58 protein-coding genes and 3 pseudogenes (2 of these 61 running past the window's edge) are annotated in these 57,671 nt (G+C 36.9%); 34 read left to right on the top strand and 27 right to left on the bottom strand.

Annotated elements, in window-relative coordinates; translation table 11 throughout:
• Positions 1-6, bottom strand: partial view of a hypothetical protein gene (locus AA650_RS05330; protein WP_039204234.1) — the 5' end (the start) only. It extends 480 nt beyond the left edge of the window; only the first 6 of its 486 coding nucleotides appear in the window; it begins with the start codon at positions 4-6; its stop codon lies beyond the left edge, outside the window.
• A 402-nt stretch (positions 7-408) separates the two neighbouring features.
• On the opposite strand from AA650_RS05330, the gene AA650_RS05325 reads away from it, so the two are divergent.
• The 3 genes from AA650_RS05325 (at position 409) to AA650_RS05315 (ending at position 3,144) form a co-directional block, all read left to right on the top strand.
• Positions 409-714, top strand: coding sequence for a hypothetical protein (locus AA650_RS05325; RefSeq protein WP_053538260.1), 306 nt, complete (start codon positions 409-411; stop codon positions 712-714).
• 102 nt (positions 715-816) lie between these two features.
• Positions 817-1,824 (top strand): hypothetical protein, encoded by a 1,008-nt coding sequence (locus AA650_RS05320; RefSeq protein ID WP_053538259.1) that lies wholly within the window; start codon positions 817-819, stop codon positions 1,822-1,824.
• 18 nt (positions 1,825-1,842) lie between these two features.
• Positions 1,843-3,144, top strand: a complete 1,302-nt coding sequence (locus tag AA650_RS05315) for a hypothetical protein (protein WP_053538258.1) — start codon at positions 1,843-1,845, stop codon at positions 3,142-3,144.
• Positions 3,145-3,343: 199 nt separating this feature from the next.
• On the opposite strand, the gene AA650_RS05310 is transcribed toward AA650_RS05315, so the two are convergent.
• From AA650_RS05310 to AA650_RS05295, 5 genes and pseudogenes are all read right to left on the bottom strand, one after another.
• Positions 3,344-3,706: an aspartyl protease gene (locus AA650_RS05310; protein WP_053538257.1), complete on the bottom strand. Its 363-nt coding sequence runs from the start codon at positions 3,704-3,706 to the stop codon at positions 3,344-3,346.
• Positions 3,703-4,020 (bottom strand): hypothetical protein, encoded by a 318-nt coding sequence (locus AA650_RS05305; protein WP_039204224.1) that lies wholly within the window; start codon positions 4,018-4,020, stop codon positions 3,703-3,705. The genes AA650_RS05310 and AA650_RS05305 overlap by 4 nt, the downstream gene beginning before the upstream one ends.
• 43 nt (positions 4,021-4,063) lie before the next feature.
• Positions 4,064-4,216, bottom strand: a pseudogene (locus AA650_RS29420) (aspartyl protease); the annotation flags it as partial.
• A 117-nt stretch (positions 4,217-4,333) separates the two neighbouring features.
• A pseudogene (locus AA650_RS29415) lies at positions 4,334-4,477 on the bottom strand (aspartyl protease); the annotation flags it as partial.
• Positions 4,474-4,791 (bottom strand): hypothetical protein, encoded by a 318-nt coding sequence (locus AA650_RS05295; RefSeq protein WP_027401848.1) that lies wholly within the window; start codon positions 4,789-4,791, stop codon positions 4,474-4,476. The gene AA650_RS05295 and the pseudogene AA650_RS29415, both read right to left, overlap by 4 nt.
• An 82-nt stretch (positions 4,792-4,873) precedes the next feature.
• Here AA650_RS05295 and AA650_RS05290 point away from each other — a divergent pair, with 82 nt between their 5' ends.
• The gene (locus AA650_RS05290) at positions 4,874-5,458 is read left to right on the top strand and encodes an L-threonylcarbamoyladenylate synthase (RefSeq protein WP_053541195.1); all 585 of its coding nucleotides are present in this window, start codon (positions 4,874-4,876) and stop codon (positions 5,456-5,458) included.
• Complete coding sequence (locus AA650_RS05285; RefSeq protein ID WP_053538256.1) at positions 5,448-6,356, top strand: sensor histidine kinase; 909 nt, start codon at positions 5,448-5,450, stop codon at positions 6,354-6,356. Before AA650_RS05290 ends, AA650_RS05285 begins: the two co-directional genes overlap by 11 nt.
• Here AA650_RS05285 and AA650_RS05280 read toward each other — a convergent pair.
• The 5 genes from AA650_RS05280 to sufB form a co-directional block, all read right to left on the bottom strand.
• A complete protein-coding gene (locus AA650_RS05280) occupies positions 6,322-6,786 on the bottom strand; it encodes a GNAT family N-acetyltransferase (protein WP_053538255.1) in 465 nt (154 codons plus the stop codon). The genes AA650_RS05285 and AA650_RS05280 overlap by 35 nt on opposite strands.
• Before the next feature lie 357 nt (positions 6,787-7,143).
• Positions 7,144-8,409 (bottom strand): cysteine desulfurase, encoded by a 1,266-nt coding sequence (locus AA650_RS05275; protein ID WP_053538254.1) that lies wholly within the window; start codon positions 8,407-8,409, stop codon positions 7,144-7,146.
• Between the two features lie 185 nt (positions 8,410-8,594).
• Entirely contained in the window at positions 8,595-9,944 is a 1,350-nt protein-coding gene (sufD, locus tag AA650_RS05270) for a Fe-S cluster assembly protein SufD (RefSeq protein ID WP_053538253.1), read from the bottom strand.
• Positions 9,944-10,729 (bottom strand): Fe-S cluster assembly ATPase SufC, encoded by a 786-nt coding sequence (gene sufC / locus AA650_RS05265; RefSeq protein WP_053538252.1) that lies wholly within the window; start codon positions 10,727-10,729, stop codon positions 9,944-9,946. The genes sufD and sufC overlap by 1 nt, the downstream gene beginning before the upstream one ends.
• A 51-nt stretch (positions 10,730-10,780) precedes the next feature.
• Positions 10,781-12,220, bottom strand: coding sequence for a Fe-S cluster assembly protein SufB (gene sufB, locus AA650_RS05260; RefSeq protein WP_053538251.1), 1,440 nt, complete (start codon positions 12,218-12,220; stop codon positions 10,781-10,783).
• Positions 12,221-12,458: 238 nt separating this feature from the next.
• On the opposite strand from sufB, the gene sufR reads away from it, so the two are divergent.
• Both sufR and AA650_RS05250 read left to right on the top strand, forming a co-directional pair.
• A complete protein-coding gene (sufR, locus tag AA650_RS05255) occupies positions 12,459-13,130 on the top strand; it encodes an iron-sulfur cluster biosynthesis transcriptional regulator SufR (RefSeq protein ID WP_053538250.1) in 672 nt (223 codons plus the stop codon).
• 167 nt (positions 13,131-13,297) lie between these two features.
• Entirely contained in the window at positions 13,298-13,840 is a 543-nt protein-coding gene (locus AA650_RS05250; protein WP_199924387.1) for a hypothetical protein, read from the top strand.
• Positions 13,841-14,141: 301 nt separating this feature from the next.
• Here the strand turns inward: AA650_RS05250 and AA650_RS05245 are convergent.
• Positions 14,142-15,390, bottom strand: a pseudogene (locus AA650_RS05245) (ISNCY family transposase).
• 281 nt (positions 15,391-15,671) lie between these two features.
• Here AA650_RS05245 and AA650_RS05240 point away from each other — a divergent pair.
• From AA650_RS05240 to AA650_RS05185, 11 genes are all read left to right on the top strand, one after another.
• On the top strand, positions 15,672-15,878 hold the full coding sequence (locus AA650_RS05240) for a hypothetical protein (RefSeq protein ID WP_053538248.1): 207 nt from the start codon (positions 15,672-15,674) through the stop codon (positions 15,876-15,878).
• Between the two features lie 49 nt (positions 15,879-15,927).
• The gene (locus AA650_RS05235) at positions 15,928-16,395 is read left to right on the top strand and encodes a hypothetical protein (RefSeq protein WP_053538247.1); all 468 of its coding nucleotides are present in this window, start codon (positions 15,928-15,930) and stop codon (positions 16,393-16,395) included.
• A gap of 450 nt (positions 16,396-16,845) precedes the next feature.
• Positions 16,846-19,281 carry a hypothetical protein gene (locus AA650_RS05225; RefSeq protein WP_199924386.1) on the top strand — a complete coding sequence of 812 codons (2,436 nt, stop codon included), beginning with the start codon at positions 16,846-16,848 and terminating at the stop codon, positions 19,279-19,281.
• An 84-nt stretch (positions 19,282-19,365) separates the two neighbouring features.
• Complete coding sequence (locus AA650_RS05220) at positions 19,366-19,599, top strand: HigA family addiction module antitoxin (RefSeq protein WP_053538244.1); 234 nt, start codon at positions 19,366-19,368, stop codon at positions 19,597-19,599.
• 185 nt (positions 19,600-19,784) lie between these two features.
• Positions 19,785-20,066, top strand: a complete 282-nt coding sequence (locus AA650_RS05215) for a hypothetical protein (RefSeq protein WP_053538243.1) — start codon at positions 19,785-19,787, stop codon at positions 20,064-20,066.
• Positions 20,067-20,142: 76 nt separating this feature from the next.
• Complete coding sequence (locus AA650_RS05210) at positions 20,143-20,355, top strand: type II toxin-antitoxin system HicB family antitoxin (RefSeq protein WP_053541194.1); 213 nt, start codon at positions 20,143-20,145, stop codon at positions 20,353-20,355.
• Positions 20,352-20,579, top strand: coding sequence for a type II toxin-antitoxin system HicA family toxin (locus tag AA650_RS05205; protein WP_015080921.1), 228 nt, complete (start codon positions 20,352-20,354; stop codon positions 20,577-20,579). Before AA650_RS05210 ends, AA650_RS05205 begins: the two co-directional genes overlap by 4 nt.
• A gap of 71 nt (positions 20,580-20,650) precedes the next feature.
• On the top strand, positions 20,651-21,298 hold the full coding sequence (locus AA650_RS05200) for a Uma2 family endonuclease (protein WP_081424152.1): 648 nt from the start codon (positions 20,651-20,653) through the stop codon (positions 21,296-21,298).
• A 135-nt stretch (positions 21,299-21,433) separates the two neighbouring features.
• The gene (locus AA650_RS05195) at positions 21,434-21,694 is read left to right on the top strand and encodes a hypothetical protein (protein ID WP_053538242.1); all 261 of its coding nucleotides are present in this window, start codon (positions 21,434-21,436) and stop codon (positions 21,692-21,694) included.
• Between the two features lie 242 nt (positions 21,695-21,936).
• On the top strand, positions 21,937-23,625 hold the full coding sequence (locus AA650_RS05190) for a SulP family inorganic anion transporter (RefSeq protein ID WP_053538241.1): 1,689 nt from the start codon (positions 21,937-21,939) through the stop codon (positions 23,623-23,625).
• A 201-nt stretch (positions 23,626-23,826) separates the two neighbouring features.
• Entirely contained in the window at positions 23,827-24,375 is a 549-nt protein-coding gene (locus AA650_RS05185; RefSeq protein WP_053538240.1) for a carbonic anhydrase, read from the top strand.
• A 26-nt stretch (positions 24,376-24,401) separates the two neighbouring features.
• Here the strand turns inward: AA650_RS05185 and AA650_RS05180 are convergent, their stop codons facing one another.
• Positions 24,402-25,040 carry a hypothetical protein gene (locus tag AA650_RS05180; RefSeq protein WP_053538239.1) on the bottom strand — a complete coding sequence of 213 codons (639 nt, stop codon included), beginning with the start codon at positions 25,038-25,040 and terminating at the stop codon, positions 24,402-24,404.
• A gap of 331 nt (positions 25,041-25,371) precedes the next feature.
• Positions 25,372-25,698, bottom strand: coding sequence for a YbjQ family protein (locus AA650_RS05175; RefSeq protein ID WP_027402424.1), 327 nt, complete (start codon positions 25,696-25,698; stop codon positions 25,372-25,374).
• Between the two features lie 393 nt (positions 25,699-26,091).
• Here AA650_RS05175 and AA650_RS05170 point away from each other — a divergent pair, with 393 nt between their 5' ends.
• Positions 26,092-26,772, top strand: coding sequence for a tetratricopeptide repeat protein (locus AA650_RS05170; RefSeq protein WP_053538238.1), 681 nt, complete (start codon positions 26,092-26,094; stop codon positions 26,770-26,772).
• Between the two features lie 77 nt (positions 26,773-26,849).
• On the opposite strand, the gene AA650_RS05165 is transcribed toward AA650_RS05170, so the two are convergent.
• Complete coding sequence (locus AA650_RS05165) at positions 26,850-26,999, bottom strand: hypothetical protein (protein WP_027402426.1); 150 nt, start codon at positions 26,997-26,999, stop codon at positions 26,850-26,852.
• 285 nt (positions 27,000-27,284) lie between these two features.
• On the opposite strand from AA650_RS05165, the gene AA650_RS05160 reads away from it, so the two are divergent.
• Positions 27,285-28,118 (top strand): SWIM zinc finger family protein, encoded by an 834-nt coding sequence (locus tag AA650_RS05160; protein WP_053541192.1) that lies wholly within the window; start codon positions 27,285-27,287, stop codon positions 28,116-28,118.
• Between the two features lie 10 nt (positions 28,119-28,128).
• Here the strand turns inward: AA650_RS05160 and AA650_RS05155 are convergent, their stop codons facing one another.
• The 4 genes from AA650_RS05155 to psbD form a co-directional block, all read right to left on the bottom strand.
• Positions 28,129-28,752: a Uma2 family endonuclease gene (locus AA650_RS05155; protein WP_053538237.1), complete on the bottom strand. Its 624-nt coding sequence runs from the start codon at positions 28,750-28,752 to the stop codon at positions 28,129-28,131.
• A gap of 176 nt (positions 28,753-28,928) precedes the next feature.
• Positions 28,929-29,909 carry a hypothetical protein gene (locus AA650_RS05150; protein ID WP_053538236.1) on the bottom strand — a complete coding sequence of 327 codons (981 nt, stop codon included), beginning with the start codon at positions 29,907-29,909 and terminating at the stop codon, positions 28,929-28,931.
• Between the two features lie 213 nt (positions 29,910-30,122).
• On the bottom strand, positions 30,123-31,505 hold the full coding sequence (gene psbC / locus AA650_RS05145; protein WP_027402430.1) for a photosystem II reaction center protein CP43: 1,383 nt from the start codon (positions 31,503-31,505) through the stop codon (positions 30,123-30,125).
• Positions 31,489-32,544: a photosystem II D2 protein (photosystem q(a) protein) gene (gene psbD / locus AA650_RS05140; RefSeq protein WP_015080309.1), complete on the bottom strand. Its 1,056-nt coding sequence runs from the start codon at positions 32,542-32,544 to the stop codon at positions 31,489-31,491. Before psbD ends, psbC begins: the two co-directional genes overlap by 17 nt.
• 624 nt (positions 32,545-33,168) lie before the next feature.
• Here psbD and AA650_RS05130 point away from each other — a divergent pair.
• The 4 genes from AA650_RS05130 (at position 33,169) to AA650_RS05115 (ending at position 36,785) form a co-directional block, all read left to right on the top strand.
• Entirely contained in the window at positions 33,169-33,738 is a 570-nt protein-coding gene (locus AA650_RS05130) for a photosystem I assembly protein Ycf4 (protein ID WP_027402431.1), read from the top strand.
• Between the two features lie 158 nt (positions 33,739-33,896).
• Entirely contained in the window at positions 33,897-34,679 is a 783-nt protein-coding gene (locus tag AA650_RS05125) for a peptidylprolyl isomerase (protein WP_053538234.1), read from the top strand.
• A gap of 132 nt (positions 34,680-34,811) precedes the next feature.
• Entirely contained in the window at positions 34,812-35,948 is a 1,137-nt protein-coding gene (locus AA650_RS05120; protein WP_053538233.1) for a beta-ketoacyl-ACP synthase, read from the top strand.
• 9 nt (positions 35,949-35,957) lie between these two features.
• Positions 35,958-36,785 carry a class I SAM-dependent methyltransferase gene (locus tag AA650_RS05115; RefSeq protein WP_053538232.1) on the top strand — a complete coding sequence of 276 codons (828 nt, stop codon included), beginning with the start codon at positions 35,958-35,960 and terminating at the stop codon, positions 36,783-36,785.
• Positions 36,786-36,836: 51 nt separating this feature from the next.
• Here the strand turns inward: AA650_RS05115 and gcvH are convergent, their stop codons facing one another.
• Positions 36,837-37,229 carry a glycine cleavage system protein GcvH gene (gcvH, locus tag AA650_RS05110; protein WP_053538231.1) on the bottom strand — a complete coding sequence of 131 codons (393 nt, stop codon included), beginning with the start codon at positions 37,227-37,229 and terminating at the stop codon, positions 36,837-36,839.
• Positions 37,230-37,310: 81 nt separating this feature from the next.
• Positions 37,311-38,495: a glycine cleavage system aminomethyltransferase GcvT gene (gene gcvT / locus AA650_RS05105; protein ID WP_081424151.1), complete on the bottom strand. Its 1,185-nt coding sequence runs from the start codon at positions 38,493-38,495 to the stop codon at positions 37,311-37,313.
• Positions 38,496-38,649: 154 nt separating this feature from the next.
• Between gcvT and AA650_RS05100 the strand changes: the two genes are divergently transcribed.
• From AA650_RS05100 to phnE, 8 genes are all read left to right on the top strand, one after another.
• Entirely contained in the window at positions 38,650-39,147 is a 498-nt protein-coding gene (locus AA650_RS05100) for a pentapeptide repeat-containing protein (protein WP_053538230.1), read from the top strand.
• A 136-nt stretch (positions 39,148-39,283) separates the two neighbouring features.
• On the top strand, positions 39,284-39,415 hold the full coding sequence (locus AA650_RS29050) for a hypothetical protein (protein ID WP_257720893.1): 132 nt from the start codon (positions 39,284-39,286) through the stop codon (positions 39,413-39,415).
• Positions 39,416-39,661: 246 nt separating this feature from the next.
• Positions 39,662-41,533: a LamG-like jellyroll fold domain-containing protein gene (locus AA650_RS05095; protein ID WP_053538229.1), complete on the top strand. Its 1,872-nt coding sequence runs from the start codon at positions 39,662-39,664 to the stop codon at positions 41,531-41,533.
• Complete coding sequence (locus AA650_RS29260) at positions 41,484-42,035, top strand: hypothetical protein (RefSeq protein ID WP_335337446.1); 552 nt, start codon at positions 41,484-41,486, stop codon at positions 42,033-42,035. Before AA650_RS05095 ends, AA650_RS29260 begins: the two co-directional genes overlap by 50 nt.
• A 1,077-nt stretch (positions 42,036-43,112) precedes the next feature.
• Positions 43,113-44,084: a phosphate/phosphite/phosphonate ABC transporter substrate-binding protein gene (locus AA650_RS05085; RefSeq protein WP_053538227.1), complete on the top strand. Its 972-nt coding sequence runs from the start codon at positions 43,113-43,115 to the stop codon at positions 44,082-44,084.
• A 106-nt stretch (positions 44,085-44,190) separates the two neighbouring features.
• Positions 44,191-44,964, top strand: a complete 774-nt coding sequence (locus AA650_RS05080) for a phosphonate ABC transporter ATP-binding protein (protein WP_053538226.1) — start codon at positions 44,191-44,193, stop codon at positions 44,962-44,964.
• Between the two features lie 216 nt (positions 44,965-45,180).
• Positions 45,181-45,363 carry a hypothetical protein gene (locus tag AA650_RS27620; protein ID WP_199924385.1) on the top strand — a complete coding sequence of 61 codons (183 nt, stop codon included), beginning with the start codon at positions 45,181-45,183 and terminating at the stop codon, positions 45,361-45,363.
• A gap of 289 nt (positions 45,364-45,652) precedes the next feature.
• Entirely contained in the window at positions 45,653-46,447 is a 795-nt protein-coding gene (gene phnE / locus AA650_RS05070; RefSeq protein ID WP_053538224.1) for a phosphonate ABC transporter, permease protein PhnE, read from the top strand.
• A 103-nt stretch (positions 46,448-46,550) separates the two neighbouring features.
• Here phnE and AA650_RS05065 read toward each other — a convergent pair whose 3' ends face one another.
• The 6 genes from AA650_RS05065 to AA650_RS05040 form a co-directional block, all read right to left on the bottom strand.
• Positions 46,551-47,360, bottom strand: coding sequence for an alpha/beta fold hydrolase (locus AA650_RS05065; RefSeq protein ID WP_053538223.1), 810 nt, complete (start codon positions 47,358-47,360; stop codon positions 46,551-46,553).
• A gap of 98 nt (positions 47,361-47,458) precedes the next feature.
• Positions 47,459-47,953 (bottom strand): NUDIX hydrolase, encoded by a 495-nt coding sequence (locus tag AA650_RS05060; protein ID WP_053541190.1) that lies wholly within the window; start codon positions 47,951-47,953, stop codon positions 47,459-47,461.
• A gap of 304 nt (positions 47,954-48,257) precedes the next feature.
• The gene (locus tag AA650_RS05055; RefSeq protein WP_053538222.1) at positions 48,258-51,143 is read right to left on the bottom strand and encodes a hybrid sensor histidine kinase/response regulator; all 2,886 of its coding nucleotides are present in this window, start codon (positions 51,141-51,143) and stop codon (positions 48,258-48,260) included.
• A gap of 50 nt (positions 51,144-51,193) precedes the next feature.
• A complete protein-coding gene (locus tag AA650_RS05050) occupies positions 51,194-53,818 on the bottom strand; it encodes a methyl-accepting chemotaxis protein (protein WP_053538221.1) in 2,625 nt (874 codons plus the stop codon).
• A 59-nt stretch (positions 53,819-53,877) separates the two neighbouring features.
• The gene (locus AA650_RS05045; RefSeq protein ID WP_053538220.1) at positions 53,878-54,375 is read right to left on the bottom strand and encodes a chemotaxis protein CheW; all 498 of its coding nucleotides are present in this window, start codon (positions 54,373-54,375) and stop codon (positions 53,878-53,880) included.
• Positions 54,376-54,901: 526 nt separating this feature from the next.
• Positions 54,902-55,921: an ABC transporter ATP-binding protein gene (locus AA650_RS05040; protein WP_053538219.1), complete on the bottom strand. Its 1,020-nt coding sequence runs from the start codon at positions 55,919-55,921 to the stop codon at positions 54,902-54,904.
• Between the two features lie 420 nt (positions 55,922-56,341).
• On the opposite strand from AA650_RS05040, the gene AA650_RS05035 reads away from it, so the two are divergent.
• Entirely contained in the window at positions 56,342-56,686 is a 345-nt protein-coding gene (locus AA650_RS05035; protein ID WP_234413308.1) for a RusA family crossover junction endodeoxyribonuclease, read from the top strand.
• Positions 56,683-57,671: the 5' portion of a hypothetical protein gene (locus tag AA650_RS27615; protein WP_199924384.1), read on the top strand. It continues 262 nt past the right edge of the window; 989 of the gene's 1,251 nt are visible here — the first part of the coding sequence; it begins with the start codon at positions 56,683-56,685; its stop codon lies beyond the right edge, outside the window. The genes AA650_RS05035 and AA650_RS27615 overlap by 4 nt, the downstream gene beginning before the upstream one ends.

The following is a 57,671-nucleotide window of genomic DNA, read 5'->3' as shown; positions in this document are numbered from 1 at the left end:
CTTCATTTTGTTCCTATTATTTACAACTCTTTAATCTCCGTACAGACACAAAGGCAGATTTGAGCTTTTGTTTTTTCGTACCTAGAAAAGGATGGGTATAGTATTTGTATGTAATCATGAACTATTTTTGTCGGTCTTCCATCTTGCTGCTGATATAAGCGACTCTAATTTCTTACCTCTGAGGAAATATGCAATTAGAGACTTCTTACTCAAAAAATATCCCAATCCTGAGTATAAATGTAGGGGTTTAGCTCATGCTTTACCCTTACCTGTTCAGGGTATTTGCAGCATAAGTCATAAATATTGATATTTGTCTTATTTACATCAAAATAGTTAATATTATTTGAATTTTGTCCAAGTAACAAATAAAATACTTATAATATTTTTTAGTTAAGTAGGATACTGAATATGAACACCCAAGCCAAAAATTTACAGGTTTTGTACGCTAAAACTCGCTTGCTGCTTGCGTTGTGGGACTTAGGAGGAAGTCAGCAGAAAGTGGCTAGGGGTAAATTGAATGACAAAATGAAATTAAAGAACAAGAATATCCCAGGTTATCCAGAAATTTTACAAGAATTAGAACAAGAAGGAGCGATCGCACTCTCCAAAAAAGGATCTTCAACCAGTTATACTCTCACGTCACCAATAGGGTTAGATGTGTTAGGTGCGGGTTTGCGTAGTGAGGACAATTTGTATAAATTAGTCTCAATGTAATAAAACTTCCAAATTAAATAAACAAATTTAAGCAAATGTGCTTAATAAAATTAAAATTTGTTGTAATTAAGATTCAGTAGTACAACTTTAGGGGAAAAGACAATGAAAGAATTTGGTTTAACTCTGGAACAAACAAGAATCATGTTTAGCTATCAATACCATCTGGTATTAGCAGACGTTGAATATGAGAACAATTTTGAAACGAAAGCTCTGAAACGGCAATGGTTATCTCAGTGGAAAGAATCAACTGAACTTTTTTTACAAGGACAAATTAATCAAGAAAATCATAGTAATTCTTCCTCTAATTTGATCACAGATTTTGAATTACTCAAACAATTAGTTACAGCGATTAAGACAGATGCGGGAAATAAATTAACTCTACATATAATGTTCTTAGAGGTAGTTATTTTTAAGCCATATTATAACCTTGGTAACACAAATGATGACAAATATAAAAATATAAAAATATCTGACGAATACAAACTGATCAATAAATTACAAGTTTTTGCCAGAAGCCTAGATTTAGATTCAGATGTTGTTAGACGCTTTAAGTCGAACTATAACGAGGCAATTCAAGGAATTAAAGGTGGTTTAAATCCCTGGTTAGTAGGTGTCTTAGGTGCAGTTGCTTTAGCCATAACAGCAGCATTTTTCACACCAGTAATCGCAGGTTTATTAGCACCTATACTAGCACCTGGTTTATCTGGTGCAGCAGCAGTATCAGCTGTTTTAGCTGCTCTTGGAGGAGGTGCAATAGCAGCAGGTGGTTTGGGAATGGCGGGTGGTTTTGCAGTCATTGTTGGTGGTGGTGCTATTCTTGGCGCTGGTGCGGGTGTTGGTGTTGGTGCTTTGTTTGCTCAGTCTCCAGATGCTGCTTTAACGCAAGCAGCTAAGTTAGAAGTTGTAATGAAAGAAATTGTCCTCATTCAAAAAGATATTCGTTTGGCTCAAGAAATTATTAAGGAGCAAAGGCAAGCTATTCGCTCTCTTGAAGATGAAAGAGATGATTTAATTCTGAATAAGGAACAAAACAAGCAAAAAATAGAAAATTTGGAAAAAGCAATTGAGTATTTAAAAAACGCATTACATAGAAACCAAGACTTACTGTAAATAAATGGGAAATTTTGTATGTCTAGCATATTGAATTGGGATAATGAGTTTTTGGAAATGTCTCAAAGAATTAGAGATATTCATTCCTCTTTTGCCACAATTAATCAGACTCAGAAACAGGAAACAGAAAAATTGACACAATTACAAAATGATGTAATTAATCTAGCTAAAGATATTGGAGTTTCAGAAGATATTATCAGACATATCTTAGATACTAATTTACAACCATCTAAATCACAAAGGCAACTAATTTGGGAAGATGAAATTTTCTTAAATAACAACTTTCTGATTATTGATGATAGGGTCAAAGAAGAGGTTTTCAGAAACCCAGAATTTTTGCCTCCATTATCTAACTTAGATTATGCAATAGTTGGTATATCAGGTTTAGTTGCTAATATTCTTGATTTTTTAGTGGTCAAAATTCCCAAAGATATCAACTATCTAGGAAAATATAAACAAGAAGGAAGTAATTTTACAAAATGGTTAAAAACTTTAGGTATTGATGAAGAAGGAGAATTAAATCCATTTTTAAAGTGGTGTGAAGATACTTGTAAAGTTTCTTATGACCAAAGTATTAATCAGAATATTAAAGGATTTAATCCCAAAACTCATAGGTTATTAAGTCTTGGCCATGATCCGCTATTTGGTCTGATATTTGGAACGCTAGACATTATCAATGGCAATATGACTGCTTTTGACATCAATGGTAATCTTCATATTTTGAAAACATTTGATATGTCATTGGAAGATAAAGCTTTCGCTCCTTTGATTTGGTTGGGTCATATTATATCTGATATGTCTACTAAAATGGGAGTTCCTATTCCTGGATGGGCATTTCTCCAACTTATGCAATTTGGTTTTTATGGATCGGATACAAAAACCATAGCAGATATATCTAGATGGATGTATTTAAATGGTTATGATCTGAGACACTTTATCACAATGTCAGTTCCTGTAACTGTTATAGAAATAATTGTCAGAGGTTATCACTATCTTTCATGTTTGGATAGCGCAGAACAACTTCAATACTCTTTGCATACTTCTATTGCAAATAGAGAACTGTATCAAATTAAATCTAATCTAAAACTTCATAAAATGTTGTTTTTAGCTCATGCAATATCAGCTAGTGGCAATGCGCTAAAAATTTTTACATACGCTGGTAATCCTTTAGCTATTAATTTGCCTCAATGGTTATTTTTTGCTAAGGAAAGTCTGACTATTTTGCAAGCAGTTACAAGAGATACAACACCCGAAAAGATAGTTCGTAATCGTGATAAAATTAATGATGCTTGGGATGAAATTAAAAATATTAATATTTAAGAAATTTTGTTGTCATATCTGAGACTTAAATTTTCAACTTACAGGTTATTTAGGAAGAATTAAATCAAGTGATCGGAAAAACGATAAATTTTACTATTTGCGCGACTTACCAATAAATTAAAAACAACTCTTTTCTCTCTTCTTTTCTTTCTTCCCTTCGCGCTCTTCGTTGCTTCGTGGTTTATTTCCCCAAAATCATTCATCCCAAAGTCAAAATACCAGCTTGAAAATTCACCACCAAAGGCAAAAACTCCAACCACTCTGAACCCAATAAAATCTCCGTTAATTCATCTCCAGCATAAACAGGAATTTCATACTCTTGGTTATCCAATATCACCTTACCCAAATATCTTTCAAACGTGATTTCACCCTGAGCAGTTCGCAGAATTTCTTTATCTACATAATCCCAATTAAGTCCATCTAAATCTTGTGTATTAATAGCCATAAAGCCTGTGAAACCACTATCAAATAAAGCATCCACAGGCAAACTTAAACCATCATTAGCAACCAACTCAATTTCAAAAAATAGCTGCTTTTTTTCACCAAATTTACCCTCTATCATATTCTCCCAGTTGCTCCAGATTCATTCAAACAAAAAACGCAATGATCAGCATTTGGGTATTTATCACGGGCTTTTTGATGTGCAATTTCTTTATCTTGATCAATTAAATAATCACCACTATTTAACTCAATAGCAATATACCAACCATAATGTTCTTTGATCAACTCAGGACGTACACGCTCAAAAATTGTTCGATAACGTTGATACTCTGCCTCATTTTCAGCTTTACGTCTAGCCAATTCTTCCGGTGATAAAGTCAGTTCCGGGAAAATCCTTCCTCTTCTTGCTGGTTGTTTTGGTGTTAGTTGAGTCATGTTTTTAAACCCCATTTCTACTATGATAATAATATCAAAAAAATCATCCTAAAGTCAAAATATCAGCTTGAAAATTCACCACCAAAGGCAAAAACTCCAACCACGCTGAACCCAATAAAATTTCCGTTAATTCATCTCCAGCATAAACAGGAATTTCATCCTCTTGATTATCCAAAATCACTTTACCTGAATAGATAAGTAGGTTGGCGTTGAAAATTGTCGTTATGGCAAGGCAAAAGGCAAGAGGCAAGAGTGAAGAGGGTTTGGGCGATTTTACGTTTCTTTACACAGTTTGGTTTTATTGTGTTCACCTACTTAAATCTTGTTTATTAATAGCCATAAAGCCTGTGAATCCAGTATCAAATAAAGCATCTACAGGCAGATTTAAGCCTTCAGCAGTAATTAATTCAATTTCAAAGAAAAGCTGCCCCTCATCACCAAAATAACCCTGTATCATATTCTTCCTGTTACCCCTGTTTCATTGATGCGAAATAGAAAATGTATCACATTAGGATGTTTCTCCCGTGATTTTTTACTAGCGACTTCCATATCCTGATCAATGAAATAATCACCGCTATCTGGTTCTACAGCAATATACGAGTTATAATGTTCTTTCATCAATTCAGGCAGTAATCTTTGAAAAATTGCCCAACAACGTTGATAAAATTGTTCATCTTCTGCTTTACGTTTAGCCAATTCTTCCGGTGATAAAGTCAATTCAGGGAAAATTCTTCCTCTTCTTGCTGGTTGTTTTGGTGTTAGTTGAGTCATGTTTTTAAACCCCATTTCTACTATGATAATAATATCAAAAAAATTATCCTTAACTCAAAACACCAGCAGAAAAACCATCTTTATGAACCTTTCATTATCAGTCCTGATAGAAGCTGCAAAAGCGGGAAAACTCATCAGTTTCCCTACAGATACCGTCCCTGCATTAGCCACCATACCAGTACAAGCAGAATTAATTTATGCTGCGAAACAACGCAGTTTTGATAAACCTTTAATTTTAATGGCTGCCAAAGCTGAAGATTTATGGGATTATGTTCAAGGTAGCCAAAGAGAATATCAAATCTGGCAAAAAATTGTTAATCAATATTGGCCAGGTGCTTTAACTTTAGTTTTACCAGCTAGTGACAAAATTCCCACTGTCATGAATCCTCTTGAACCGACTACTATTGGGATTAGAGTTCCAAATCATCCAGTTGCTCAAATTATTTTGGCGCAAACTGGTCCAATGGCGACAACTAGCGCTAATTTATCAGGACAACCAGCTTTAGAAACCAAAGCAGCTATAGAAGCTCAATTTCCAGAGGTTTTAACATTAGAATCAACAGAATACCAAGGTTTGGGAATACCTTCCACCGTTGCTAAATGGACAGGGAACAATTGGCAGATTTTACGACAAGGTAGTATTAAATTGGATAATTATGAATTTTAGTAACTGGCTATATTTAGGCGCAGGAATAGGATTAGGAATAGGTTTTTGTAAATTATTCCTTCAGTCTAGCAAATCGGCATCTGTTACGGTGGAAAATGCTCCACAACAGCCAGAAAACCCACTTTTGGCAGAATTAGAGCAAACCCAATTAGCCTACTATCAGGCGCGGGAAATGAGCCAATTTCAAGGGGGGTTTTTAGCCAGGATTGGTCATGAATTGCGATCGCCTCTAGGGAGTATGATGGGTTTACATCAACTGATTTTGGCAGATTTGTGTGAAAATCCCCAAGAAGAGCGAGAATTTATCGGACAAGCTTACGAAAAATCTCTGAAATTATTAAAAATAATTGATGAAATTCTCAATGTTTCCAAAATTGAATCTGGTAGAAATAAATTAGATATTCAGGCTTTTCAATTAAGTGAATTTCTCCAGGAAGTTTATGAACTAACTTATTTATTAGCCGTTAACCGCAATTATCCTTTTATTTTATCACCCTCAGATCCAGAAATTCAGATTTTGACAGATTACCATTGGCTCAAACAAGTATTAATCAATTTGATAAATACAACAATTGCTAACATGGAAGAAGGGAATATATATCTTTCTGGCAATTTACAATCTCCAGGTAATTTTGCCAATATTTGGTTAGACGTACCCACTGATACCGTAATCACAAATGAATCTCTGCATTTGATGAAATCAGAACTTCAAACAACTCAAGAAAATATAGATTTGTCACCAGGAATGAAACTTTCACTCAATCAACGTTTGGTAGAATTGATGGGAGGAAAATTAGAAATTTTGCCTTTTCCCACCAACCAGGAAGAAACATCGCAGTTAACTAGACTGCAAATATCCATACCTACAGGGACTCTTGCAAACAAATCTCCTCACTGACAAAAGCATCAAAATTAGATTGATTATTTAAAACCATTGTCGTGGTATTATTGACTCGAAAACCAATCTTTTCATAAAATTCCCGTTGATGCGTTGTCATTAAGTATACACGCTCTACCTTCTGCATTCGGGGATGACTTAAAACCGTTTCCACCAACTTGCTACCCAAACCGTTACCTTGATAATCTGGATGAATGACAACATCCCAAATTGTAGCGCGATAGATGCCATCAGAGGTGGCTCTAGCAAAACCAATTAATAATTCCCTATCCCAGATAGAAATAACAGGTTCACTGTTAGCAAGAGCTATACCCCAATCCTTAATACTACGTCCTTTTGCCCAAAAAGCAGCCAGATTAAACAGTTCTTGGAGTTGGAAAAGATCAATATCCGCAAGGCTTTGGCTAAATTGAATCTGAGAATATTTCATCTATAGACACCTAATGATCGGAGTATCTTCGCTTCTGTTATGGCATATTTTCCTAGAAATTACTAACTTTGTATATGTATATGCAACATTTTAATTAAGGTCAGGATTCAATACAATACTGCTAAGATTCTACGGGTAGGGGTAAAGCAAAAGCTAATATGTGTCAAATTAAGCTCAAATCCCTACCACATCTCGTTCCCAGTCTCTGACTGGGAACGAGATGATGCAACTACCTTGTCCGCTGAGGGAAAGTTAACGCTTGGGGAGAGAACCACCTCTGGTTTAAATACCGCAAGGGGTTTAAGTTAAGTGGACTCGTTGAACTAAGAATCTCAGTGGCTAAAGACAGTGAGAGTGTCAATCGCCAAACACACCAGCAAAAAAGTCCAAAGTCTCCTTCAATGCTTTGATGAAAACATCAATTTCTTCACGAGTATTGTAAAAAGATAAACTTGCTCGTGCAGTTCCTGATAAACTCAAGTAACGGTGTAATGGTTGCGTGCAATGATGTCCAGAACGAATTGCTACACCTTCTTGATCTAACAATGTTGCTAAATCATTAGCGTGAACACCTTCTGCCGTAAAAGCTGCTAATGCGGCTCTCCCTTCCCCTTCAGCATTGGGTTTTGGTCCGTAGATTCTAATTTGGGGTATTTGTGCTAATTGCGCGAACAAATAAGCAGTTAATTCCGCTTCATAAGCATGGATTTTATCCATACCAATATTAGTAAGATAATCTATCGCTGCACCAAGGGCGATCGCTTCCCCAATAGCCGGAGTACCCGCTTCAAATTTATGGGGTAATTCTGCATAGGTGGAATGGTCTAAAAATACCTCTGCAATCATCTCACCACCACCGAAAAATGGCGGCATTGCTTCTAGTAATTCCAGCTTACCATATAAGAAACCAATGCCAGTGGGAGCGCACATTTTATGTCCAGAAGCCACCAACCAATCACAGTCAAGTGATTGAACATCAATGGGAGTATGGGGGACACTTTGACAAGCATCAAGTAAGAATTTCGCACCATATTTGTGAGCAATTTCGGCTATTTCTTTAACTGGATTTATGCAACCCAAAGTATTAGAAATATGCACGATAGACACTAGTTTTGTTTTGTCAGAAATCAAGTTTTTAAACTGTTCCAAATCAAAAGTTTCTGCCGGTGTTAATTCGACAAACTTCAAAACCGCGCCTGTTTTTTGAGCCACAAATTGCCAAGGAACAATATTACTATGGTGTTCCATAACCGAGAGAATTATTTCATCTCCTGGCTGTAAATTGTTCATTCCCCAACTGTAAGCGACTAGGTTAATGGCTTCAGTTGCATTGCGGGTGTACACAATTTCTTGGCGTGATTTGGCATTAATGAATTTAGCGATTTTATCACGCGCACCCTCATAAGCATCAGTAGCTTTTCCGCTGAGAAAATGTGCGCCACGATGAACATTAGAATTATATTGTTCATAATAATCACGCCAAGCATTTAACACGAACAAAGGCTTTTGAGAAGTAGCTGCATTATCGAGATAAACCAGGGGTTTACCGTGGACTTCCTGATGTAAAATGGGGAAGTCAGAACGAACTTTATCAGCCAGAGATTTGGTAGAAGTGATGGTCATGTTGAAGAAGAAGTTCAGGAGTTTAGATGTTCAGAATAATAACTAGAATTTAGGAGTATTGCAGAATTTAAGAAGAACGAACCACAGAGGCACAGAGGACACAGAGAAAGAAAGTTTTAGAGCTTTTTGTGTTAGTAGGTGCGGGGTTTACTCACCTTTTTTAGGGGTGAGTTCCCGAAGTTTTATCATTTATTGGTGAGACTTGTAACAGTTTTCAACAAACTCTCACGCAAAGAAGGAACAGGGATAAAGTTAATAATTTCCATTGCGAAACCATTAACTAATAATTTGCGAGCATTATTTTCATCAATGCCGCGACTTTGCAGGTAGAATATTTGATCATCTTCCAACTGACTGACAGTAGCACCATGAGCGCATTTAACATTATCAGCAGTGATTTCCAATTGAGGTTTGGTGTCAATTCTGGACTTAGATGATAATAGCAAATTGCGATTTAATTGAGATGCGTTAGTTAATTGCGCCAGTTTAGGAACAAATATTTTACCATTGAAGACACCATGAGCGCGATCGCCTATGATGCACTTATGTAACTGTTTGCTCACACCATGTGGATGATTTAAAGACAAAGCACTGTGAGTATCAGCCAATTGATTATCAGCAATCACAGTCAAACCATTCAGCGTCGTTTCCGTTTGTTCACCAGTTTGCAAAATCTCCAAATTGTGACGAGAGATTTTCCCCCCAACCGTCACCGCATTACAATTATAACGACTATATCGCGCCTGAGTAACAGCAGTTTTCCCAACATGAAAAGCCGCTGCACCTTCCCGCACAACCCTATTATGACTCACCTGAGCATTTTCATTTACCCAGATTTCCGTTACCCCATTAGTAAAATAGACTTCCTTCTCTGTGTTCTCCGTGTCTCTGTGGTTCGTATATTCCTCAATCAAACCCACCTGAGAATTACTTTCAGCTACCACTAAAACACGAGGTTGGGAAATAGTTGGAGACTCACCAGAAACAGAAACAAAAAGTAAATGAATAGGAGTTTCCACAACCACATTTTTAGCAACCCATACCACCGCGACATCATTTAGAGCCGCAGTATTTAAAGCCGTAAAAACTTCTTTAGCACCTTCAGCTTGCGCTAAATATTCCTGAACAACTTCACCAGGTAAAACATCCAAATTACCAACTTTCAAACCAGCAGGTAAATCTTCAGTATTAGATAAATCAGGTGCATAAACACCATTTACAAAAACTAACCGCTGAGAAACTTCAGGTAAAATCATGGATTGTAGAGACGTTCCATGGAACGTCTCTACATTATTATTGAATGTTACCTGTTTGAGAGGTGATAAATCAGTAAATCGCCATTCTTCCTCGCGGGTATTGGGGATAACAGAATGACGCACCCAATTAACAGCACCGTCGCGCAAATCCTGTAACCAACCATCTTGTTTTGTAGTAGTTACCCGACTTAATAAACCACTTAAAAAAGCATCTCTATCTAATAGATTTTGTTGTAGAGACGTTTCATGAAACGTCTCTACATTAATTGGAATAGACATTACACACCCACTCCCAAAGCTTCTTCTAGAACCCAATCATAACCGCGAGATTCCAACTCAAGAGCCAACTCCTTACCACCACTTCTAATAATTTGTCCCTGCGCCATAACGTGAACAAAATCAGGGACAATATAATCTAAAAGACGCTGATAGTGAGTAATCATAATCGTCGCATTTTCAGCATTAGTTAACTGATTAACACCATTAGCGACAATTTTCAGAGCATCAATATCCAAACCAGAATCAGTTTCATCCAAAATCGCTAACTTTGGTTCTAAAATTGCCATTTGCAGAATTTCATTCCGCTTCTTTTCCCCACCGGAGAAACCCTCATTCACACTGCGGTTCAGAAAAGAAGAATTCATCTTCACAACATCCAACTTTTCCTCAACCAAATCATCAAAATCGAAAGCGTCAACCTCTTCTAAACCTTGAGCCTTCCGACGAGAATTATAAGCCACCCGTAAAAAATCCAAATTACTCACACCAGGAATTTCCAGAGGATATTGAAAAGCTAAAAACACACCACTCCTAGCCCTGTCTGCGGCTTCCATATCCAAAAGATTTTGTCCCTGGAAAATCACCTCACCACCAGTAACAGTATAAGCTGGATGTCCCGCTAACACCTTAGAAAACGTACTCTTCCCAGAACCATTTGGACCCATAATCGCGTGAACTTCCCCAGCGCGAACCTCCAAATTCAACCCCTTCAAAATCTGAGTTCCATCAACATCAGCCGTCAAATCCTTAACCGACAAAATCAAATCACTATTCTCAACAATCATCTTCTCTTCCTCTCTTTCTCTGCGTACTCTGTGCCTCTGTGGTTCGTTTTCTTAACCCACACTACCCTCTAGTTTCAGACTCAACAACTTATCAGCCTCAACAGCAAACTCCATAGGAAGCTGATTAAAAACATCCTTACAGAAACCGCTAATCATCATCGAAATAGCATCTTCCGAAGAAATACCCCGTTGAGCAAAAAAGAATAATTGATCTTCACCAATTTTAGAAGTAGAAGCCTCATGTTCAACCTTACCCGTATTATTCTGAACTTGAATATAAGGAAAAGTATTAGCTTGAGCATTATCACCAATTAACATCGAATCACATTGAGAATAATTTCTCGCACCCTTAGCAGTGGGATTAATCTTCACCAAACCCCGGTAACTATTGCTAGATTTACCAGCAGAAATACCTTTAGAAATAATTGTACTGCGGGTATTTTTCCCCACGTGAATCATCTTACTTCCAGTATCAGCTTGCTGCATATTATTTGTTAATGCAACCGAGTAAAATTCACCCACAGAATTATCACCAATTAAAACACAACTGGGATACTTCCAAGTAATCGCAGAACCGGTTTCTACTTGAGTCCAAGAGATCTTAGAATTCACACCTTGACACAAACCACGTTTAGTTACAAAGTTGTAAATTCCACCTTTACCATTAACATCACCAGCGTACCAGTTCTGCACGGTAGAATATTTAATTTCCGCATTATCTAAAGCCACCAATTCTACAACCGCCGCGTGTAATTGGTTGCTGTCGTACATTGGTGCTGTACAACCTTCTAAATAAGAAACATAACTTCCTTCTTCGGCGACAATTAAAGTCCGTTCAAATTGTCCTGTATCTCCGGTATTAATGCGGAAATATGTAGACAATTCCATCGGACATTTTAAGCCTTTGGGAATATAAACGAAAGAACCATCACTAAATACAGCCGCATTTAAAGCTGCGAAATAATTATCAGCAATGGGAACAACGCTACCCAAATATTTTTTAATTAATTCTGGGTGTTCTTGTAAAGCTTCCGAAAAAGAACAGAAAATTACGCCATCTTTGGCAAGTTTTTCTTTATATGTAGTCGCAACAGAAACACTATCAAAAATCGCATCAACAGCAACATTAGTTAATCGCTTTTGTTCATTTAAAGGAATACCCAATTTTGCAAAGGTTTCCAATAAAGTTGGATCAACTTCATCTAAACTGTTGAGTTTGGCTTTCTTTTGTTTCGGTGCGGAATAATAAATAATATCCTGATAATTAATAGGCGGATATTGGACATGAGACCAAGTTGGTTCTGTCATTTTCAGCCATTGATGATATGCTCGGAGACGATATTCCAGCATAAATTCCGGTTCATTCTTTTTGGCGGAAATCAGGCGGACAACATCTTCGCTTAACCCACGGGGAATAGTATCGGCTTCAATATCGGTAACAAAGCCGTACTTGTAAGGTTGGTTGACTAAGGTGGTGACGGATGCGCTCATCGGTTCTCTTGTGTTCTCTTTAAAGGACGGGCGACGGGCTGCACAAAGCTAATTCCCGTTTTCTGTTACCAATTCCTAACAGGACTGCTAGAATAGGTTTAACGACTAAAACAATTCGGCTGTTGTTTAATCTATTTTCATTGTACGATAGATTAACAACAACAATGTTGTTTAAGTTAAATTTTCAGAAAAAAAAGTTTTTTATTTTGGGACGTTTGCGAAGCGTCTAGTAGAGAAGATGGCGACTACCCAGCAGACCTCAACTAAGCAGGATATCCTAGAGTATCTATTGAAACACTCACAAGCAACGGCTGTTGAGTTGGCGAACTTTTTGGATGTGAGTCCCCAAGCGATTCGTCGTCATTTAAAGGATTTAGAGATGGAGGAGTTAGTTCTATATTCGGTATCAGAACAACCGAGTATGGGCAGACCCCAGCACGTTTATCATTTGAGTCGGGTGGGAAGATCACATTTGCAAAAAAGTGCTAACCGCTTAGGTGATGGTTATGGCGAGTTTGCGGTTTCTCTTCTTGACACTTTAGCGGAAACTGTGGGACGTGACCAAGTAAAGTCTATTTTACGGAAACAGTGGGAACGTAAAGCCCAAGAATATCATGAACGGGTGGGTAATGGTTCTTTGCAGGAACGGGTCGCCAATTTGATAGAATTGCGAAAAGCTGAAGGTTTTATGGCGGAGTTTCACGCTGTGGAATCAGATGCTAGTGGTGCGGAAAGATTTATTTTTGTGGAACATACTTGCGCTATTTCTGATGTTGCGGAATCTTTTCCCAGCGTTTGTGGTCATGAATTGGAAATGTTTGCGGCTATTCTCCCAGATTGTACTGTGGAACGGACTCACTGGTTAATTCATGGTGAACATCGTTGTGGTTATTTGGTGGAAAAAAGTTAGGTGGGGGTTATTTGTGTGCTTCTATACCCACCCGGAAATCAATTTCCGGGCTAATAGTTTAAGTACGTTAAAACGTACTCTGGTTAACTAAATAAATTGTTACTTTACAAAACCATTAAAAATATATAAACTAAATAAAAAATTTTATTATTTTTCAGGTATATATTTTGCATCCACAACAGATTAAGGAAAAACTAAAATCATTAATTGAGGAAGCATCAACTATAGATCCCAGTTTAGCAATTAGGTTAAACCAGATTAACAACTGGATTAAAGATGTGAAACCTGGTACACTGATGTCTAAACGTTTTGTGCTTTTGTTTTTACAACAATTTATTCGAGATACAGAAATTAGACTGGATATAAAACGTTTAACTTCTGAAGCAGAAAGACAAGACGTTTATGAATTAATGACACCTCCTGAAAGATACTGGTATGGTGAATTGTTTCCTAGATGGTTAAGTAAAAATGACCCCAAATTTCATATTTGGAGAAAAAAATTAATGTCTGGTGAGTTCAATCAGGAGGATGAAAAATTAATTAATTTGATTGCTAATGTCATTAAGCTGAATGGTGGTCAAGCCTTACAACGCTATATTGTAGACTTATCTATGGCAAGTGATATAATAGTTAGTAGTATTCAAGAACAACCTCTTTGTATGCAACTGACTAGCCAATCAGCAATTCTCATTTTGAAAAAAATAAGATAAAATTCTCTTAATTTAAGTGTAAACCCTGTATTAAATTATTCTTTTTTAATAGATAATTATCATCCGACGCTGGAGATAGATAGGGTTTTAAAAATCTTTAAAAATCTAGACATGAAGAATTGATTTCAACTTACCAATCTAGCTGAAATTCTAAGCAAATTTATAGTTTTTTGAATAAATAACTTTCTCCTCCTCTTTCAATATATTGACATTTTTCAACCAGAATTTATTTTTTTAAATGGGACATATTCCCTGAGAATAAATGAGAAAAAATCCGACCAATCTTTAAACCAAATAAATTTTAATAGGCTACGCATATCATTAAAAAAAGAAGTTCGGGTTACTAATAACTCACGAACTTTCTGATAGGTATAATTAACTAAATCTAAAACAGTATGAAATAAAACAGCTAATAAATTCAAAGACAATAATAACTCACACAAATGATTTTCTCCATGACCAAAGTTATGCTCTAAATTATAACCGTGATTTTTAAGAATGTTATTCCCTTCATTCTCAACTTTCCATCTGCTGCGTGCAGCCTTGACAATTTTTTCAACATTATTTTCAGTGATCTTATGATTAGTAATCCAATTATTTTGGTAGATGATTTTCTGTGTTTTTTCATTAATAACAGTTACTTCGCACCAATTAACTTCGAGACTGGAGTCTTCATCTTTTAAGGGAACTCTAGAAGCATAACGATAACGATAAATTAAATTTTTTCGTCCATCCCATTGTTTGGTTTCAACGGTTGCAACTTCTCCACTTTTTTCTAAGAAGTCTAGCCATTCATATACAGTTTTATGCGACGCTTCCAGACAAACAAAAATAAAATTATAACCTTGTTTTAGAGCTAGTTCACAAATAGGTTGGTGAGAGTACAAGTCGTCCCCTAAAAGAGTTGCAGCATAACCATACTTGTTTTGATGATTCTTATTTAACCATCTTTTAACCGCTGCATTTTCACAATCTTGTTTTTGATGCCCATCTTGCTTTTTAATAAATTCTGGTTCTAAATTAATTACTTGTTTTTGATTAGGAGAAACTACAATGGGTGTGACACAGCCATGAAAATAAGTTGTAGTTCCATTTCGATGATTACGACAATTACAATGAGGGCAACTAATTTTTTTAGATGAGAAATATTCTGTCCCATCTAAAGCGATTAAAATTTCTTCATCTAAATAGACAAACTTTTTCAAAACTCCATTTTTATTTAACCATTCATAGACTTCTTGAAAAGTCATAAAGATAGTAGCGGCTGGAACTGGATCTAACAAATTTCTTATTTGATTATCACAGGGGATTTTCTTAATTGAAAATAAACTTTCTGCGTTATCTTTTCCTTTATTGCTTTTCATTAATCTTTGATGCTCTAAAAAAGACGCTGACTGCGTAAAAAAGATTGAAAATGCTGCCATCACTGCGTCTTCTACCTGATATTTCGTATTATTTCCAGGTTTTCTTTCATCAGGTAAATCATGTAATTGTTGACGTAAAAATTGCATTAATTCAGGAATTTCTAGTGTCGCTGTCTTTGGAGTCATGTTTGAGTAATTTGATGCACTATCAGATTTTTAACTCACCGATTTTACATCATCTGACAACAATTATAAATTTTTATTTCCCTTGGATTCCCTATTCTAAAACCCGAACGATAAACTGGATTTTCCCCATTCGTTGTCAAGCAATCTCTCTAGTTTATTGAGTATTCATACTTATTTTTCAACCCGACTGTTTTTTTAGCCAGAGGCAATGGCTAAAAAATAGTTACTTTGTACTATATTTTGAATTCCAAAATCGGGGCTAATACTTTATTTTTTTCAAAATGAGAATTGCTGCTAGCCAATCTCAAGAATTTACACAAACAAAAGCTGATGATTGGGAAGATACTTTGATTTCTTGGGGAATAGAGAGAGGATTATTTTTAAGTTTTAATCCTGGTGAAAGTGATTTTATCAATCAGATAGTTAATTTAGCACTAGATAAGAGTGATAATCTGAACAATGGTATTTATCAAAAAATAAATTTATAGTGTTTCGTTAGTTTGATTCTGTATAGCAAAAATTCTCACAGAGGTAATTATGATTAACCAAGAAATTACTGAACGTCAAAAAAGACTAGAACAGTTTTTACAGCATTTAGAATCAGCCCGTCAATTAGAAGATGATATTATTAAATATGGGTTAGAAGCGGCTGATTTATATTTTGAAGATATAGATGGTGATTGGTTGGAAACTTGGGGGGATGATGACGATGAACCCGGTTATATTGAGAAACTTACTACTTTCTTAGAAAGTAATGATGTGGTTGCAGTAAAGGTAAAGGAACGTTTACAGGATAAGTCTATTGATGAAATTATTGGTGGTTTAGAATATTGTTTGAGTCAATTAACGGATAAAGATCGGATTTTTGCTGCTAAGGATTTTTTAGTTGGTGATGTTGTGGTTTCTGGAAGTTGTCGCGCTTCTGGTAATAGTGATATTGATGAAGTTAAGTTGTTGGAATTAGCGGAAGATTTGATGGAGAAGTTGACGGATATTTTGGGGTAATTTTTATATTTTAATCAATTTAGATATATCTTCTACTTGTCTAATGTTATCCCAATCAATCACCGCAACCCAAATATTCTCTTCTGGAGAATGTTTAACCATTCCCTCTACTTCTAAATCTTCGCTATAAAAGGTCAGTATTTGAGCATCTTGTAATTCAATTTTTTGACGTGCTAAATCTTCAATTGTGCCAATACAATTTAAACGCAGCCGGTCTTCTTCATCAGCTCGCTCTTATCTCTTTCCTACTCTCTAACTGCTGATATTATGGTTTACGGTGTTGTCTCAAAGTGTTACTAAATTAATTTCTGATCGGAAACTGAAAACTATGCAATTTAGTATGATAATTAAGTAATATGAATTACTCAAAAAATTTACAGGCATTACTTTATTATGCAGCATGAGGCAATACTGAAACTCAAACCGCGCCCTCTCCGCTTAGTTTACTTAGTGAATACAACAACAGACCTGAAAAATGCGGTGACACTTTACACACATTTATGGGGTGGCTTTTCAAATGCTATCTTTCCAGTACCTGATGATACTGATAAACTTATCCTTTTGCAGTACGCCTTAGAGTCAATTAATCCTGATTATATTTTCTTGCCAGAGCAAGACATTCCAGAAAATGTCACTGAAATCTTAGATGAGTTTCCAAGTCGTTGTTTAAAACTTTTATCAGAGCGAATTGAAGACATAGCTAATTTGAATGATCATCTTCTTCGTCTTCCATTGCAGACAGTAAATGGTTCTCAAATTCGAGAATTTCCACATATTATTCGTGTTTTAAATTCTATATACAAAAATCCCTTATCGGACACTAATATTTGCTTGATTTCAGATAATTCTACATTTGGACATGAGATATTTCTGCAATTTGGTAAACCATCGAATCAATATCAAGGATACCTAAAAAACCATCTAAATGCTCGGTCAATTACCATTGATTCTATTGAATTTTTGCTCAAGGCAAGCTTACTAACAGCAACAAGAATATTCACAAACTCACTCTCTATGACGAAAATGGAGATTGTACATACACAGTCTTCAGGTGGCTGGTCAGTTCGAGATCATGAAAAAGTTTGCAATTTATTCCTTTATGAATCTAATGATATTAATATCGCAGCTATTTTTTGGAACTACCGCCGTTTAGATATAGGTTATATTAATAAGTTCTGTTTGCCTAAAAAAGACTTCCTGCAAAACTTAGAAGAATGTATTTCAATTTTGTCTAAATTTTTTCTCTCAATGCAGGAATTGAGAATTTATGTTAATTTATCAAATGATGAAGCGATAAATTTAGCAAACCAAATTCATAATAATTTTAATAAATTTGATAGAAATATTTTTGTAAGAGTTTTTTATAATAATTCCGGGTTTGATTTTCAGCCAGGTAACGTTTACTCTAGCAAACCAGTTATTACAACACGAGAAATTTCATCATTAGATAAATCCATACGCTTTAGTCCTATCATACCCTCTGGACACGAAAATTCTAATTATCTTTTTGGATATGATGCAGAAATTGACTTTGCCTCTGGTGAATCGTTTTCTGCACCTTTTACACAAACTTCTGCTGTACTCCTATCTAATCACATACGACAAGTCGAATATTCAGAAAATGCTCAAGACCCTCTATTCAAAGATTGGCAACAGGGGAAAACACAACCTGTACGACCTGCTAACAAGGGTGTTACGGGGTTAGTTTACTCTAACGAAGAATGCCGTATATATTTACCTGAAAGCGAAGAAATTATTGCAAGATGGTTAAAAATTAAAGGTTTATTTTTTGAATTAAATGATCATACTCGCTATGCTAAAGGTTTTATTAAGCGTTTTGGAGGTTTTGATAAAACTAGAGATTTAATTATGTCAGGTGGAGCGAAAATATTTAGGGCTTTTGGTACTAGTGAATCCTCGGAAATCAATAAATTAGATGGAAATAAATTAAAGTATTCACATAAATCTGAACAAAGTGGATTAAAATTTTCGGAAATAAAAGGATATTTAGAACGAGAATTAAATCTGATCCGGAAAGATGCAAAGAATACGAAAGATGCAAAGAATATAGTAGAGCAAAATCTTCCGGCATTATTGGAAGCAGGTTTATTATACCGAGGATATGCCCTAAAATGCCCATATTGTGGGTTAAAAGACTGGTACAAATTGGAAAAAATTAATGAATTTGTTGAATGTAATGGTTGTGCAGAAAATTTCCAGTTAGGTTGTAAAGAAAATTTTCAGTTTGACAATTTGGATAAGTTAGAATTTGCATATAAACCTAATGAATTAGCAGCCCGTTTTCTTAAAACTGGTGGAGAAGCTGTACTATCAGCAGCAGTTTTTTTATCCTGGCTTGCTTCTTCTGGACACATTCAACTAGGAGGAGACCTTCACAAAATAGGGGAAAAAGATAAATTCTCTGACATTGATCTATTCATAATTGTGAAAAATGTTTTCATACTTGTTGAATGTAAGTTTTGGCGAATCATCAATGAAGAAAACGTACAAAAAATAATAGCGCATCTTGAAAAATTAATTGAAACAGCAGTTCTTGTAAGCGCAAAAGTAGTAGTTTTAGGTGTTGTGAGTATATCAGTTACCTGTGACTTACATTCCCTTGTGAGCGATGTGGCACAAAAAGCAACTGAAAAAGGAATTGGTGTACATCTTCTGCTCAATGATACGTTTTATCTATGGGGTCAAAAAGAGAACGAAATAAAAGAAAAATGGCAACTGAATGTTGGGTTACTTGTAGTTTCAAAAGAGAAGTTGCTTCATTATCAAGTTGTATCTGTAGGAGAACCTATCAGACAATATAGTTGGGATGAGGGAGATCAACTGGTAGATAGAAACTTGGTAGAATCTTGGAGGCAAGAGTTTTAACGGTTTTAAGCGGGTCTGTTTCATTTGGGAAAATGGAAATGCTTATAATGTAGAAATAGTGGATTACCATTAGGAGAAAAAGTCATGGAAAACAACTTACTATATAATCCCCATGCTGGTGAAATTTTAAAATATCAATTTTTAGAAGAATTAGATATCAGCGAAAATACTTTAGCTGTTAATTTAGGTTTAACTTATCCTACTATTCAAGGAATTATTACAGGTAAACTTAAAATAACAGCAGATATAAATTTATGCCTTTGGCTCTATTTTAGATTTTCAGATGGTTATTTTTTAAGATTGCAAAATGCTTATTAAACCAACTTCCCCCACCTGATAACTGTATTAAAACTTCTGCGATCGCTTTCGATAAATTTTTATTTGAATGTTCATAAGTCAAAGTTAAAAATTGATAACCTTTTCTTATCAACTCAGGGTTATCAATCATTTTATGATACAATATAATCGGGTTACAAAAATACAACTACATAAATATAAAAAATATGAACAACCTATCAATTCCAGCACAAACATTACAAGAAGCATGGGAAAAAGGTTTACAGAAAGGTTTAACCCAAGTTGCGGTAAATATGTTACGAGAAGGTATTGATTTAGATTTTATCGTCAAACTAACTGGACTGCCATTAGAAGTAGTTAAAAATTTACAATCTGTTCATACAGATGATGATAAAATATTGGTTAAAGAATTTTTAGAAATGAGTGAATCATCATTAAATAAAATTTGGCTTGTTCCAGAGGAAGACGAAGCATGGAAGGATCTATAGAACTTTCCTTTGTGTTATAATAAGAGTTGAATATTGCTAACCCTATTAGTAAACTATCGCAATGACAAATAAAATCATGAAAAACAAAGAATTTTATGTAGTAATTGAAAGAGATGAAGATGGTATGTATATTGGTGAAGTTCCCCAACTTAAAGCCTGTTATAGTCAAGGAGAAACTATTGATGAACTCATTAAAAATATTAAAGAAGTTATTGAAATGTGTTTAGAAGAACTAGAAGAGGAATTAACCACAGAATTTATTGGTGTGCAAAAAGTAGTATTATCATGACTAAATTACCAACAATTACAGGAGAAGAACTGATTGCTGCATTAGAAAAAGTAGGTTTTTATATAGTCAGACAAAAGGGAAGTCATGTCAGAATGAAACATGAAGATAATCGAGTTGTTTCTATTCCTTCTCATAGTGGTAAAACTATCGGAAAAGGTTTATTAGTAAAAATAATTCGAGATGCAGATTTAACTAAAGATGAATTGATAGAACTTTTAAATTAGTTCTTAGGGAGAATTTTCCATATTCCCTAAAGTGATATAATAGAACAATTAAAACTGCGAGGTAAATTTCTATGGTAACTCTAGCACCTACTCACAGCGACACTCACACCAATAGCGTCATTCTCCATCATATTTCTTGGCAGACATTTGAACGAATTTTATTAGAAACAGGTGATGATCGCCATAACAGGTTTACTTATAATCAGGGAATTCTAGAAATTATGACTCCATTAATGCCCCATGAACATAATAACCGTTTGTTACAAAATCTAATTATTGTTTTAGTTGAAGAGTTAAATCTCAATGTCAAAAGCACTGGTTCATTAACTTGCAAAAGAGAAGATTTAGCTAGAGGTGTAGAACCTGATTCCAGTTTCTATATTCAAAATGAACCAATCATGAGAAATAAAACCAGTTTAGATTTAACTCAAGATCCTCCACCTGATTTAGTCATAGAAGTTGATTATGCTAGTTCTTCTATTGATAAATTACCGATTTATTTAGCTTTAGGTGTTCCTGAAGTTTGGCGTTATGATGAACCTGTGATGCAAATTTATAGTTTATCTGAGGATAAATATATTCCTTGCAATGGTTCACCAACCTTTGCAAATTTACCTTTAAATACAGAAGTTCCTCAGTTTTTAGCTTCTAGTTTACAAGTGGGTGAGGTGTCAATGATTAAAAATTTTCGGAGTTGGTTAAAAACACAAATTTCTTGATTAAATTAAGAAGTCGGTGATCTGCGTATTATGTTTTTTAAGGTTGAGTTACTTATTGCTCGGCTTTTATTGCTCAGGGGTGACAATAATATGATTTAATGGTAGAAAGGCAATTAAACAGAACTTTGAATTTTTATGGATATCTCACCTAATCAATCATCAACTCAATTTTTATCTTCAGAAGAATCCGCTCAAGTTGACGCGGCTTTGTTATCTTCTCCTGAAAAGTTTTTAAGTAGATTGACAATTTCTTCTTTGCGGATTTTACAACATATTGCCAAGGAATATGATGTTTCTATTGAGGAATTGACGACAAAGCAAATTATTACCTGGTTTGAAATTGATGCCAAAATTAGAAGAGAGAAAGGGATTGAGGAAGCGTTTTTGAAGTGGTAAGTTGTGTCTTGCAGTAATCTTTTCACTGTTCAACGCCAATATGAAGTATTGGGGGTTGACAATTGATTTAAAATTTGCTATGGTGGTTTCGATAAGGAAGAACTATCTTGTAATAAATACAATAAAAAATCGCGTGTTTGGTAGACAGCGATGTTTTAGAGAGCAAAATTAAACCTTACTAACAAGTAAATAACTATTACTGCGTGTATCAACTAATTTTGTATAAGAGTTGAAATAACAATATGGCGATCGCAAATACCCTCCAAGAATCAAAGCTTTTGCGTCTGAGGCGCTGGTTTAGTAATCTGCGTGGCGATTTGACGGGAGGATTAACAGCAGCAGTAGTAGCATTACCTTTGGCTTTAGCTTTTGCTGTAGCCAGTGGAGTCGAACCAAAAGCGGGACTCTATACTGCTATTGTTGCGGGAATTGTGGCGGCCATTTTTGGCGGTTCTCCAGTCCAGATTACCGGACCAACGGGGGCAATGGCCGTGGTTTTGGTGGGAATTGTTGCTAAATACGGGATTGAGAAAGTTTGGATTGCTGGAGTAATGGCTGGTATGATCCAAATTGCTTTGGGTGTAGCCAAACTCGGACAGCTAGTGAAGTTTATTCCCTACCCAGTGACAGCAGGTTTTACTAATGGGATTGCTGTTATTATTTTTTGTGGTCAATTAAATAATTTCTTTGGTTTAAAACTACCCCGAAGTGAACATTTTTTGCCGGGAGTTTGGCAAAGTTTAACTCATGTAGAAGCTTTAAATTGGGCAGCAGTGGGACTGGCAATTGTGGTAATTGTCACTACAGTTTTATGGCCAAAAATAAATAATACCATACCCGGTTCTTTAGTGGGGTTGGTGTTAGCAACGGGAATAGCTACTTATTTCCATTTGAATATTCCCACAATTGGCGCGATTCCCCAATCTTTACCCATGCCCCAAGGGATTCCCCACTGGAATGATTTTAGTGTAATTCGAGAACTAATTAATCCAGCTTTGGCTTTAGCCGCATTGGGAAGTATTGAATCTTTATTATCAGCGGTTGTAGCTGACGGTATGACGGTCAGTGAGAAACATAATAGCGATCGCGAATTAATTGGTCAAGGGTTAGCAAATATCATTGTCCCATTTTTTGCTGGTATTCCTGCCACAGGGGCAATTGCGCGAACTGCTGTTAATGTCCGTTCTGGTGGAAAAACCCGACTATCTGGAGTAATTCACGGCGCTGCATTAGCCATGATTGTGCTAACTTTAGCACCCCTAGCGGCACAGATTCCCCTAGCGGCATTAGCGGGAATCCTGATGGTAGTTAGTGTGCGAATGATTGAATGGGAAGCCATTGGCTTGTTAATGCGGGCTACCTATTCCGACTTTGCGGTGATGATTCTGACTTGGTTGGTGACAATCTTATTTGACTTAGTTCTCGCTGTCGAGGTAGGATTAATTGCTGCCGGCGCTTTGTTCATCAAACGCATGAGTGATTTAAGTTTAGTGAAGATTCCCGAAACCGAAGTATTCCCCCCCGGAACTTCGCTAGAATTAGGGAAAGAAATTGCTGTTTATCGAGTAGATGGTCCGGTATTTTTTGGGGCTGCGGAGAGATTTGCTACCTTTATTCGAGATGAACCAGAAGTCAAATATTTAATTCTGCGGTTGCGGTTTGTGCCAAATATGGATACAACTGGGTTAGTGGCTTTAGAGGATATTTACCACGACTTAGAACGCCATAATTGTCGTTTAATTCTCACAGGTTTACAACCGGAAGTTAAACAACTGCTAGAACGTTCGGGATTATTAAAAACTATTGGTTTGTCCAATTGTTTTGAAACAACCACAGATGCTATTTATTCTATCTCTCCTGAAATTATAGAATATTCGCAACCAGGAGCAATTGATTTGAAATCAAAAGAATTAATGGAATTAAATGACTAATTCAGAGGGAACAGGGAACGGGCAACAGGGAACAGGAAAAACTCATGTTTACAAACATGAGATTGAAATAATGACACTGTTTTCTTCGTGCTACGCATCTTTTAAAAACATCCTTTTTTTGACTGAGCTTTAAACTGGTGCAAATGAGTGTTTCTTATTTGCTCCCTGTTCCCTGTTCCCTGTTCCCTTCTTTTGTAAAACATGAATAAAAATATCAATCAATGTCTTTGTTGTTCTAGTCGTCGTCATTTTCTTAGATCTTTCCTTCCCGCAGCAGTGGGATTTACTGTTCTGCAATCAGCGACACCAGCAAAAGCCACAGTCAATCAATCCCAAGCTTTAGTTCTGAGTTGTATTGACTTCCGGTTTTTGACAGCAGAACAGTCTTTTTTAAGGAATAAAAATCTCACAGATAAATATGATTTAACAGCTTTAGCTGGTGCTTCATTAGCTTTAACAGGATTCCCCCACAAGTCTGATGCTGAAGCATTTTGGGATCAGTTAGACATATCCTATAAACTCCATCATATCAACAAAGTGATTATCATTGATCATCAGGATTGTGGGGCTTATGCAATGATGATTGACCCTAATTTAAGCAAAGATCCAGAACGAGAGTTGCAAGTACATACAGATTATTTAAATCAAGCTTATTCATCAATTTGCGATCGCTATCCTGATCTTAAAGTTGAACTGTATTTTGCAACTCTCAATCAAGGAGAATTCCAACAAATTTTACCAAAACTTTAAAAATGGAACATCTTTAATCCTTTCAATCAAGAATTGTAATTATTAGTTCTAGAGGTGGTACGTGCGCCGGCAACTGCTCCTACTAAAGCAGTAAGTAAACCTAATAAAGAACCAAAAACATAAAACCACAAAGTTCTCGAAGTAGCAGCAGCAACATCACGAGTTTGTTCAGCAGTTAATATCGGTGCATTTGGTGCTATGACATTACCTTGTTGCTGTAGTTGATTAATAACTTGTGCTGCATTATAAGCCACTACCCCAAAAGCACCCCAGACTCCATTTGCTAATAGAAAAGAGCTAAGTGCTAAAGTTGTTGCCCAAAGAATTGCCCCGTTGAGTATTGCTGTATCTCGGTGCATGGGTCCACAAGCACGGGTAGTGATCCAAGCACCAATAAATAGGGATAGTAATAATGCAATTGTTGACCAAATTCCGACATTACTAATAATAGTAGGAGCAACTGTTCTTGGTGCTAAGGATTCAGCAATTCTCCCTGCACCAAGGGCGCTAAAAAATGAACTCAATATTAATTGAGTTGCTAAAGCCACTAACACACCGGAAACTATTGGCCCCCAGCGCACTCTGTCCCGATATTCAGTGACTCTACTAGCTATCAAAGACTCAGAAGGACTTATTTCCTCACCGACTCGATTTACGTATGACATAGCTATTTTCTCCCTTGCTATTGCGGCAAAGTTGCTTATATTTTGGATATTTTTCCTGAAAAATCTTTGGTTTTGAATTTTTTCTTATAGCAGTTATCTTTAGGGTGCAATACAATCGAGTGAGGGAAAACCCCTACAGGCTTTACGATTTGCTGACTGTATCTCACCAAGAGTGCATACCGCTATATCAAATCTTTTTTATGCCCATATTTAAAATTAAATCGCTAATTATAATTCTCAATCTCTATCAATAGAAAGAGTTGTTTACCCTTTCTTTAGTTATAAATTGGCTAGATGAGAAATGTTTGAAAATGGCAAAATTATCAAAATATTAACGAATTTTGACCGCTGTTCCTGTGGCTGTAATTACTAATAAAACACCAGATTGATCAACATTAATTGTCCCAGTATCAACAGCAATACCGACAACAGCATCTGCGCCTAAACGTTGCGCTCTTTGTTCTAATTCCTCCATTGCTTTCCGCTGCCCTTCTTCAAAGAGACGCTCATAGCTGCCAGTGCGTCCACCAACAATATCCCGAATACTCGCTAAAAAATCCCGGAGAAAATTGCTACCATAGACAACTTCTGCTGTAACAATACCTAAGTAGGATTGAATTACAGCACCTTGAATCACATCAGTAGTAGTTAAAAGCATACATTTATGGAGAAATTAGATGACTATAGCCAAATTCAGGGGGAACCCTCGTTCCACACTCCATTATACCTGCAATTTTGTGTAATTTATCAGTATTGGTTGGCGAAAGGATTAATTTATTGTTATATAGGACTCCTATTTGATTTTTGATAGCTTGCGTGGCGTAGCCATACAGAACTCGGTACATACTGAAATCCTTCTTCCCTGTTCCCTGTTCCCTAACTCAACGGAAAATTCAGGAATCAAACCGGATTCCTATAGTTATGAAGATGTCAAGTAATTTTAATAAATTATTAATATTCTATAAATGTGAATAAATACAGATTACAAAGATCAATATTTTGTTTTAATGTACTAATAAAAACGGGTTAAGAAAATTTAGGAAAATTTACTATGTACAAAAAAACATCAGTCCTGTTAACTGCCTTATTATTAGGATGTTTATTTACTAGCACACCTGTAGTAGCAAAAGCTGATGTCCTACTGACACAGGTGAATAATCCAGAGTTGAAAAACTTGATAGATGAGGGGAAAAGACTGGTAGATTCTAAAGATTATAATGGAGCGATCGCTATTTATCAAAAAGCCGCAAAATTAGATCCCAAAAATGAAAGAATTTATGCTGGGATTGGCTACTTATATACTCAACAAGGCAATTTCACCTCCGCTTTAGATGCTTATCGTCGAGCTATTGCCATTAATCCTAATAATAGTGATTTTTACTATGCTGTTGGTTATCTGAAAAGTAGTACAAAAGATAACAAAGGCGCAAAAGAAGCTTACCGTCGGGCTATCCAGTTAAATCGGAATAATCTCAACGCTTATTTAGGATTAGGAGTTGCTCAAACTAGCTTAGGTGATTATCAATCAGCCATGTGGGCTTATGAACAAGCAATTAATTTAGATAAAAATAATCCCCGCACCTATGAGTTAATTGGTTCTATGTTTAAACAACGACGACAAACGACACAAGCAAACAAAGTTTTCAAAAAGGCATTAGATTTATATCAGCAGGGAAATGACGCGGAAGGTGCTGCAAGAATACAAGCAATGCTGCAAGAAATAGGCGGTTAGAATCAATTAAAAATAGGGACATGGTATCAAAATTTTTACCATGTCCCTACTTTTAGGATGGAGGAAAATCTTCAGTGTTACCAAGCTGCTTTACCTTTTTTATATATTTTCCCTGTAAAGGGCTGTACCCCAATCACAGGATAGGCATCATTAGCAGGGGTGAAAATCCGCATGAAGGCTTCAGAAATAAACTGAGCCATATCAGCAAACATTTTGGAGATAGCCATAATACTATAGCCCCTTTTTTTCAATCTTTTAATCGGTGACATTTGTACTTTAATACTGTGATTATCTATTTGCCCATATTCTTCATATATCTTATCTATACTGAAAATTGTCGTTATAGCAAGGCAAGAGGCAGGGGCGCAGGGCTTGCGCCCATTCAGGAGTATGGCTAAGAGGGTGTTTGAAAAGTTATGGTTGATGTATCAAATATTTTTTACCCCACCCTAACCCTCCCCAAAGCATCGGGGAGGGAACTGGATTATGACACCACAAAAAGATCAAAGATTATGAGTAACGAAACCTTACAAGCAAGTCGGGAATGGTGGTCACAAAGATGGTTAGATCTACTAGATTCTTACCGATTTAAAAAGCGATTAGAACGGGCAAGAAATTATTCTCGACAAGGAAATGTTCTCAGTATTAAATTTAAAGCTGCGAAAGTATTAGCGAGGGTACAAGGTAGTGAAGCAGAACCTTATAAGGTTTCTTTATCTCTTGATGCTTTTAGTGATGAAGAATGGGGTTATGTGGTGGAAACTATGTCCCAAAAGGCGATTTTTGCGGCTAAGTTATTAGCGGGAGAAATGCCACAAAATATTGAAGAAGTTTTTATCAGTAATGGTTTATCGTTGTTTCCCTTTACTCTTACTGATGTTCACAGTAAATGTTCTTGTCCTGATAAGGCTGTTCCTTGTAAACATATAGGTGCAGTATATTATCAATTAGGCGATCGCTTTAGTGAAGACCCCTTTGTATTATTTCAACTACGTGGACGCACCAAAGAGCAAATTATCAGCGACTTACGCCAATTACGCAGCACTAAAAATGTCGAGACAATTCAGGAAACATCGGCAATTCAACCAGAAGTTTCTGGAAATAAATATCCCGTTAAAATAGATGATTTTTGGCAATATAATCAGCCGTTAGAATCGTCTTTAGTAGTAATTTCACCTGCGGTTAGTGAAACAGTATTAGATACATTAGGGACAATTCCTTTAGCAAAAGATGAAGAAAATCCAACTAATTTACCTGCTGGTGAATTGGTGATGAAATATTTAAAATCCCTTTATCAAGATGTCAGTCAAAAAGCTTTTTTAGCAGCGATGAATGTAGGGAGATGAATATTTTTAATTATTTCTGATGTACCCATTCCCTAACAGCCTTCCTAATTGACCGTCTACCATTTGCCCGATTTTGTTCAATTATTTTTGGTAAATCCCGAATTTCTAAACTAGGAAATACTGAACTTTTCTCGGATTCTAGATATTCCCCAGCTTGCAAAAGATAGATTTTCAACTCACCAGAATCATAACACCAAATTTCAGAAACTCCCAAACGAGCATAAATAGGAAAACGGTCTAAAGACTTACTCGTAACATCAATTTCTAAAGCTAAGTCAGGAGGTGGATCTTTTTGCAAATCTAAATCTAATCTACCTCTAACTAATGGTTCATTTTGAAAATAAAAGCAATTATCTGCCTCTATTCCTGCCATTTTGCGTTCTTTTTTCCAGGTAGTTGAACCTAAACTTTCATAGTCTAAATCCAACTCTTCAGCGATATCTTTAACTGCATCACTAATTACTTCTTTATATTGTTCGTGTTCTGGTAAAGGGGTCATAATTTCCAAATTTCCATCATCATAAGCCACCCTAGCAGCCCGATTTTCTCCCAAATCTTGGAGAAGACTTTCAAACTGTTGCCAACTGATGTTATGAAGTATGACTCTATCAGCGCGATATTTGGTGATGGTCATTTGTATATCTAAGAATAAAATACAAGTTAATTTAATTATAGCAACTGGTATAGAGGAAAATTAAAAGTAGAATTTATGCAAATGTGATACTAAACATCTCTTTTAGGGTGCGTCAAGGTTGATAACTCAGTAACAATAAACATATTTTCAACATCTGACACACCCTAAATTGTCAACTAGAATTGGTAAGAAATACCAAGAGAAAAAACAGGATAAACACTTAACCAATTCAGATCGCTTTCTTGTTTTTTCCTTTCTGCTTCGATGTTAGTATTAATTTCCTGTTGTAAAGCAGGCGTTGCATCTGGACCAAACCCAGGTGTTAATGATACCTTTGGGGAGCCAGCAAACATTACACCTAAATTTGTGGAGAATCCCCAATGTTTACCAGGCTTCACAGCATTACCCCAACCCAGTCCAATATATGGTGCGACACTATTGGGAAAGGAAACTTTAGAGTTCAATGATGTAAGCACAGTTGTGCTGTTATAGTCTTTGTCATTGATCCTAATGGTCACACCATTCTTGGGTTTCCCAGTTCCTTCCAAATTATTATCTTGAAATACCAAACCTCCGGTCAAATGAAAACCACCATTTTTCCAAGGTAGGTAGTCAATTAAGGTAGACACATTAAATAGGTTGAGGTTAGCCTTATAATCAACATCGGACAAGCTAACATCTCTACTTATACCTAAGCCATTAATGCCTAATTTAGCATTGACATTAGGTGTTATGGACTTAGTGACTGTTGCACCAACACCTAATGTACTAATTTCAGGTGTAATTGCCCAACCGCTAGTTTTTACAGGAGTTTGGCTTGCTTCTTCGGTAGGTTTAGATTCTTCTGGCTGTGGTTTTGATGGAGTAGAACGCTCAGTACAGCGAGAATTTAAAGGATAACTTTTGCAAAATATATCTAAATCCAGTGGTCTTTTTGCCAGTAAATCACCAGCACTATAACTGAAAGTTCCTGGTTGAGGATGAGTTTCAGTTTTTTCAGGAGTGATTGATGTGGCAATAACTTCATTTGTAACTACTGGCTGAGTAATTGGTTCTGCAACAACTTCCTCAGCAATAACAACTTGATTTATTGATGTCCCCATTACCAAACCAGCAGCAACTGTCAATACAGAAGTGCTGAACTTTAGCTTATTCATTACTTGACCCTTAGTAAGATTTATTTGTTACATTGTATATTAGCAGCAATGTTTAATTATTGTAAGTACCTGTGCAAAATTTATTTTAAATTTTTACTCTTGCTTAACAAAGCTTAATGTGTGAACTTACACAGAAAAATACAAAAAAAGCCCTTGCGGTTAGGCAAGAGCTATCAAAAGCATTATATTGTCAGTAATTAAGCCTAGAAAAACCTAGTCAAGGTCAGGCATAAACATTGCTGGTTCTGTTTCACGGTTAATACCCTTCTCAAAACCACCAGCAGCAGCCCGGGCGCGACCTGCGTGCCATAAGTGACCAATGAGGAAGAAGAATCCTAAAACGAAGTGTGAAGTCGCCAACCAAGCGCGAGGAGACACATAGTTGAAGGAGTTAATTTCCGTAGCTACACCACCGACAGAGTTCAAAGAACCCAAAGGCGCGTGGGTCATGTATTCAGCAGCGCGACGAGCTTGCCAAGGCTGAATATCATTCTTGATTTTTTCCAAATCAAGACCGTTAGGTCCACGAAGAGGCTCTAACCAAGGACCACGAAAATCCCAAAAGCGCATGGTTTCACCACCGAAGATGATTTCACCAGATGGAGAGCGCATCAAGTATTTACCTAGACCGGTAGGACCTTGTGCAGAACCGACGTTAGCACCCAAACGTTGGTCACGAATCAAGAAGGTTAAAGCTTGAGCTTGAGAAGCTTCAGGACCAGTAGGACCGTAAAATTCGCTAGGGTAAACGGTGTTGTTAAACCACACCATAACGCAAGCGATGAACCCCATTAAGGAGAGCGCACCTAAGCTATAGGATAGATAAGCTTCACCAGACCAAATGGAGGCACGACGTGACCAAGCAAAAGGCTTGGTGAAGATGTGCCAAATACCACCGGCAATACAAGTTAAACCAATCCAAATGTGACCACCGATAACATCTTCCATGTTATCAACGCTAATAATCCAGCCTTCGCCACCGAAGGGAGCTTTGATTAGATAACCGAAGATGATTGCAGGGTTGAGTGTGGGATTAGTAATCACACGCACATCACCACCACCTGGGGCCCATGTATCATAAACTCCACCGAAGAACATAGCCTTCAGCACCAATAACAACGCACCGCATCCCAGGATGATCAGGTGGAAGCCGATGATGTTGGTCATCTTGTTCTTGTCTTTCCAGTCATAACCAAAGAAGGCAGAATATTCTTCTAAGGTTTCAGGACCACGAACGGCATGATAAATACCGCCAAAGCCTAGAACTGCGGAGGAAATCAGGTGAAGTACACCGACAACGAAGTAGGGGAATGTATCAAAAACTTCACCACCTGGACCAACGCCCCAACCCAGTGTGGCGAGGTGAGGAAGCAGAATCAAGCCTTGTTCGTACATAGGCTTTTCTGGGATGAAGTGAGAGACTTCAAACAAAGTCATTGCTCCAGCCCAGAAGACGATTAAACCAGCATGGGCAACGTGTGCGCCAAGTAGTTTACCAGACAAATTGATTAAACGGGCGTTGCCGGACCACCAAGCGAAGCCGCTTGATTCTTGGTCGCGTCCACCACTAATAACTCTATTAGAGAGCGTTACCACGTGGAAGTACCTCCTCTGGGAATACGAACTGTTCGTGGGGTTGATCTTGAGGAGCCATCCAAGCGCGGATACCCTCGTTTAGTAAAATGTTTTTGGTATAGAAAGTTTCAAACTCTGGGTCTTCTGCTGCCCGTAATTCTTGGGAAACGAAGTCATAAGCCCGGAGGTTTAATGCTAAACCAACGATCCCAATGGAACTCATCCACAAGCCTGTCACAGGGACAAACAACATGAAGAAGTGTAACCAACGTTTGTTGGAGAAAGCAACTCCGAAAATCTGTGACCAGAAACGGTTTGCTGTCACCATGGAGTAGGTTTCTTCAGCTTGGGTAGGGTTGAAGGCGCGGAAAGTGTTTGAACCTTCGCCGTCTTCAAATAGGGTGTTTTCTACTGTGGCACCGTGAATGGCACAAAGTAAAGCTCCACCTAAGATTCCCGCTACACCCATCATGTGGAAGGGGTTGAGTGTCCAGTTGTGGAAACCTTGTAGGAATAGGAGGAAACGGAAAATTGCGGCTACTCCAAAGCTAGGTGCAAAGAACCAGCTAGATTGTCCTAAAGGATACATCAGGAACACGCTGACGAATACGGCGATAGGACCGGAGAAAGCAAGGGCGTTATAAGGACGAAGACCGACGAGACGGGCTACTTCAAATTGGCGTAACATGAAGCCAATCAAACCGAATGCGCCATGTAGGGCGACGAAAGGCCACAAACCACCGAGTTGAATCCAACGGGTGAAGTCACCTTGAGCTTCAGGTCCCCACAGGAACAACAGGGAATGTCCCATGCTGTTGGCTGGTGTGGATACTGCTACTGTTAAAAAGTTAGCTCCTTCTAAGTAAGAAGATGCTAGTCCGTGGGTGTACCAGGAGGTGACGAAGGTTGTACCGGTTAGCCAACCGCCTAATGCGAGGAAGGCACAGGGGAATAGTAATATTCCTGACCAACCTACGAATACAAAGCGATCGCGCTTTAGCCAGTCGTCTAATACGTCAAACCACCCTCTACTGGGGGCGCGTCCAACTGCGATGGTCATTTACTAAAATCCTCGTTTTTACTAAAATTTCAACGTTTTTTAAGCAGTGTTTCAGCAAGTTTACTGATTTATATCATCTGCCGTGAGGAATTCAACGTTTTTTTTCAATCCTAGCAGCTTTACAGACGCTAAGATTGTGAGAACTGATTGCTTGACAAAGTGATCATTTCTCATAAATTATGACATGATCGGCTACCGTTAACCAGCAATCTAGGTTTTGGTAACGTAATGATTCTTAACTTATCACATTAGTCAGAATTTGGGCTGGATATAGAACAGGAAGTTAAATATTTTCTATCAATATCAGAATTTTAACAATTTGACACAGATTTTCTCATAAATCTTCGTAGGGGCGCAGGGCCTGCGCCCTAAATTCTCTGAATGGCCTGCGCCCTAAATTCTCTGAATGGCCTGCGCCCTAAATTCTCTGAATGGCCTGCGCCCTAAATTCTCTGAATGGCCTGCGCCCTAAATTCTCTGAATGGCCTGCGCCCTAAATTCTCTGAATGGCCTGCGCCCTGAAATCCTGCAAGTTGAGGATAAAATTCATTGTCATCTCTTCGATAACTTGCAATCCAGACTGCTTCAGTGGCAGACTTGAGAAAGATAGTCCAAGGTAGTTTAATGACCGTATCAACAACAATTAATAAAAGCGAGAACATCCTCTCTCAAAAGGTTCTTGGTTCACGTCGGTTTAGTAACTACTGGTGGGCAAGTATTGTGACTATGGGAGCCAGTGGTTTTTTCTTAGCTAGTATTTCTAGTTATCTCAAAGTTAATTTACTCATAGTTACTGATGCAACACAACTAATATTTGTCCCTCAAGGATTGGTGATGGGACTATATGGTGCTGCTGGCTTGCTATTAGCTACATATCTGTGGCTTGTAGTTCTATGGGATTTAGGTGGTGGTTATAATGAGTTCAATCGGGAAACGGGGACATTAAAAATCTTTCGTTGGGGGTTTCCCGGAAAAAATCGTCAAATCCAAATTGACGGCAGGATTTCAGATGTACAATCTGTCAAGATTTTGATTAAGGAAGGTCTGAATCCTCAACGCGCTTTATATCTTCGGGTTAAAGGTAGACGGGATATTCCCCTTACACGAGTAGGTCAACCCTTATCTTTGGCAGATTTGGAAACCCAAGGTGCGGAATTAGCTCGTTTTTTAGGAGTATCTTTAGAAGGACTCTAGGAATTTTGGATTTTGGATTGGTGAACAATAAGAATCAGATCCCCGACTTCTTAGAGAAGTCGGGGATCTGAGGTCAAGTTATTTTCACAATTTAAAATCCAAACTTCAGGAATGGGCAAGAACAAATTAAGATATTTTGATTAATGCAGTCACTAACAATGCGGTTTAAATTTCCACAATTTTTTGTAGTTCTATTGATGATTGGCGCTTTAACTTTGGGAGGATGTGCGAGTAATACAACATCGTCTAGTGCATCCCCAACTGCAACAGCTACCTCAGACACGACTACTAGTGCAAAAACAGTATCAGAAACTATTAGCGAGAGTGTTCCTGGAATCAAAGGTTTACCACGTCTTGAAGGTAAGGCTACGGTGGTGATGACGGTGAAGCGTGGAGAAGTAGTTAATCCCACACAAATTGAGATTGAAATAGATGGGACAAATGCACCAATTACTGGCGGTAATTTTGTGGATTTGGTTCAAAAAGGTGTTTATGACGGTTTAGTATTCCATCGTGTTGTGCGCGAACCTCAGCCTTTTGTAGTTCAAGGTGGAGATCCACAAGGTAAAGACCCCAAATTTCCCGAAAGTAGATTGGGAACCGGTGGTTATATTGATCCTCAAACTGGAAATGAGCGTCGGATACCGTTAGAAATTAAACCAAAAGGCGCAAAAGATCCTATTTACAGTAAGACTATTACTGAGAAGCCTGTGTTACAGCACAAGCAAGGAGCGATCGCTATGGCTAGATCACAATCCCCGGATTCTGCTTCTTCTCAATTTTACTTTGCTTTAGCAGATTTATCGTTCTTGGATGGTAACTATGCCGTGTTTGGTAATGTTACTAAAGGTTTTGAGGTAGTTAACAAAATCCAGCAAGGCGATCGCATTGAGTCTGCTAAAGTCACGAAAGGTGCAGAAAATCTGAAAATTCCTCAGTAGTTAGTGGTCAGTTGTCAGTTGTTGATTTGTGATTTTATAAGTATTCTGACTTCTGACTTCTGACTCCTGAGAAAGGGCGCAGGCCCTGCGCCCCTACCTCCTGACTCCTCAGTTATTATATAAAATCTAAAATTGGTTAAAGTTGTTGTTACTGGGATTGGTTTAGTTTCTGCTTTAGGTAAAAGCTTAGAAGATAGTTGGCAAAATTTATTATTAGGAAAAACGGGGATTAAATTACATCAAATATTTCCAGAATTGGGAATATTTCCCCTGGGATTAATTGCTGAAAAACCCTCTTTATTAAATACACTCGCAGAAATAGTTGTTAATTCAGCCCTACAAGATGCCGAATTGGTAGCACCTTTGTTTGATTGTGCTGTAGTAATTGGTTCTAGTCGGGGTTATCAAGCATCTTGGGAGATCATGGCACGACAGATGTATCAGGAAGAGGCAGAATCAAACTTAGACAATTGGTTAAATACTCTACCGCAAATGAATGCGATCGCTATAGCCCGAAAAATAGGCTCAACAGCAGCAGTTTTAGCACCAATGGCTGCTTGTGCAACGGGAATTTGGGCGATCGCTCAGGCTACAATGTTAATTAAAACCGGGCAATACCAACGAGTAATTACAGGGGCAATAGAAGCACCCATAACCCCCCTAACAATTGCCGGATTTAGGCAAATGGGGGCTTTAGCCAAAACAGGTGCTTATCCCTTTGACTTACAGCGAGAAGGCTTGGTACTAGGTGAAGGTGGTGCTATTTTGATTCTTGAATCTGCGGAGTTAGCAGCCCAACGACAAGCTAAAATTTATGGAGAAATATTAGGTTTTGGCTTGACAGCAGACGCATATCATGGAAACTCACCAGAACCATTAGGTAAAAGTGCCATCATAGCCATTAAGCAATGTTTAGAACGTAGTCATATTTCACTCACAGACATAGACTATATTCACACTCATGGTACAGCCACCCAGTTAAATGACCGGATAGAAAGTAAAATTATTCAACACTTATTTTCACCAAAATTAGCGATTAGTTCCACCAAAGGTAGCACAGGTCATACATTAGGAGCATCAGGAGCTTTAGGTGTAGCCTTTTCACTCATGGCATTGCAACAGCAAATTTTGCCCCCCTGCGTAGGACTTCAGCAACCAGAATTTAATTTAAACTTCATCCCTTCAGCACAAGAAAGTAAAATTCAGCAAGTCCTATGTTTTAGCTTTGGTTTTGGTGGACAAAATGCTGTGATAGCTTTAGGGAATTAAGGATCAATCATGAAAGAACTAGAAATACTTAAAAACTTATATTCTCAAGACTTAGAAACCAGAAAAAACTGGTATTCTCATGTAGCAGAAACTTATAATAAATTCAGACCTCGCTATCCACAAGAAATTATTAATGGTGCTGTACAAGCAGCCCAACTTTCCAGCAAAGCTAATATTCTAGAATTAGGTTGTGGACCAGGAAATGCAACTTTAGCATTTGCTCAATTAGGTTTTTCTATGATCTGTCTAGAACCAAATTTAGCAGCTTGTAATTTAGCAAGAAAAAACTGTGAAATGTATCCACAGGTAGAAATACATCAGACAACCTTTGAAGAATGGGAACTAGAACCTGGAAAATTTGATGCTGTTTTAGCAGCAACTTCTTACCATTGGATTAATCCTGAATTTGGTAATCTCAAGATTAATCAAGCTTTACAGAATGATGGGTCTTTAATTTTGCTGTGGAATATGATACCACAACCAGAATATGAAATATATCAAAGTTTCCGAGAAATTTATCAAAAATATGCTCCAACCTTGGATAGATATGAAGATATAGAAACTCAAAAAGAGATAGTACAGTCTTTAGGACAAAAAGCTATTGACTCAGGTAAATTCAAAAATTTAGTTTCCGAACAAGTTGTCTGTAAGGCTAATTATTGTATGGATGACTTTATATTACTTTTAAGCACTTACACTCCATACTTAAAACTAGATATAGAAACTAGAAATTGTTTATTTACAGAATTACGAAGAAAGATTGAAAATAACTATGGAGGAAATATACAAATCGCCTATATCTCAGCCTTTCAAGTTGCCAAAAAAGCTGAGATATAGTTTAATTGATAGCCTTTCTTTTCATTTTCGGGAATGTGTAAATGAACTTATTTACACACCCTCTACCAAAGCACTATATTCATCTGCTGTTAATGTATCCTCATTCACTTCATCAGGGTCATTGATACGAACTTTTAAGAACCAACCCTCACCGTAAGGATCTTCAGTTACTTGTTCTGGATCATTTATTAAAGCTTCATTGCGTTCTACAACTGTACCAGTAACAGGTGAATTCAAGTCTTCAACAGCCTTCACGGATTCAATAGAACCAAATGTCTCTCCCTTGGTAATAACATCACCAATATCTGGCAGTTCCAAAAAGACAATATCACCTAATTGTTCTATAGCAAACGCAGTAATACCAATAGTGGCAATTTCTCCATCTAAACGAACATATTCATGGGAATCTAAGTAGCGAAAATCCTGGGGATATTCTAAAGACATATCACTTTCTCTTCCACGTTAAAAAAATAGTGTTACAAGAGTAACCTAAAAGACATTATTCCTCAAAAACCTCAAAGATTATCAGTTAATAACACGATTCTTTGAGCGATAAAATGGGCGTTTCACAACCACCGCAGGGTAAGCTTTACCGCGAATTTCCACATCTAGCTGCTGCTTAAGCTTTGCTAATTGGGTGGGAACGTAAGCTAAGGCTATGGGATAACCGAGTGTCAGGGAGATAGTACCACTTGTCACTTCTCCTACGACTTGTTTAGATGATAATACGGGGTAGCCATGACGAGGAATATTGCGTCCTTGTGTTTGCAAACCGACCAGTTTACGAGATATTCCTTGGGCTTGCTGCTGGATTAAAACCTCTCTGCCAATAAAATCACTTTTGGTATCTAAATGTACCAACCAACCTAAGCCAGCTTCTAGCGGTGTGGTGGTATCGTCAATATCTTGCCCATAAAGTGCCATTGCAGCTTCTAAGCGAAGGGTATCTCTACAACCAAGTCCGCAGGGAATAACACCAGCATTATATAAACTTTGCCACAAATCTATCCCAACGGAGGCATCCACCATCACTTCAAAACCATCTTCGCCAGTGTAACCTGTGCGGGCGAGGAATGCGTGTTTGCCAAAAATGGTCGTTTCTAAATGCCCAAAAGCCTTAATGGGTGATAAGTCTGTTGTGACTAGGGATTGCAGATGATGAGTTGCTGTTGGTCCTTGAACGGCAATTAAGATTTTATCCCGTGATAGGTCTTGAAATTGGACTACATCAAGATCAAGATGTGCCAATAGCCATTTTTTGTCTTTGTCGGTAGTTGAGGCGTTGACGATGATGACTAAATTTTGCGTACCAGTGCTGTCTATATCTTGGTAATAAATAATGATGTCGTCAATGATTCCGCCTTGGGGGTTAAGCAATACGGTATATTGTGCTTGTCCAGGTTGTAACCGACTTAAATCGGAGGGAACTAAATACTCCAGTTGGGAAATCAGGTTTTTACCTTGGAGGGTAAATTTGCCCATGTGAGAAATATCGAACATTCCAGCGGTATTCCTAACGGCATGGTGTTCTTGGGTGATACTGCTATATTGTATGGGCATTTCCCAGCCCCCAAAGCTGGTAAATCTGGCTTTGAGTTCTACACTCATTTGATATAAAGGGGTTCGTGTCAGAGATTGGGAAGCAGGGAAATTTTGGGGGGTTTCCCCATGAGCAACTGGCAACGAGGTAATATTTTCTTGATTAGCCACAGGTAGTTATTTATATTGACGTTTACGTGCGATCGCATCTCAACATTTATCTATCCTACGAGATCGTTGTTAATTTAGCAGAAAATCACTTCTGCATCCTTCCTGCGGTTTAATGATTAATGGTGGAATTGTTGAGATTTATTAAGCAAAAATTATGAAGTATCGCTCAATCTTGGCTAGTGTGATTTTAGCTCTAGTGTTGTTTGTGTTTCCCCTATCAGCGCAAGCAGCAAGTTCTTCTAGTGTTACTAATTCTCTTGTAAATAAGGGAGTCGGGGGGAAGGACTTTTCTGGACAAAGTTTAATTGGGATTGAGTTTACAAGCGTGAAATTAGAAAATACTAATTTTAGCACTGCTGATTTACGTGGTGCTGTATTTAACGGTGTTTTATTGGATACTGTAAATTTTCATGGTGTGGATTTTAGTCAAGGAATTGCTTATTTATCAAGATTCAAAGATGCCGATTTAAGTGATGCAGTTTTTACAGAGGCGATGATGTTGCGTTCTACTTTTGATGCAGTTGATGTCACTGGTGCTGATTTTACCAATGCAATTTTAGATATGCTACAGGTGAAAAAGCTCTGTGTTAATGCCAGTGGTGTAAATTCTAAAACTGGTGTAGATACTCGTCAATCTTTAGGATGTAAGTAAAAACCCCATATCCCCTTCATTAATCAGAAGGGGCGTTAAGAATAATTGAGTAATTCTTAAATTCTTGTATCTATGCTAAAAGGATATTTTACAATTTTTATACCTTCTAGTCTGTGGATAATCCACATAAAATTCCATGTCTAAAAAAGCTGTATTATCTTATGTCCTAGATCGGAATACAGGTCTATGGAAAGCCTTAAGCGGTTGCAGTGCTTCCCAACAACAAATTTCCGGTTCTCAAGTTTACGGGATAGCTCGGAAAGTTTGAAAGCCCCTGAGAAACAGGAACGAAGTTCCGTCTTTCGTGCTTTAGACAGGGGATGAAAAACGGCACGGGCGGTTTTAACCGCCTTCAATATTTCACCATCAATCACCTTGACAATCTTAATGCACGAAATGTAAGTAGGTAAACAGAAAAATTTAAAGGTATATAACGGTATGTAAAGTTGTCTCAATGCGAGATTCTGATTGAGTTTCAGCCATTTTAAAAAATGCAATACCCCTCATTTTTATTTTGTTTACCTACTTAGGTAGTCCTACTCTCAATAATCCTGGTTTAGTGGCTGGGAGTACAGGAGTTAAATTTGACGGTGTTAATGATGGAATTGCTATTCCCGATCATAATAATATTAACCTTCTAGCCACCACCGCCCGGAGTATTGAACTTTGGTTTAAAGCCGATGATCTCACAGGTAAACAGGTTATCTATGAAGAAGGTGGCACAGGAAGTGGTCTCAATATTTATCTCGATGGTGATCAATTAAAACTCAGTGCATGGTCTGGAAATGCAGGAGAATGGTTAGCGACTCAAGTAGTTAAAGACAATAAATATCACGTTGTCTTGAGTTTTGATCAAGGTAACTTAACAGGTTATCTCAATGGGGCATCATTTGGGACTGTCACCACCAACTTTACCAGCATACCTGTCCATAGTGAGGATATTGGTATTGGTTACATGAAACAAGATACCCGTTTATCCGATACTGTGAGGCTTACGGGTGATGGTAATTATTTTAATGGCGTAATTGATGAAGTAGCCCTCTATAATGTGGGGTTATCTCCTGAAAGAGCGATCGCTAATTATGCAAGCGGATTTACCCAAGGCTTAAAAGTTGAAACTTTTAATAATATTAATTTAGCAGGTGATCATCCTCAAGGATTAAAAACCATTGTGGATCAAAGTTCTAATCACAACAATGGTTATTTTCGAGGTGTTGTATCTCCTGATCAATCTCAAGTAAATTCTTGGAGTAGTAAACTTGTAGCTTACAAAAATGACTATAGCAGTGTTTTCACTCCTACTACCCAATCAGGTACAAATACCATTGATTTAGTAGCTGGAAAACTCTATAAAGTTGAATTAGATGCACAAAGTTTAAATGGAGTTAGCACACCTCAACTGCAATGGAATTATACTGGAGTAAGTAATCAAATTATTCCTACTTCTGCTTTATTTACCGATGCTCAAGTAGAGACAGATTGGAAAGTTAGTGGTGGTAAAATCGGGACTAGCTTTCTTAATACTGATGCAGATGGAGCGTTAGAATTTTTCAATACCACAGGCGATCGCTATGCCATTTCACAGCCTTATGATCTTAGTCAAGGTGGAAACCTAAGTTTTAGTTTAATTTTAGGTGGTAACAGCACCATTAATAACGTAAGTGGTGTTCAGTCAGTTGCCAATGGTTCAACCAATGGAGATACTGTAGACGACAATAAGGCCATTAAACTGGAATATTCTATTGATAATGGCAATACCTGGGTATTGTTGGATAGCTTTACTTCTAAGTCAGAGGGCGGAAACTGGCATAATGTCGTTATAGACTTACCGACGAAAGCGCAAACTCAATCTACTCGGTTTAAATGGTCACAACCTAGTTATGTCCTAGATAATTGGGCAATTGATAATGTTGGTGTAGTCACCAACTCCAATAATGTATGGGCGGATATCAAAGGTGCAGACGTATTAAAAGCACAAAAAGATAATGGAACTACCATCGGTAATGGCGAAGCCCTTTATTTTACTGGTAAACCCTTTGCAATTGTCACTCCTCTGCCAGATGTATCTCTATCTCTATTAAAAGATTCCTTTGCTAACTTGATTACGGGAGACTTTAATGGTGATGGTAAAACAGATTTTCTTCGTCAACAAAAATTCCAATGGAGTTATGATAACCAATTAGTTACGACTTATCTTTCTCAAGGTGATGGTACTTTTAATACTGTAAATACTAATTACCCGTCCTCTGTTGCTAATGACTTTTCAGCTATAATTCAAACAGGGGATTTTAATGGAGATCCCTATCAAGATTCTTTACGGTCTGATCCAGGCGTAAATATCATTACCGGATATTGTAGGAGACTACAACGGCGATGGTGCAGGTGACTTTCTCCGTCAAGAAAGAGGGACTTGGGGTGATGACTATGCTAATACTTACCAAACCTATCTTTCTAAGCTAAATCAAACAAATCAGCGTTATGCTACTACCCAATCTTTAAATACCACTGACACAAAAGCGTTACAGTTTGACTTTGTTTTTGGACAAAAATATACAGCGGGAAATCCTTTCAGTTACGAAGGCTCTACCTATGGTGATGAAGATGTAATATCAACCACAGGAGATGCACCAGAAGCAGGGGAAGATGTGTTAGTTTCCTATTCCACCAATGGCGGTCAAACTTGGACGACTTTAACCACCTTATTAGCTAGTAATTACGCCACTAAATACACTAATTGGACTCCCCAAGCGATCGCTTTACCCGATGCAGCTAAAACTGATCATACTCAATTCCGTTGGCAACAAACTAATTTTACCAATACGGGTGATGATACTTGGGCGATTGATAATATTACCCTAGTGGTCTGTCATTTTTCTATTTGTGGATAAAGACGCTTAAGACGGATACGGGCATCTGCGGTTGTGAACAATCAGGAAAAACCTATATTTGTAGGGGTAAAGCAAGAGCTTCATTGGTGTCAACTTAAGCTCAAATCCCTACCACATCTCGTTCCTAGTCTCTGACTAGGAATGCAGTTGATGAGGCTCTGCCTCTAGGTAATTTTGGCGATCGCTCAAATTAGATCATTTCTGAGTAGGTGAACACAATAAAACCAATCTATGTAAAGAAAAGTAAAATCGCCCAAACCCTCTTCACTCTTGCATGATTGCCTCTTGCCTTGCCATAACGACGATTTTCAATGCTAACCTACTTATAGCAACCTCGTTGATAAATAGAAAAGATTATCAATTAATTATTAAGAAAATCTAAAGGCAATTGCTAAAACTTATAAATATCAAAAGTATTATTAATTTTATATAATTCAAGCTTATCATATAGCCATTATGAATAATCTATCTGATAAATAGCATCTAGGATAAAACTAAGAGCATATTATTAGATTATAGTTGTGCGATAGCGAAGCTATCCAATCTTGTGGGATGTGGGATGATGGGCATACTATGGCTAACGCCACGCTACGCTAACGACAAGCTCAGTACAAGTCTTGCCGGTCCTCACGTGAGTTCGACATAACGATAATTTGTGGAAAACTCACCCCACGTAGGAGTCTCAAGCCCTTATTCTCTCGTTGAAAAAATCATAACTCCGTTCGCGTAGCGTCTCCGAAGGAGAAACTCCGAACTCCTAACTCACGTGTCCTCGTATTATTAGCGGGCAAGATGCCCGCACCACAAGAAATTTTGGGATATTTTTTTAATTGGAAGTCTCTAATAGCCATTATACTATATATTAATACTTAAGTTTATTGGTAATTTGTGTTATTTATTTAACTATTGTTAATGAGATTTTAGAACCTTACGCATATTACATAATGAAGTACGGAAAGTCAGGGTAAAAAAATTTTGCTTATTGACTTTTATTCTTAAAAAGTTTATAGTTTTTGATGGAGTTAATTGCAAGTAATTTGCAAAAGTATTGAACATAATTCTTAGTGGGGTAAAAAAATGGTAGTGGGTAAAAAAAGCTTTTGGGGTGTTGGTGGCGGATTGTTAGCATTGACAGGAATAGTGTTGAGCGGTTTGGATTCTCCGCATCTAGCCATAGCTAACCCTTTGCAAAATCAACCAGCACCACGCTTAATTGCTCAGAAAATCAACCCTTTAACTATAGTTTTTCCCACTCGCTCTGATTCTACTGACTTGCAAAATAAAGCTAATAATGTAGCTGCCTTTTTGTCTAAGGAATTAGGCATACCCGTTAAAGCGCAAGTAGGTGATGAGACAGCCGCAGTAGAAGCTTTAAGAGCGAATCGGGCTGATGTAGCATTTTTAAGTAGTCGTCCGGCTTTAAAGGCTGAACAATTAGCAAATTCTCGGTTATATTTGGCAGAAGTTCGCAAAAATTACTCTGGTAGATATACTTATAATTCTATTTTTGTTGTTCCTAGTAACAGCCAATTGAAAAGTAAAAATTCTCCAAAAGCAACTTTAGAACAACTCAGAGGAAAAACTATTGCTTTTACTTCTCCTACATCTGGTTCCGGGTTTCTTTTTCCAGTGAGTGAGTTAGTAAAACAGGGTTTCGTGCCTAACCGCGATCGCTTGGAAAGCTTCTTTGGTAAAGTTAGTTATGGTGGAAATTATAGTAAAGCTTTAGATGCTGTAATTAGAGGTCAAGCGGATGTAGCTGTAGTCTCAGAATATGCTCTTTTCCCTCCCTATTTGGCGGCTGAAAATAGAGATAAAGTCAGGATATTACATAAAATTTCCGGTGTTCCGGCTCATGGTATTGCCATTGATGATGATGTTCCAGTTGTTACAAGAGAAAAGCTAATTAATGCTTTGTTGAAGTTAAATAAATCAGAAAATAATCAATTACTAAGCAGTTTATATAATTCCACAGAATTGGTAAGAGTTGATCATAATCGTCATCTTCAACCAGTGCGAGAAGCACTAAAAAATGCGGGAATGGAATAATACTTTAGAGGTCAGCATTAAGAATTAGGAATTAGGAATATTGCCAATAAAATTCTTAATTCTGACGAAATTATGATTTTTTGATGAAACTTTCACAAAACTAGCTATGACTCTTGACTCTCAAGTAATTACAAATTATCATTTATCCACAAGTAACGTGAATTTTATTGAATGTTGTCATTTGCAAACAGGTTATATTTCATCTCTACAGCGACCAATTTTAAATAATATTAATTGCCAAATTGATCAAGGTGAATTTGTAGTCTTGCTAGGATTGAATGGGGCAGGTAAATCAACATTATTAAAATCACTTGTGGGTTTAGTTCCCTTGATTAAGGGGGAAATTAAAATTAATGGTGTGTCTGTAAGTGAGCAAAACTTACCGCAAATCCGTCGAGATGTGGGAATGCTATTTCAGGGAGGGGGGTTAATTCGCCAATTATCAGCAATTGATAATGTTTTGTGTGGCAGGTTGGGGGTGAGAAAAACGAGGCAAACTTTATGGGGATTTGGGCAACGCGATCGCCCATTAGCCTTAGAATTATTAACACAACTAGGTTTGCAAGAACAAGCATATCAAAAAACTAGTAAATTAAGCGGTGGACAACAACAAAAAGTAGCGATCGCTAGAGCATTAATGCAATCTCCACAAATACTTTTAGCCGATGAACCCACCACAGGTTTAGATGTGGTAGCCTCACAACAAGTCATGGCAACTTTATCAGAATTGCATCAACAAGGATTAACTATAATTACCGTTTTACATGACTTAGCTCTAGCTAAAGAATACGCTCAAAGAGCGATTATTTTAGATAATGGAAAAGTAGTTTATGATGGCAAATGTGAAAATTTACAACAGCGATTTTTATCAACTAAGTAGGTTGGCGTTGAAAATTGTCGTTATGGCAAGGCAAAAGGCAAGAGGCAAGAGGCAAGAGTGAAGAGGTTTTGGGCGATTTTACGTTTCTTTACACAGTTTGGTTTTATTGTGTTCACCTACTTATCTAAATAGGGTTTGCTGAAAACCCACATTCAGCAGGTGTTTTTTGAATTTTCGGAATTATCCATAACCCAATGATAACAAGGCTTTCAGACAATGACACGCAATTCTATATTAGGGCGATGCCTTCGGCGCGGCGTAGCCATCGCCGATATACTTAAAGTTAGAATCAAGTTTATTGAGAATAATGTCAATAAATTAGTTGGTTTGAGATTAAATTCATTGAATACCTCCATGTATGGCAAAAAGCATAAAGTGGTTATTATGATTGGGTTTTAGCTGTTTTATGAAATTCTTTTTTTGACAAAATAACCTGCTGGGGAAAATATTTTGAGTATATTTACTCATGCTGAATGTGGGTTTCAAACATCCTCTAAGGGACTTCCAATTAAAAAAATACCCAAAAATTTCTTGTGGTGCGGGCATCTTGCCTGCTAATCATCAAGGACAGGCAGGATGCCCATCCCACAAAATTGGGTAATTTATTTTTTGGTGTTCCCTAACGCCACGCTGCGCTATCAGCAAACCCTAAATAAAATAATTAAAATTATATGGAGTAATTTAAAAAATGAAAAAATTTTCTAATTCACAAATTTTTCATCGTTATCCTTGGTTTATGCCTTCACTTGTCTTCCTATTAATGATAGGAGTTTACACTTGGGCATTACAAGGATTAAAAGTTGATCTGAAATTATTAAAAGATAGCTGGCCTTTTATCACAGACTTCATTTCTCGGTTATTTCCTCCCAACTTGCAAGTTTTAGACATTGCCATTAAAGGATTAATTGAAACCGTGCAGATGTCCGTCTGGGGAACATCCATAGGTGCAGTTTTATCCTTACCAATTGCCATAGCCAGTTCTAATAATATCGCCCCTTTATGGTTAAGATGGATAGCAAACTTACTGCAAAATGCTGTGCGTTCCGTACCTTCAATTATCTTAGGTTTAATCTTTGTAGCTGCTACAGGTTTAGGCGCACCCGCTGGAACATTGGCATTATCAATATATACTATTGGCTATCTTGCTAAATTTTATCAACAAGCGATAGAATCAGTAGATTATCATTCCTTAGAGTCTTTACAGGTAATTGGAGCATCAAAAATACAAATTGCTCAGTATGGGATATTGCCGCAAATATTACCTTTAGGATTAGGTTATACCCTATGGATGTTTGAATATAACATTCGTGCTGCTTCAGTTTTAGGAGTAGTTGGTGCTGGGGGAATAGGATTTCAATTAAAAAGCTATATAGATGGTTTTGAATATACCAAAGCCACAACCATGATGTTAGTGCTATTAGTAGTAGTCACAGTTATTGATTGGTTTAGTAGTAAATTACGCCGATACTTAGAGTCAATTTAGTATTTATCTGCGTTTATCTGCGTTTATCTGCGTTCAATTATTCCAAAAATCTTACCAATTCTTCCTCCTGACTCCTGACTGGGCGCGGGCCCCGCGCCCCTACCTACTGATTAATAAAATCCCAAATAGCTTCAGCGACAACACTGGCACAAGTTTCTGGTAAATTACTTTCTCCATGAGCAATATTATGTAACTGAACTTCGGGAATTAATCGGGCATAAGTATTACTTTTTGATATAGCAGATTGTGTATCTTGACCACCTTGCAAAATCAAACAGGGAACATTGATTTCCGGTAAGCGTTTTTCTAATAATTCTGCTGCTATTTCTGGTTGCTGGCGATTAAAAAGTAATTGACAAGCTGTGGAAGATTGTAACAATGTTTGTCTTAATTCTAAATCTCTAGCAATTTTTCCCTCCCAACCAATCAATTTGATAAAAGGCATAATTAAGCGTAAAAATTTAATTATTAAGGGTGAACAATTAAATAACCGCCGTTTTTTTTGCCATTCCTCTTTTTTATCTTCCGCTGCAACACCCTCTGGTGATAACAATATTAAGCCAGATATTTGTTCTGGATATTTTAAAGCATAACTAGCCGCAATCCAACCTCCTAGAGAATTACCAGCTAAATAGACCTTTTCTAATTTTAAAGCTTTTAAAAAATCAGCTAAACACTCGACTTGTAAATCTATGGAATGGTGAATTTTAGGATTTGCTGATTCACCAAAACCTAACAAATCAGGTGAAAAGCAATGGATGTTTTCAGCTAATAATTCCATTGTGGATACCCATTCGCTACCATCATTCCATGCACCATGTAGAAAAACTACGGGTATTCCTGTACCAACTTCACGCCAAAACAATACCCCTTGACTAAGTTTTATTCGGGAGTTACGAAATAAAATATTCATTTATTTTAACTTACTAATTTAGGTGTCTAAGTTGTGCAATTTCCAATTATAGACTTTAGAGTTAATTTCCCAACCCAGAATTTTAAATTTTCCATCTTTTACGCAAGTGTTGTTAAACCATTTAAGTAGTCTTGTAACTGACGAAAATGATCATGAGACATATCTGGTTTTGGCAAAGAACTAGGAGGAAAAGCTTGAATTTCCATAACTTCTAAAGTATCTTTGACTGCCATTTCTCCTTGAACTTCAGCTTCAACAGTAATACAGATAGAGTGAATCCGAGGATCACGATCTGGTGAAGAGTAAACCCCCACTAAACGGCGGATTTTAACTACTTCTAACCCTGTTTCCTCTATCAATTCCCGACGGACTGCATGAGGAACATCTTCTCCCCAATCCACCATACCACCAGGTAATGACCAACGACCATCATCCTTTCTCCTAATGAGGACAATCTGACCATCAGGTAAAATAGGAATAATACTTGTACCAGTAATGGGGTGGCGGAATATAATACCCAGTACCGTTTGTCCAAAATGCCATAAACTTCGTGTGGACTGAATCATTGGTGTAAAAAAAGCAAGAATGTTCAAGTTGAAAATTACTTTGTTGTATTCTAAGTAGGTTAACATTGAAAATTGTCGTTATGACAAGGCAAAAGGCAAGAGGCAAGAGGGTTTGGGCGATTTTACGTTTCTTTACACAGTTTGGTTTTATTGTGTTCACCTACTTACGAATTACGAATTCCGGCGTTGCTGATTAAGGGTATGAATTTTAGTCTCACGCAAAGGCGCAATCACGCTTCGTGATCTCGAAGAGTAGACGCACTGAGGTTTGATTTTTAAAGGTTCAATTTGGAAATTTCATACCTCGATTCAGCAACGCCCGAATTCCAAATTACGAATTACGAATTAATGTTGTTTCTGCAATCTGGAAAATTATTTCTTCTAATGTCCGTAATAATTCTTGCTCATTGTACGGTTTAGAAAAATAAGCTTTTGCTCCTAATTGCATAGCTAACTGACGATGCTTACTACTACTACGGGAGGTTAACATAGCGACAGGAATATTTCTCAACTCTGTATTGTTGTTGATTCGCTCTAAAAAGCTATAACCGTCAATACGAGGCATTTCAATATCACAGATCACTGCTTGGACTTGCAAACCACTTTCTAGCTTTTCTAAAGCTTCTTGACCATCTTTAGCCTGTTCTACTTGATATCCACCTTTTTCCAGGGTTAGTGCTAGATAACGACGGACATTAATGGAATCATCAACAATCAAAATTATGCCTTTTTGGCGACTAGGTTGATTGATAGTGGGTACTTTTGGCGGTTTGAGGAATGCAGTTTGTAGTCTTGTTGTTGGTAATTTATTACTGATGTGGGGACGTTCATTTTTTGTAATCCATGATATTAAATCATTAGTGTTAATGAGGGGAACTACTCGACCATCACCCAGAATTGTACAGTTGTTAAAACCACTGGGAAGGGGAATATTACCTTCTACTTGACGAATAGCTACTTCTTGTTCACCCCAGCAACGTTCTACTTGAACTGCGACTTGTTGATGATCATGTTTGACTATCAATACACTTATAGCATTAATGATCGGCAGAGTTTCTAATTCCAGGTTATTGTAGCGGGAGCAATTAAATTCAAAGTAACTATTGAGACGCAGTAATGGTAATTGATTGTTTTGCCAGTTAATAAATTCTTTCCCGTTTTGGGAGAAGATTTGTTCCTGTTCTAGCAAGAAAATTTCCTCAATTACGTCTGTAAAAAATGCTAACACCAAGCGATCGCTCTCAACCAATAAAACCCGCGCAACTGACAAGGTAAATGGGACTGATAGGGTAAACTTCGTCCCCACTCCAGCTTGGGTGTCAACATTCACATCTCCTCGCGCTAATTTCAGGTTATTACGGACTACATCCATGCCTACACCCCGACCAGACAACGCTGTTACCTGTTCTGAGGTGCTAAATCCTGGTTCAAAAATTAATGATAGTAGATCTTCATCACTAGCGCTCGCTAATAAAGAATCGTCCAAACCCATTTTTAAGGCGCGGTGACGAATTTTTTCTAAAGAAATACCTTGACCATCATCACGAATAGTAATAATCGTGCGGTTACTATGGTAGACAGCTTTCATTTCAATCAAACCTTGTTCACTTTTTCCTTGCTTTTTCCGAGTAATAGGATCTTCAATTCCATGATCAAAAGCATTGCGTAACAAGTGCATTAAAGGCTCATTTAAAGCCTCCAAAATACCTCTTTCAATTAAAGTATTTCCACCCTCAATTTTTAATTGCACATTTTTTCCATACTCAACGTTTAAATCCCTAATAGCTCTAGGAAAACGTTCTACTAAATCGGAAAAAGGACGCATTCTCACCTGGGTTAATTGTCTTTGTAATTGTTTAGAAGTTTTATTTAGTTTTCTTGCTATTTGGTCTGTATCGTCCACACTTAATTGGATATCACTGGTAACTTCTGCAACTTGGACAATAGTTTCCATCACATTTTGAGATAATAAATTCAATTTTTGATAGCTATCTTGTTCTATAAAATTATTTTCTACTTCTTGATTACCATGATTATGAGTTATTATTTTTGCGTAAGCTGTTCGCAGTTCTTGATTTTCTTGATCAAGAATTTGGACTCTTTGACTGAGATTACGCACCAATTTACGTAATCTTTCCATTTGCACATTTAACCCATTACGTTGAATAATAACTTCTCCAAATAAATCATTAATTTTTTCTAAATGTTTACTAGGAACTCTAACTGTATTTTCCTGGTTTTCCCTTTCTTTAGGCGGTGAATTAATATCACTTTTACGTTCAGTATATTTATAATCTATGGGGATATTTTCTGAGGTTGATACTCTATCAGCACTTTCTGGAGATAATTCAACATTTTCTAATAAATCAAAATCAGAAATAGCTGATTTATACAATAAATGATCTTGCTGATTTGCTAAAATCAGAGGACGATCATGAATAACTTCACCAAAATCAATTCTAGTTGGTAAATTATCTCGTTGATTACTTAATACTAAATTTTGAGATTGTCGCCATGCTTTTAATGCTAAATTAGCAATTTCTAAACAACTATCAGGGTAAGTTTCTAAATAATGGCTAACTGATTGACATAGTTGGGTAAAAGCTGTTAATTGCAGCATTTCTCCTAACCCACCTAACTCAGTTGCCATCATTACCAACTCTGCTCTTAATCCCGATTTATTACTATTTTTTAATCTAGCTTCTAGGTGTTGTAAATACTCTTCAACTTCAGTTTCAAATAATAAAGGGATAATTTCTGTATCATCTTCGGATGATAGCAAAGTTGTGATATTTTCTGGAGTCGGTTCACCTAAACGCTCATAAAGTTCGTCAAAAACGGGATAACAAAATTTTCTTAACCAACTATCATCCAGATTATTACCCTTTGCCAGTAACTCAACAATCTGTCGTAGCCAATCAACACTAGATAGTAATAAACTTTGTAAATGAGTATCAAGTTCCAAAGAATCTTTTTGAGTCTTTAAAACTTTAAAGGCATCTTCCAATTTATGAGCTAAATCACTTAATACGCGAAATCCCATCATTGCTGCTCCACCTTTAATAGAATGGGCGGCTCGCATTGCAGCGTTGATATGTTCTAATTCAATACGTTTGCTGATGTCAATTTCCAGTAATACCCCTTCTAAAGTATTGAGATAATCAGTTGCTTCTTCCAGAAATTGCATCTGGATTTCCAATTCTTTATCTTTAGTCATTAGTCATTAGTCCTTAGTCATTATTTATTAATTCAGAACAAATGAGAATATCAATTAGGTGGGAAAGTCTCAATAGTATCTTTTAACTCTTGAGAAATATCTACTGCTTTTTGTAAAGATTGGGAAACTTGACGCGAATTATGAATATTACGTGCTGATACAAGGGTAATATCTTTAATAGTTTGACTCACAATTTGTGATGTTTGAACTTGAGATTGAGTAGAACTTAAAATTGACTGAACTAAGGTATATATTTGCTGAGATACATCAACGATTTGTTGTAAATTATGCTTGGCATTTTCAATAATATTGCTGCTTTGGGTAACTTGATTAGTTCCCATTGACATAGTTTTTAATACTTCACCTGTTTCTTGTTGAATTTTGGCAATTATTTCCTCAATTTCTTGAGTAGCGGCTGCACTTCTGGCGGCTAATTCGCCAACTTCTTCAGCTACCACTGCAAAACCTTGACCTTCTTCTCCGGCTCTTGCAGCTTCAATTCCCGCATTAATTGCTAATAAATTAGTTTGCATGGAAATTTGATTAATTATGGAAACCACACGAGAAATTTGTTGAGAGGAGTCCCCTAAACGTCTTACTTTTTTAGTTATTTCATCAACCGTTTCTTGGACATAGCCAATATTTTGCAGTGTTAAATCCATCTCTGCTCCAGTTTTAGTAGCTGTATGGTTAGCATCATTAACAATGATTGCAGCTTGCTGTGCTATATCAGCGATAGATTGAATAGCAATGGTCATATTTTCAATAGTTTCTAAGCTTTGGTGCATTTTTTCAGGTTCTATGATTGCCTCTGTGGTGAATTTTTCTAAATAACCATTTACTTCACTAACAGCTTGTTGAATTTGGTTAACAATTGGCTGAATACTATCCTGAAAATTCTGAAGTTCTAGAGAGTCTTGATTAATATTTGTTTGACTATTAGCTTTCAATTTTCTAATCTCTACTAACAGATGAGATTGTTCTAAAGCATAGCCGACTTGGGTAGCAATTTGGGTTAAAAAATTAATTTCTTCAACTTGCCAAACATGAGGATGATGACAATGATGAGCAATCAAGAATCCTTGAATTTCTCCATGACTTAAAATTGGTGCTGTTAAACTACTTTGTACAGAAAACTTCTTTAACCACTCGATATAACTATTAGTTAAATTTACCTCTTGTTCAACGTCTGATATGGCCTCAAATTGATGATTTTTGCCAAGTTCTCGCCAGTGGGAATCATTGTTATATACACCGAGCATTTTTTGACAATCATCAATTACCGATTCAGCAATTACTTTGACAGCTTGAGTTTTCCGGTGGAGTTTATAAATGATAACTCTATCTGTTTTTAGAATATGACTAACTTCAGAAATTGCTGTTTGATAAATAGCTTCGGACTGAAGATTTAGCCGAATTTTTCTAGTTACCTCTAGCAGTAATTTTAACCATTCAATTTCTCTTGCTTGATCTTCTTGTTTGTTAAATACACTTAGATTTATTTGCTCCTGAATTGCCTCACCTTCTGTAATGGATGTATTAGCAATCTTAGCATTAATCCGCTGACTTAACCAAGCTACAAGCAACGTCATTAATAATGCGATTAATCGTGTTGTACTAGCAGTTAATGTCAAAAATTCTCTTTGTTGCTTAAATGCGATCGCTATATCTTTTTCTACGATTAATTGCCACTTAATATCCGGTAAACCTGATATTTGGGAAAATGGTATGTAACTAATAAGTTGCTGTTTTTGATTATTTTTGGCAATGGCTGTAAATGTATCAATATTTTTTGCATTCAAAACATTAGTTAAACTCGGATATATATTGACCAATTTTTCATCTAATACATCCTCATAAGAACTAATTAAAATTTTTCCTGTTGCATCTAAAAAATAATATTGATGAGTCTCATCTATATAACCTTTGATTACTTTTTTTAAAGCCTTTATAGGCAAACGGGTTCTGACTATACCAATAGTATTACCCGCCACTGCATCCTTAATTGGTGCAGCTATGTAAATCACTGTGCCGATATTTTTAACTATTTCTGGTTGACTAATAATAGGAATATTCTGTTTAATTACCTCTTGAAAATAGGTCAGTTTTTTTTCTGGAGTTAAAGATTCTCCTGATGATTGCATAATCACTTGTCCATTCAGATCAAATATGGCTACACTATCATAAACATTACTATTTTTGATCAAGCTATCTAAGGAGGCTTTTGTTTCTATATTAATTGTGCTGGTATCAACTTTCGATATTTGCCTAGATTTTTCTGTTCCTGCTTTTTTGCGAGCTTTCATCGGACTTGAAAAAGATATATTAGATAGGATCTGAATATCTCCATAGCGTTGTCCAATAAAGTTATTAACTTTATCACTTAAATTAATTGCTGTATTTTCTTGGGATGTAATAATTTGCTTTGTAATTAACTTACTACCAAACATATAAGCGATCGCACCAATTCCCAAAACTGGTAAAGTACCAATAGCGATAGACAAAATTATAGATTTGGTACTCAAATTAAATTGTCGCAAATATTCTAATCCCTCATACCAAAACCTCTGATAGCTGGAACTTTTTCCTCTATTATCAACAACTTTAGCTGGAGAAATTAAAGATGCTTTATTTTGAGAATTGCTACTTTGTTTGATATCAGTCTTATTCAACATATATTCCTCACACCACAACTATAAAATAAAAAATTACCACTTTTTTCGAGTATTAATTATTAGTTAATACAAAAAACATCTGAACTTAAAATATGTACTGCATTTAATACCAATAAAATTTCTTCTTGTTGTACCACACAACCACATAAGTAAGGTACTAAACTAGATGCTACTTGTCCCACAGGGGAACGGATATCATCAGCAATAAACTTGGTTGTACCTTTAATTTCTTGGACAACTAAACCTAAAATCATTGATTCTATTTGAATAACAATAATATTATACTGATGCAACCGGTGATCAAGACATTCTAGATTAAACATCTTCGGTAAATCAACTACCCAAATTATATGACTGCGCCAATTCATCAATCCTAATATACAAGCAGGCATATTCGGAATAGCCGTAACCGATGTCACAGGTACAATAATTGCTTCCTGCGTATGAGCAATGGATAAAACAGCACCAGTTTGTTGATTAAGTTGAAATTTGAGATAGCCATCTTCTCGACTATTATGTATGGCTTGATGGTTAAAGTCAATTTGCAACTTTTTCATAAGTAAATGTAAATATAATTAAAATCAGTTTATTTTCGTTTTATGGGATAACCATAAGTTTCCATAATCCATAAGAGGATGTTTGAAAGGTTTCCGGCGATTAGAAATCGCTACTACACAAACAAAGTCCACCTGCGTGGACTAAGGAAAAATCAAGGTCTTTGAACCCACGAAGGTGGGTTTCGTCTGTGTAGCCGCGACTTCTAGTTGCCCTTGCAAGTAATAAATTAGACTTTTCAAATACCCTCTAACTTTCTCCCATACTACCTTACCTGTGCCAAGTATACGGTAGGATTGTCTCTTCCAGAACTGAACTATGGGTTACGCCACGCTACCCTATTAAGTAGGTTGGCGTTGAAAATTGTCGTTATGGCAGGGCAAGAGGCAAGAGGCAAAAGGCAAGAGTAAAGAGGTTTTGGGCGATTTTACGTTTCTTTACACAGTTTGGTTTTATTGTGTTCACCTACTTAGTTCCGGGCGGATTATGTTTAGAATGAAACAGCCCTGGCTATTTTCTCTATTTTCTCTATCTCATATTTTGCTTTTTCTCCGCTTTGGGATCACGATTGGCTACAGCGGCTAATTCCGCATCCATTAAGGTTTTTCCGGTGGCTGCTAGGTAAACATCATCTAAACTAGGACGAGATTGAGCGATGCCAAAAATTGGTAAATTGGCATGATTTAACGCCTGTTGAATCGTGATCAAAACGTCATTTTGCGGAGTAACTACTAAATTTAGAGAGTTACCTTGGGCGCTGTTGATGATGATTTCTTGAACAAAAGGTAAGGCTGCTAACAGGTTTTTGGCGGTTTCGGCTTCTTCTAGAGGTGAAAATTCACGGATTCTTAAGGTGATGCGATCGCCCCCCACCTGATCTTTTAACTGAGAAGGTGTACCATTAGCAATAACCAAACCTCTATCAATAATTGCCACCCTGTCAGCTAAAGCATCAACTTCTTCCAAATAATGACTGGTAATTACCACAGTAGTTCCCCCAGCCCGTAATTGCCGCAGGAAATTCCAGACTACAACCCGGCTTTCAATATCCAATCCTACCGTTGGTTCATCTAATACCAACACATCAGGGGCATGAAGTAAACCAGCCGCTAAATCTAACCGCTTGCGTAAACCACCGGAATAAGTGCCAGTTTTTTTGTCTGCGTATTCTTGTAACCCCAGCAAATCCAAAATAGTATTAATTCGCTGTTTAATCAGCGCACCAGGAAGATGATACAGTGCCGCTTGTAATTGTAGTAACTCCCGTCCAGTTAGCACCTTATCCAAAGCTACCTCTTGGGCTACATAACCCAGCTTTTGCCTAGCCAATTTGGGGTGCTTTAAGACAGAAATGCCGGAAACCTCAATTTTCCCAGTATCAGGCGTTGTTAGGGTACATAAAGCCCGGAGAGTGGTCGTTTTCCCAGCCCCGTTGGGTCCAAGTAACCCAAAAATTTCTCCAGGTTGGACTTGAAAGGAAACATCCTGGACTGCAACTAGATTACCGTAGCTTTTTTTGAGATTTTCGATGAAAACGGCGGCAGTCATGACAGCTATAATCCTTAACTATACAATTCGCAACAATCTATCTTTCATTGTACAAGTTAGGCGATCGCCATGATGAGTTGAATATTTCATTTTCAGATAATTTTCAGTACAGATTTAGCCAAATGATCAACTATAGGGATAAGCTCATCTCTATCGTTATTGTTGATACTTCAGCTATACAGTACGTCTATCAACTCGACTTATTTGATTTATTTTTGAAACTATATAGTCAAAGAAACAGGTATAAATTTGGTATAATTTAGAGATATGCCAAAGATTTGAGGAATTAGTTGTGGAAGGTGCTTTAAGTTTATTAAGTTATAATCAAGAGATGGACTGGGAATGTCAATAATATGTTTTGAATTTCTCATTCCCAGAGGGCCTGTTTCATCACAAGGAAGTTCAAAAGGACGTAATGAATTGAAAACTGTTGTTCGTGCTGAATCCCAAAAGGTTTGGACGGGTAGCAGTCCAATTAAAGATGCTAATTTACAGTTAACGCTAATTTATCTTTGTCGTGATAATTATGGTGATCTGAATCTACTTGACACCGATAACATTATTAAACCCATTCAGGATGCACTCAATGAGTTAGTTTATGAAGATGATGGACTAATATCAGATGTAGAGAGTCATCGTCGGTTTTTATCTGAGCCAATTGATATAACAAATTTACCTTTATTATTACAGGAAGGTGTCATCATTGGCGAAGAGTGTGTTTATGTCAAAGTAAGTGAATCTCAACCATTGGAAAAATACTTATGATAGACAATACTAAAAGTTTACATGATGAGAAAGTTGCATCTTTGATCAAAAAGTATCGTGATCAAGGATTTACAGTTATACAAAACCCGAAAGCAGATCAATTACCCTTTGATTTGGATAATTATCAACCCGATATTCTGGCTACTAAGAATGAAAATGAAACTGGGTTAATAGGTTTAATAATTGAAGTAAAAACCAGCATTAGTCCAGTTTCAGTTGAGCGTTTACAATCTGTAGCGGAAGAAATTAGTAGACATCCGGGCTGGCATTTTTTATTGGTAACACTTGAAGATATAGAAGCCGAATCATTACCAGGAACATCGGAAGAACTGCCTTCTTGGGAAGAAATAATTGACCATTTTAGTCAAGTTAGCAAGCTTATTGAAAATAATAATATTGAACCTGCTTTTCTTTTTCTCTGGAGTGTTTTTGAGGGAGCATTAAGAAAAAGAGCAGTTGATGTATCAATTCCTGTTGAACGTTTACCAGCCATAAGATTGCTAAGAACAATGTACTCTTTAGGAGAGTTATCAATTTCTGAATTTGATATTATTCAAGCTTATTTTGAAAGGCGCAATCGTCTGGCTCACGGTTATATTCAGAAGCTAGATTCGGAGGTTTTACATACCTTTGTAATATTGGTTGTTAAGTTATTGGGAGAATGGATTTCTAATATATCTGAGAACCAAAAAATAGCAGTTCTACAGGTTTTCAGGCAAATTATGGTTAGTATGACAAAAAATAATCAGGAAACTACAGCACAAAGGAATCAGAAATTTCAAGAAATATTAGTTTCTGTGTTACACAATGAACCAACAGAAAAAAAAGATGAAATATTTGCAAAGATTAAGCACGCAGTAGAAAAAGAAGAAGGAGGAACTAATTTTTTCAATGAACTTCAACACTTATCTGATGAGTATTACGATCTTTCTACTGAATCTAAAAATCAACAGCCAAACAAAAATGAAATAGTTTTAGATGATAA

This window comes from Anabaena sp. WA102 (assembly GCF_001277295.1).
Classification (GTDB): Bacteria; Cyanobacteriota; Cyanobacteriia; order Cyanobacteriales; family Nostocaceae; genus Dolichospermum; species Dolichospermum heterosporum.
Note: the sequence above shows the minus strand (reverse complement) of the source record. Positions and strands in the feature narration are given on the sequence as shown.

Bases quoted from the DNA above. Each gene is read 5' to 3' on its own strand.
- AA650_RS05325 (WP_053538260.1), top strand. From the start codon at position 409: ATGAACACCCAAGCCAAAAATTTACAGGTTTTGTACGCTAAAACTCGC.
- AA650_RS05320 (WP_053538259.1), top strand. From the start codon at position 817: ATGAAAGAATTTGGTTTAACTCTGGAACAAACAAGAATCATGTTTAGC.
- AA650_RS05315 (WP_053538258.1), top strand. From the start codon at position 1,843: ATGTCTAGCATATTGAATTGGGATAATGAGTTTTTGGAAATGTCTCAA.
- AA650_RS05310 (WP_053538257.1), bottom strand. From the start codon at position 3,706: ATGATAGAGGGTAAATTTGGTGAAAAAAAGCAGCTATTTTTTGAAATT.
- AA650_RS05305 (WP_039204224.1), bottom strand. From the start codon at position 4,020: ATGACTCAACTAACACCAAAACAACCAGCAAGAAGAGGAAGGATTTTC.
- AA650_RS05295 (WP_027401848.1), bottom strand. From the start codon at position 4,791: ATGACTCAACTAACACCAAAACAACCAGCAAGAAGAGGAAGAATTTTC.
- AA650_RS05290 (WP_053541195.1), top strand. From the start codon at position 4,874: ATGAACCTTTCATTATCAGTCCTGATAGAAGCTGCAAAAGCGGGAAAA.
- AA650_RS05285 (WP_053538256.1), top strand. From the start codon at position 5,448: ATGAATTTTAGTAACTGGCTATATTTAGGCGCAGGAATAGGATTAGGA.
- AA650_RS05280 (WP_053538255.1), bottom strand. From the start codon at position 6,786: ATGAAATATTCTCAGATTCAATTTAGCCAAAGCCTTGCGGATATTGAT.
- AA650_RS05275 (WP_053538254.1), bottom strand. From the start codon at position 8,409: ATGACCATCACTTCTACCAAATCTCTGGCTGATAAAGTTCGTTCTGAC.
- sufD (WP_053538253.1), bottom strand. From the start codon at position 9,944: ATGTCTATTCCAATTAATGTAGAGACGTTTCATGAAACGTCTCTACAA.
- sufC (WP_053538252.1), bottom strand. From the start codon at position 10,729: ATGATTGTTGAGAATAGTGATTTGATTTTGTCGGTTAAGGATTTGACG.
- sufB (WP_053538251.1), bottom strand. From the start codon at position 12,220: ATGAGCGCATCCGTCACCACCTTAGTCAACCAACCTTACAAGTACGGC.
- sufR (WP_053538250.1), top strand. From the start codon at position 12,459: ATGGCGACTACCCAGCAGACCTCAACTAAGCAGGATATCCTAGAGTAT.
- AA650_RS05240 (WP_053538248.1), top strand. From the start codon at position 15,672: ATGAGAATTGCTGCTAGCCAATCTCAAGAATTTACACAAACAAAAGCT.
- AA650_RS05235 (WP_053538247.1), top strand. From the start codon at position 15,928: ATGATTAACCAAGAAATTACTGAACGTCAAAAAAGACTAGAACAGTTT.
- AA650_RS05220 (WP_053538244.1), top strand. From the start codon at position 19,366: ATGGAAAACAACTTACTATATAATCCCCATGCTGGTGAAATTTTAAAA.
- AA650_RS05215 (WP_053538243.1), top strand. From the start codon at position 19,785: ATGAACAACCTATCAATTCCAGCACAAACATTACAAGAAGCATGGGAA.
- AA650_RS05210 (WP_053541194.1), top strand. From the start codon at position 20,143: ATGAAAAACAAAGAATTTTATGTAGTAATTGAAAGAGATGAAGATGGT.
- AA650_RS05205 (WP_015080921.1), top strand. From the start codon at position 20,352: ATGACTAAATTACCAACAATTACAGGAGAAGAACTGATTGCTGCATTA.
- AA650_RS05200 (WP_081424152.1), top strand. From the start codon at position 20,651: ATGGTAACTCTAGCACCTACTCACAGCGACACTCACACCAATAGCGTC.
- AA650_RS05195 (WP_053538242.1), top strand. From the start codon at position 21,434: ATGGATATCTCACCTAATCAATCATCAACTCAATTTTTATCTTCAGAA.
- AA650_RS05190 (WP_053538241.1), top strand. From the start codon at position 21,937: ATGGCGATCGCAAATACCCTCCAAGAATCAAAGCTTTTGCGTCTGAGG.
- AA650_RS05185 (WP_053538240.1), top strand. From the start codon at position 23,827: ATGAATAAAAATATCAATCAATGTCTTTGTTGTTCTAGTCGTCGTCAT.
- AA650_RS05180 (WP_053538239.1), bottom strand. From the start codon at position 25,040: ATGTCATACGTAAATCGAGTCGGTGAGGAAATAAGTCCTTCTGAGTCT.
- AA650_RS05175 (WP_027402424.1), bottom strand. From the start codon at position 25,698: ATGCTTTTAACTACTACTGATGTGATTCAAGGTGCTGTAATTCAATCC.
- AA650_RS05170 (WP_053538238.1), top strand. From the start codon at position 26,092: ATGTACAAAAAAACATCAGTCCTGTTAACTGCCTTATTATTAGGATGT.
- AA650_RS05165 (WP_027402426.1), bottom strand. From the start codon at position 26,999: ATGGCTATCTCCAAAATGTTTGCTGATATGGCTCAGTTTATTTCTGAA.
- AA650_RS05160 (WP_053541192.1), top strand. From the start codon at position 27,285: ATGAGTAACGAAACCTTACAAGCAAGTCGGGAATGGTGGTCACAAAGA.
- AA650_RS05155 (WP_053538237.1), bottom strand. From the start codon at position 28,752: ATGACCATCACCAAATATCGCGCTGATAGAGTCATACTTCATAACATC.
- AA650_RS05150 (WP_053538236.1), bottom strand. From the start codon at position 29,909: ATGAATAAGCTAAAGTTCAGCACTTCTGTATTGACAGTTGCTGCTGGT.
- psbD (WP_015080309.1), bottom strand. From the start codon at position 32,544: ATGACCATCGCAGTTGGACGCGCCCCCAGTAGAGGGTGGTTTGACGTA.
- AA650_RS05130 (WP_027402431.1), top strand. From the start codon at position 33,169: ATGACCGTATCAACAACAATTAATAAAAGCGAGAACATCCTCTCTCAA.
- AA650_RS05125 (WP_053538234.1), top strand. From the start codon at position 33,897: ATGCGGTTTAAATTTCCACAATTTTTTGTAGTTCTATTGATGATTGGC.
- AA650_RS05115 (WP_053538232.1), top strand. From the start codon at position 35,958: ATGAAAGAACTAGAAATACTTAAAAACTTATATTCTCAAGACTTAGAA.
- gcvH (WP_053538231.1), bottom strand. From the start codon at position 37,229: ATGTCTTTAGAATATCCCCAGGATTTTCGCTACTTAGATTCCCATGAA.
- AA650_RS05100 (WP_053538230.1), top strand. From the start codon at position 38,650: ATGAAGTATCGCTCAATCTTGGCTAGTGTGATTTTAGCTCTAGTGTTG.
- AA650_RS29050 (WP_257720893.1), top strand. From the start codon at position 39,284: ATGTCTAAAAAAGCTGTATTATCTTATGTCCTAGATCGGAATACAGGT.
- AA650_RS05085 (WP_053538227.1), top strand. From the start codon at position 43,113: ATGGTAGTGGGTAAAAAAAGCTTTTGGGGTGTTGGTGGCGGATTGTTA.
- AA650_RS05080 (WP_053538226.1), top strand. From the start codon at position 44,191: ATGACTCTTGACTCTCAAGTAATTACAAATTATCATTTATCCACAAGT.
- AA650_RS27620 (WP_199924385.1), top strand. From the start codon at position 45,181: ATGACACGCAATTCTATATTAGGGCGATGCCTTCGGCGCGGCGTAGCC.
- phnE (WP_053538224.1), top strand. From the start codon at position 45,653: ATGAAAAAATTTTCTAATTCACAAATTTTTCATCGTTATCCTTGGTTT.
- AA650_RS05065 (WP_053538223.1), bottom strand. From the start codon at position 47,360: ATGAATATTTTATTTCGTAACTCCCGAATAAAACTTAGTCAAGGGGTA.
- AA650_RS05055 (WP_053538222.1), bottom strand. From the start codon at position 51,143: ATGACTAAAGATAAAGAATTGGAAATCCAGATGCAATTTCTGGAAGAA.
- AA650_RS05050 (WP_053538221.1), bottom strand. From the start codon at position 53,818: ATGTTGAATAAGACTGATATCAAACAAAGTAGCAATTCTCAAAATAAA.
- AA650_RS05045 (WP_053538220.1), bottom strand. From the start codon at position 54,375: ATGAAAAAGTTGCAAATTGACTTTAACCATCAAGCCATACATAATAGT.
- AA650_RS05040 (WP_053538219.1), bottom strand. From the start codon at position 55,921: ATGACTGCCGCCGTTTTCATCGAAAATCTCAAAAAAAGCTACGGTAAT.